A 44,383-nucleotide genomic window follows, 5' to 3' on the forward strand; every position below is an offset into this window, starting at 1 on the left:
GATGGCCGACACCTGGTATCCGGCGCTGACCGGCGTGTTGGACGACCTGGGACCGGCGACGGTTCGCTGACACCGGCGTGCGGCCGGCGGGCCGGCCGCGCACCGGCGGGCGTCAGGGGAATGACGGCCACCGCCGCTCGTCGAAGGGCTCGCCCTCGGCGTCGTAGGCCACGACCCGGTAGCCGTCGGACAGGTCGGGCAGCCGCTCGGGGTCGAGGAACCACACGCCCCAGTCGGCTCCCTCCAGCGCCACCACGGTCGCCTCGTAGGTCGTCGTGGTCTCCTCGGAGACCACCTCGACCCGCGAGGGCCTGCCCTCCCCGAGCCGCCACGACCCGCTGACGGCCAGCGGGACGCCCTGTTCGGTGGTGATGTCGAGGCTGAGGCTCTCCGGGTTGATGCTGTCGCCGACGACGCCCCTGGCCTCGTCGGCGGCCTCCTCGAAGGTGTCCGGCTCGGTGAAGAAGTAGTTCTGCCGCCCCTCCGCGAGCAGGCCGAGCACCAGGTCGTCGTTGACCACCACCGGTTCCTCGGGCCCGACCTCCCGCACCTCTCCCGGCGAGGTGGCGACGGGCGGGTCGGTGACGCTCTCCTCCCCGTCCTGGCCGCCGTTCTCTCCGCCCCACCAGGCGGGGGCGGTCGCGAGCACGACGGCGAGCACGCCCGCCGCCCCGGCGCCCCCCAGCGCCAGCGCACGCCGGCGCGCCCTGAGCTTCCGCCCCCGGCGGACGATGCTGTCGACGGGAGCCGGGCCGGCCTCCATCCGCTGCGCCGCCCGGCGCAGCTCCACGAGGAACGTGTCCTCCTCATCCGCCACGGCTGGTCACCTCCTGCTCCCTTCCGGACGCAGCACGCGAACGGCCGGGTCGGCACGCAGCTTCTCCAAGCCACGCGCCGCCCGGCTGCGTACGGTGCCGAGCCGGACCCCCAACAGCGTCGCCACCTCGGTCTCGGTGCGGTCCTCGACATAACGCAGGACGACGGCGGCACGTTGCCGTGCCGGGAGCCTTCGCAGTGCGTGCGCCAACACGTCGCGGGCCAGCACCTGTTCGGTCCGGTCGCGATCGCTCCGCTCCGGAAACCGGGTGGTCAGCCATTCGAACACCCGAAGCCCGCGGACACGGTCCCGATGGGCGTTGATCATGATGCGCCACGCGTAGGCGTCCGGATCGTTCGCCTGCGCGACACGGTGCCACTGGGCGTAGGACTTGGCCAGCGCCACCTGCACCAGGTCTTCCGCGTCGTGGTGGTGGCCGGTCAGGAGGTACGCCGTGCGCAGCATCCGGGGCCACCGGCTGACCGCGAAGCTCCTGAACTCGGCCTCGTGGGCCTCGGATGTTCGAGTCATGTGGGGGTGTGGGTCGTGAGCGGACTCAGAAGCCGGTCGCGATCTCGATCTCGTCGATCACGTCGCCGTCGGCGTCGCTGGCGGTGATGGTGAAGGCGTCGCCCTCGACGCCGGCGGCGACCGGGTCGAAGTAGTAGGTGCCCCAGCCGTCCACGTCCTCCAGCGCCACCGGCTGCGCGTAGTAGCCGAAGTCGGCGCCCTCGGCGACGATCTCGATGTGCGGCACGCCCTCGTCGAGGCGCCAGGCCCCGGTGATCAGCTCGACCTGGCCGTCCACGGAGGAGACGCCGGCGCTGATGCTGTTCGGGCGGATGTCGTCGCCGACCAGTTCCCTGGCCGACTCGACCGCCTCGTCGAAGGCGGCCGGGTCGGAGACGACGTAGTTCTGCTTGCCCTCGGGGAGCAGGCCCATCACGTTCTCGGCGTTGATCTCCACCGCCTCGTAGGGCGCGACCTCGATCAGGTCCATCCCACCGAGCGTCTCCACCTCGCCCGCGTGCGCGGTCGGGGAGAACAGGAGCGCGGCCCCGGCGACGGCGACGCCGCTCGCCAGCAGGGTGCGCCTCAGGGTGGTGGTGACGGTCATGAACCCCTCCAGAGGGTCTCGTCGTTGGTCTGTCGTACCTCAGACGTGACCTCTGGCCCGAACCTATCCCCTGCCCGACGGACTCTTCTCCGACGGTGTCCCCCCACCGGTGCCGGCCCCCGGCCGCGGGCCGGGCCTGGGCCCCGGCTGACCGGGACCCGGCTGGTCCGGGCCCGGCGGTCGCGGCGGTACGGGGTCGGGCGGCGGCGCGGGCTTCGGGGGAACGGGGTCCGGCTCGGGCCCCGGCCTCGGCGTGCTCATCGGGCACCCTCCCTCGACGACGGGCGGACGCCCCGGGTACCCCGCCTCCGGCCCCCCAAACGGCGCCGCCCTCCGGCCGGCGACACGCGACACGCGACCGGAGCACGCTGTGCGCGGTTGCGCGGGCTCGGCCCGGGATGATCGAAACCGTGCCATTCCGTCAGGAAGCCCCCGGATCGGTGGCGTGGCGGTTTCACCGAGGACGCCTCGGGCACGCGCCGGGAAGTCGCGAAACCATAACGAAGGAGGGCGGAAGGTGCTCGCACTCTTCGCCCTGCACGCGGTGGTCGCCGCGTTTCTCCCCTGGCTCGCCGCCCGCGCGCCCCGCGCCGCCTGGTATGTCGCGGCGCTGCCGCCGCTGGCCGCCGTCGGGTGGGCCGGGTGGCACACCTCGGCGGTGCTGGACGGGCGGACGCTGAACGAGACGCTGTCCTGGGCGCCGGCGCTCAACCTCACGATCGAGCTGCGGCTCGACCCGCTCTCGCTGCTGATGGTCTATGTGGTCAGCGGTGTCGGCGCCCTGGTGCTGCTGTACTGCGCGCGCTATCTGCCGGGGGCCGGCCGGGAGGCGGCGCTGCTGCTGCTCTTCGCCGGCGTGATGTTCGGGCTGGTCACGGCCGACCAGTTGATCGCCCTCTATGTCTTCTGGGAGTTGACCAGTGTCATCTCCTTCCTGCTGATCTCCGGCCGGAGCGAGGGTTCCGACCACCGCAGGGCGGCCGAGCAGGCGCTGCTGACCACGGCGGCCGGCGGGCTGGCGATGCTCTTCGGCTTCATCCTGCTGGGCGCCGAGGCCGGCACCTACCGGGTCTCCGAGCTGGTGGCCGACCCGCCGAGCGGCGGGCTGACGTGGCTGGCGGCGACGTTGATCCTGCTGGGGGCGTTCGCCAAGTCGGCGCAGATCCCGTTCTCCGCCTGGCTGCCGGCCGCGATGGTGGCGCCGACGCCGGTCTCGGCGTATCTGCACGCGGCGGCGATGGTGAAGGCCGGCGTCTACCTGGTGGCGCGGCTGACGCCGGCGCTGGAGGGCGTCGGGCCCTGGCGGCCCGCGGTGCTGGCGGTCGGGCTGACGACGATGGTGGTCGCGGCCTGGCGCGCGCTGCGGCAGAACGACCTGAAGCTGCTGATCGCGTACGGCACGGTCAGCGAACTCGGCATGTTGATCGCCCTGTTGGGCGCCGGGACCCGCACCTCGGCACTGGCCGGGGAGGAAATGCTGCTGGCGCACGCCGCGTTCAAGTCCTCGCTGTTCCTGACCGTGGGCGTGGTGGAGAAGACCACCGGCACCCGGGATCTGACCCGGCTCTCCGGCGTGGGGCGGCGGCTGCCGCTGCTCGCGGTGGCGGCGACGGTCTCGGCCGCCTCGATGGCGGGGCTGCCGCCGCTGGTCGGCTATCTCGGCAAGGAGGCGGCGTTCGACGGGCTGTGGCACGCGCCGTTCGCCGGCGGCGTGTGGGCGGTCGCCGGGATGGCGCTCGGCTCGCTGCTGACGGTGGCGTACTCGGCGCGGTTCGTGTGGGGCGCGTTCGCCCGCAAGCCGGGCATCCCCGAGACGGAGCCGGGGCCGGCGGCGCTCGGGCTGCTGTGGCCGATCTGCCTGCTGGCCGCCGCGGCGCCCGTGCTCGGCGTCTGGTACGCGGGCACCGCGCGGCTGGTCGAGCCGTACGCGGACACCCCGGGGCTGATGGTCGGCGAGGGGCACGCCTACGCGGTGAAGCTGTGGCACGGCGTCACCGCCCCCCTGGTGCTCTCCGTGACGATGATCGTGCTGGGGCTGGTGCTGCACCAGGCCCGGCTGCCGGTGGAGCGCGTCCGCCGCCGGATGCCGAGGCTGCCGGACAGCCAGCGCGGCTACGACCTGACGGTGCACGGCGTCGACCACGCGGCGACCTGGCTGACCCGGCACACCCAGGTCGGTTCGCTGCCCTTCTACCTGACGGTGCTGCTGGTCACCGTCGTCGCGGTGCCCGGAGGCACGCTGCTCTCCCACCCACCGGACTGGCCGGAGGTCGTCGGCTGGCACTCGCTGATGGAACTCCCCCTCGGCGTCGTGGTGTTGAGCGCGCTGGGCGGTCTGGTGGTGGCCCGGCACCGGCTGACGGCGGTGCTGCTGGTCGGCGCGGTCGGCTACGGGGTGGCCGGGCTCTTCCTGGTGCAGGGCGCTCCGGACCTGGCGCTGACGCAGTTCCTGGTGGAGACGCTGACCCTGGTGATCTTCGTGCTGGTGCTGCGGAGGCTGCCGTCCAACTTCACGCCGGAGCGCCCCTCCTCGCGCGGTCGGCTGCTGCGGGCCGGGGTGGCGCTGGCCGCGGGCGGCTGCGTGGCGTACTTCGCGGTCTCGGCGACAGCGGCGGGGAACTCCCTGGAGCTGTCGGAGACCATCGTCGAGCGGGCCCCGGAGACCGGCGCCTACAACGCGGTCAACGCGCTGCTGGTGGACTTCCGCGCGCTGGACACCCTGGGCGAGATCAGCGTGCTGCTGGTGACGGCGATCGGCGCCGGCTCGCTGCTCGGCTACCGCTCCTCGCGCCGACAGTGGCCGACGGGCCCGCGGGACGGCAGCCGGGCGGCGCGCGCGTTCCGCGGCATCCACTGGGACGTGCCGCGCGAGCCGTGGCTGCCGGAGGCGGACGAGCTGCCGAGGCGGGACCGTTCGCTGCTGCTTGAGGTGGTGGTGCGCGCGCTGTTCCCCGCCGTGCTGGTGCTCTCCGTCTATCTGCTCTTCGCCGGCCACTACCGGCCCGGCGGCGGCTTCGCCGGCGGGCTGGTCGCCGGGCAGGCGTTCACCCTGCGGTACCTGGTGGGCCGCCGCGCGGAGGCCGCGTTCCCGCTGCCGATCACCCCGCGGGCGGTGGCCGGCGGCGGGCTGGCGCTGGCGGCGCTCGTCGCGCTCGCTCCGCTGGCCTTCGGCCGGCCGCCCCTCTACAGCGCCTCGTTCGAGCTGGCGATCCCGCTGCTCGGTGACCTCAAGGTGGTGACCAACGTCTTCTTCGATCTCGGCGTCTACCTGCTGGTGCTGGGCGTCTGCCTGAAGCTGCTCTTCGCCCTCGCCCAGGCCAGGGACGCCGGCGACACCCTGGTGCCCTACCACGAGCGGCCGCGGGGGGTGCGCGGATGACCACCCTCGACCTGGTGATGGCGCTGGTCGTCGGCGGTCTCTTCGCCGCCGGCTTCTATCTGCTGCTGGACCGTTCGCTGATGCGGGTGCTGCTCGGCGTGATCGTGCTGGGCCACGCCGCCAACCTGTTGCTGCTCCTGACCGGCGGCCCGCCGGGGATGCCGCCCGTGGTGGCGGAGGGGGACGACACGGAGCGCTACGCCGACCCGCTGCCGCAGGCCATGGCGTTGACCGCGATCGTGATCACGTTCGGCATCACGACGCTGCTGCTGGCGCTGGTGCACCGGGCCTGGCAGTTGGACGGGCACGACGAGGTGCGGGACGACGTCGAGGACCGCCGGATCGGCACCGTCGAGGACCGGGAGGAGAGCGGCCCGCCGCTGCCCACCGACCGGGACCACGAGCCGGGAGGGGGAAGCGGCCGATGACCGCCTGGCTCCTGGTCGCGCCCATGCTGCTGCCGGTGCTCGCCGCCGGGGTCTCGTTCACCCTCTCCGGCAGCCGGCCGGCCCAACAGCTGCTGGGCGTCGTGGTGTTGACGCTGGTGCTGGCCGACTCCGTGGCACTGCTGGTGATGGCGGAACGGGACGGCCCGACGGCCGCGACGCTCGGCGGCTGGCCGGCGCCGCTGGGCATCACGCTGCTGGCCGACCGGCTCTCCGCGCTGCTGCTGATGGTCTCGGTGGCGGTGGCGCTCGCGGTGCTGGTCTTCTCCATCGGGCAGGGCTTCGCGGACTCGGGGCGCTCCTCGCCGTTCGCGTTCCACCCGGCGTATCTGCTGCTGACCGGCGGCATCTGCCTGGCGTATCTCGCGGGCGACCTGTTCAACCTGTTCGTCGCCTTCGAGATGATGCTGACCTCCTCCTACGTGCTGATCACGCTGGGCGCCGGCTCGGGCCGCATCCGCGCGGGGATGACGTACACCATCACCAGCCTCGCCTCCTCGCTGCTCTTCCTCACCACGATCGCCCTGTGCTACGCGGCGACCGGCACGGTCAACCTCGCCGACCTCAGCCGGAAGATGGAGGACGTGCCGGGCGGCCTGGTCTCCGCGTTGAGCGTGCTGCTGCTGGTGGTCTTCGGCATCAAGGCGGCCGCCGTCCCCCTGCACTTCTGGCTCCCCGACAGCTATCCGACGGCGCCCGCGCCCATCACCGCGGTCTTCGCCGCGCTGCTGACGAAGGTCGGCGTCTACGCGATGGTCCGCACCCAGACGCTGCTCTTCCCCCGCGAGGAGACATGGACGCTGCTGGCCGTCGCCGCGATCCTCACGCTGCTGCTCGGCGTCCTGGGCGCGGTCGCGCAGGACGACATCAACCGCCTGCTCTCCTTCGTGCTGGTCAGCCACATCGGCTTCATGCTCTTCGGCCTGGCGCTCTTCGACGTGCCGGGGCTGACCGGGACCGTGCTGTACACCGTGCACCACATCGCCGTGCAGGCCGGGCTGTTCCTGGTGGCGGGCATCGTGGTGCGGCTCGCGGGCACGGCCTCGCTGAAACGGCTGGCCCGCTCCGCGCCCCCGCCGCCGGTGGTCGCCGGGCTCTTCCTGATCCCGGCGCTCAGTCTGGCCGGCATCCCGCCGACCTCGGGGTTCGTCGCCAAGTTCGTGCTGCTCCAGGCCGGCGGCGAGCACGGCGGCGCGGTGCCGGCGCTGATCGCCGCCGCGCTGGTGACCAGCCTGCTCACCCTCTACGCGATGGCCAGGCTGTGGCGCGCCGTCTTCTCCGCGGGCCCCGAGCGCCCGCCGCCGAGCCGCTACCCGGGCAACGTGCTGATCCTCGGCGCCGCCGCCGGCATCGTGCTGACCGGTGTGGGGATCGCGGTCGGCGCCGGGGAGCTGGGCCGGATAAGCGAACGCGCGGCGCACGACCTGCTGGAACGCGACGGCTACCGCGAGGCGGTGCTGGGAGAGGAGGCGGGGTGACCGGCCGACGCGCGCGCCTGCGCCAGCGGGCGAACACGGTGCTGTGGCTGTGGGTGCTGTGGCTGCTGCTGTGGGGCGGGGTGCGACCGGTGCCGCTGGTCGGCGGGCTGCTGGTGGCCGTCGGCGTGGTCGCCCTCTTCGGCCTGCCCCCGGTCCGCCGGCCCCGGCTGCGCCGGCCGCTGCGGCTGCTGGGGCTGATCGGGACGCTGCTGACGGAGCTGGTGACCTCGTCGGTGCTGGTGGCGTGGGAGGCGGTGCGCAAGGGCCCGAAGGTGCCGACCGGCATCGTCGAGGTGCCGTTGCGCACCGACAGCGAGCTGCTGATGGTCTCCACCTCGCTGCTGAGCCTGATGGTGCCCGGCTCCCTGGTGCTGGAGATGGACAGGGAACGGCGGCTGCTCTACATCCACGCGCTGCCGGTGCGCGGCCGCGCCGACGCGGAGCGCCGCAGGCGCGAGGTGGCGGCCGTGGAACGGCGGCTGACGCGCGCCTTCACCGAGCAGCCGCACGACACGGCGGCCGGGTCCGCCGGAACGGGAGGTGGCACATGACCACGGTGGCCAACATCGCGCTCGTCCTGGTCAGCCTGGCCGGGCTGCTGGCCGTGGGGCGGCTGGCGGCGGGGCCGGGGGCGCTGGACCGGGTGGTGGCGCTGGACGCGCTGGTCACCCTGACGGTGGTGGGCGCGGTCCTCGGCACCCTCGCGCGTTCGGACACCACCACCGGCTATGTGCTGGTGGTCCTGTCGCTGCTGGGCTTCGTCGGGTCGATCGCCTCGGCCCGGCTGATCGAGCGCCGCGAGGACATGCGGTGAGGGGGCAGACGCGATGAGCGACGTGGTCGTCGACGTGGTCTCCGCCGTGCTGATGCTGGTCGGCGCCGGGTTCTGCCTGCTCAGCGGCATCGGTCTGGTGCGGTTCCCGGACACGGTCTCGCGGCTGCACGCCGCGTCCAAGGCGCAGACCCTCGGGGTGCTGCTGGTGGTGCTCGGGGCGGTCCTCCAGACCCCGGCCGGCAAGGCGCCCTCACTGCTGCTGATCGCGCTGTTCTCCCTGCTCACGGCGCCGGTCACGGGCCATATCGTGGCCCGGATCGCCTATCGCACGGACGCGGTGGAGCGCCGCCGGGTCGTCCTCGACGAGCTGGCGACCAGGCTGGTGGACGAACGCCCCGCGGAGGGCCGCCGTCCGGACGACCGGGAGCCGCCGGCCCCCCGCTGAACGGGGCGGCCGGCGGCTCCCGGTGCGTTGCCGCGCGCTCAGAGCCGCGCGGTGACGAACTGCTCGAACCCCTGCACGCAGTCCCCGCAGTGCCCCTCGTGCACGACGCCCTCACACAGCTCCGGCCGGGGCCCGCCGTCGGGGCGCGTCATGTCCTTCCCACACAGCGCGACAAAACTGGCCTTCGGCGTGACATGCCAGTTCCGGTGACCCTGCGCGTTCACTTCGGCTCGCATCTCATGCATCGCGGGAGCATCCTCTCGGCGGTTCACGGTTCTCATGGAAGGCGTGCCTCTATGTGTGGGCCGGTCGGCGGTGTGACCACCGTTTCGCCTCGCCCAGGTGGCAACGTCCCTTAAACCGTGACATAGGTGACCAAAGATCGCCTGTTGGGATGTATTGCCCCGCGGAGCTCGGGTGAGGTAGGGCGTTCAGACGCGTACGAGCCGCACCCGGTCGCCGCAGAGCCGACGCATGTCGCCCACGTCCGAGGTGAGCATCGCGACCGGCCCCGGCTGGCGGCAGGCGACCTCCGCGACGGTCGCGTCGACCGCGTGCCGGTGGCCGCCCAGCCCCGCCTCCCGCAGCAACTGCGCGGCGGCCCTGGCGGTCCGCGCCGTCACGGGCTCCACCCGCGCCTGCGACAGGACCCAGGACAGACGGGACAGGTTGATCCTGCCGTGCCCCACCTCCACGATGGTGTTGGCGCCGACGACGACCTCGGCGCCCATTCCGTGGAACGCCCGCAGGACGGCGAGGACTTCACGGTCCTGGGCGATCCAGGCCGACAGCCCCTGGCTGTCCAGAACCAGGGTCTCGAACCGCGAGTTCACGCCGCGTCCGCCCCCGAACCGACACCGGCGTCGCCGAAGATCCTCTCGCGCGCCGCGTCCATCTCCGCTTCGGAGAACGCCCCGTGCTCCTCCTCATACCGCCGCAGGTCCTCACCGAGCAACTGGTGTCGAAGCTGGCGCGCCACGGCCTCCGCGATGTACCCGGAAACGTTGTCGGTGAGCCTCTTCAGCTCCTCCACCTGCTCCGTGGGAAGCGTGACCGTGATCCTCCTGGTACCAGACATACCGACCAGCTTACCGCAGTATGCGCCCCTCGCCGGCCGCGCGGGGCGCGATAGTCGGCCGCGGCCCGCCACCCCCGCACCGCGCCGTTCCCCGCGCCCCCAAGCCCGCACCGGACCGCACACGCCCACCCCAGCAGGGGCGCGGGGAACCGCGCGAACAACCACACACCCGCCGCACGCCGACAGCCCACCTAGGTCGCCTCGTTTGGATCTTCGCGGGGGCGCGACGCCAGCTACGGCACCTCGCTGCGTTACCGAATCGCGCGAATACGACCAAGTATGAGCTGCGATCCGGCGCCTTGCGATGCACCGCATCTGACGCCGCGCCCTGATCCACGAAGATCCAAACGAGACGACCTAGCCGGTACCGCACCGCGGTCGGCCGCGACCCGACCGGCAAGGTCAATGCGTGCTGGTGCGCAGGGCCACGCGGCGGCCGTGGGTCGTGCCGTCGGTGACGCGGCGGTGTTCCTCGACGATCGCGGACAGCGGGCGGACCGTCGCGCGGCGGGAGGCGAGGCGCCCGGCGGACAGCAGGCGGTTGACCCCCTCGGCCGCCTCCGCCAGCTCGTCGACGGTCGCCCGGGAGATCACGAACCCCCGCACCGTCAGGTCCCGCTGGTAGAACGCCGCCACCGGCAGCACCGGCCGGTCCCCTCCCCCGGCGCCCCCCGCCAGCACCACCAGCCGGCCGCGCGGGGCCAGCACCTCGACCGCCCAGGCCAGGTCGTTGCGGCCGGCCGCGTCCACCACCAGCGCGGCGCCCCCGGGCGCCGCCCGCGCCACCGCGCCCGCCAGCGAGGGGTCGCGGTAGTCCAGCACCTCGGCCGCGCCCAGCCCCCGGCAGTACTCCGCGTCCGCCGGCCGGGCCAGCGCCAGCACCCGCGCGCCCGCCTCGGCGGCGAACGCCACGACGGCGCCGCCCACGTTCCCCGCCGCGCCGACCACCACCACCGTCTCGCCGGGACGCAGCCGCCCGTGGCGGAAGAGCGCCAGCCAGGCCGTGGCACCCGGGTGCAGCACCGTCACCGCCGCCGTCGGGTCCACGCCGGGCGGCAGCCGGTAGAGGCGGTCGGCGGAGACCGCCGCGTACTGCGCCGCCGCGCCCTGCCGTCCGCCGTGGCCCAGGCTGTTGGTCCACACCGGCTCGCCCACCGTGAACCCGGTCGTCTCACCGGCCTCGGCGACCGTTCCCACCGCGTCCCTGCCCAGCACCAGCGGCAGCGGCACCGGAGTGACGAAGGCGCCCGAACGCACCAGCGCGTCCGCCGGGTTGACGGTCGTCAGCTCGACACGCACCACCACGTCCGTCGGCCCCGGCGCCGGCCTGGGCAGCAGGCCGAGCCTGATCTCGCCCGGCGGACCGAGCCGTTCCACAAACGCCGCTTCCATGGTTCCGATGCTGCCAGCAGTGGCCCCGGCCGACTCGCGCCGAGCGGGCAACAGGGTGAGGATCGCACCATTCACGACTTTCCGGCCGCGAGGGAAGGAACGACGCATGGGCGTGCGGACCTGGATTCAGGACTGGCCGGTCTACCGGCAGCTGGCCGGGCAGGACCCGCGCGGCGCCGCCGCACGTTCCCCCGGAACGGACGCGCTGCGCGCCCGCACCGAGTCCGCCGACCGCGTCGTCGACTCGATCTGCCCGTACTGCGCCGTCGGCTGCGGCCAGCGGGTCTACGTCCAGGACGAGCGGATCACCCAGATCGAGGGCGACCCCGCCTCCCCGGTCAGCAGGGGTCGCCTGTGCCCCAAGGGCGCGGCAACCCGGCAGATGGTCTCCTCCGAGACCCGCGAGTACCGCGTCCGCTACCGGCCGCCGCACGCCACCGAGTGGCAGTCGCTCGACCTGGACACCGCGATGGACATGATCGCCGACCGGGTGATCGCCACCCGCCGCGACACCTGGCGCTGGGAGCAGGACGGGCGCCGCGTGGCGCACACCCTCGGCATCGCGAGCCTCGGCGGAGCCGTGCTCGACAACGAGGAGAACTACCTGCTGAAGAAGCTCTTCACCGGCCTCGGCGTGGTCTCCGTCGAGAACCAGGCGCGGGTCTGCCACTCCTCCACCGTCGCCGGCCTCGGCACCTCCTTCGGCCGGGGCGGCGCCACCACGTTCATGCAGGACCTCCAGAACTCCGACTGCGTCGTCATCCAGGGCTCCAACTTCGCCGAGGCGCACCCGGTCGGCTTCCAGTGGGTGATGGAGGCCAAGGCGCGCGGCGCCACGATCATCCACGTCGACCCGCGCTTCACCCGCACCAGCGCCCTCGCCGACCTGCACGTGCCGATCCGCGCCGGCAGCGACATCGCGTTCCTCGGCGGGCTGATCCGCCATGTGCTGGAGGAGGAGAAGGACTTCCGGGAGTACGTGCGTTCCTACACCAACGCGGCGACGCTGGTCGGCGAGGACTTCCGGGACACCGACGACCTCGACGGCCTCTTCTCCGGGCTCGACCCGGGCAGCGGCGCCTACTCCTCGGCCAGCTGGGCCTACGCCGGCACCTCGGTCCGCGCCCCCGCCGGCAGCCAGCGCGCCCAGCCCAGCGAGGCGATCGCCATGGAGCACCGCGCCGGCGGCTCCGAGTCCCACGGCTCCGGCGGGCACGACGTGCCGACCGCCCCCGAGACGGACGAGACCCTCACCCACCCGCGCTGCGTCTACCAGGTGCTGCGCCGCCACTACGCCCGCTACACCCCCGAGATGGTCGAACGGGTCTGCGGCGTGCCGCCGGAGACGTTCCGCCAGGTCGCGGACGCCCTGACCCGCAACTCGGGCCCCGAGCGCACCGCCGCCTTCGTCTACGCCGTCGGCTGGACCCAGCACACCGTCGGCGCCCAGTACATCCGCGCCGCCAGCGTCCTCCAACTGCTGCTCGGCAACATCGGCCGCCCCGGCGGCGGCATCCAGGCGCTGCGCGGCCACGCCAGCATCCAGGGCTCAAGCGACATCCCCACGCTCTTCAACCTGCTGCCCGGCTATCTGCCGATGCCGCAGGTCACCCACGACCCGGACCTGGACTCGTTCGTCGACGCGGTCCGCACCCACAAGGGCTACTGGGCGGAGACCCGCGCCTATCTGGTCAGCCTGCTCAAGGCGTACTACGGGGACGCCGCCACCCGGGAGAACGACTTCTGCTTCGACCACCTGCCGCGCCTCACCGGCTCGCACAGCACCTACGACACGGTCCTCGCCCAGCTCGACGGCGACTGCAAGGGCTACTTCCTGCTCGGCGAGAACCCGGCGGTCGGCTCCGCCAACACCCGGCTGCAACGCCTCGGCATGGCCAACCTGGACTGGCTGGTGGTCCGCGACTTCCAGCTGATCGAGTCCGCGACCTGGTGGCGCGACGGGCCGGAGGTGGAGAACGGCGAGCTCTCCCCCGAGACCAACGGCACCGAGGTCTTCTTCCTGCCGGCCGCCGCGCACACCGAGAAGTCCGGCTCGTTCACCAACACCAACCGCTGGCTCCAGTGGCACCACGCCGCGATCGAGCCGCCGGGCGACGCGCGCAGCGAACTGTGGTTCGCCTACCACCTCGGGCGGATCATCCGCGAGAAGCTGGCCGACTCCACCGACCCGGCCGACCGGCTCTTCCTCGACCTGGCCTGGGACTACCCGCTGGTCGGCACGCACCGGGAACCCGACGCCGAGGCGGTGCTCGCCGAGATCAACGGGCACGGCCCCGACGGCGAACCCCTCAGCGCCTACACGGAGTTGCGCGACGACGGCAGCACCTCCTGCGGCTGCTGGATCTACTGCGGGGTCCGCGCCGACGGGGTCAACCAGGCGGCCCGCCGCCGCCCGGCCGCCGAGCAGGACTGGGTGGCCGCCGAGTGGGCCTGGGCCTGGCCGGCCAACCGCCGCATCCTCTACAACCGGGCCTCCGCCGCGCCCGACGGCCGGCCGTGGAGCGAACGCAAGGCGTACGTCTGGTGGGACGAGGAGTCCGGCGACTGGACCGGCCACGACAACCCGGACTTCGTTCCCGGGCTGCGCCCCGACCACGTCCCGGACGAGCACGCCGCGGGCGTGGCCGCGCTGCGCGGCGACGACCCGTTCGTGATGCAGGGCGACGGCAAGGGCTGGCTCTACGCGCCGGCCGGTCTCACCGACGGGCCGCTGCCCAGCCACTACGAGCCGCAGGACTCCCCGTTCACCAACCCGCTGCACCCGGCGCACTCCCGCTCCCCGGTCCGCACCACCCATCCCAGGCCGGGGAACCTCTACCACCCGTCGGGCGACGAGCCGGGCGCGGCGGTCTTCCCCTACGTGGTGACGACCTACCGGCTGACCGAGCACTTCACGGCCGGCGGCATGACCCGCTGGTCGCCGTATCTCGCGGAGCTGCAACCGGAGTTCTTCTGCGAGGTCTCCCCCGAGCTGGCCGCGGAACGCGGACTGGACCACCGGGGCTGGGCCACCGTCGTCACCGCGCGGGGCGCGGTCGAGGCGCGGGTGCTGGTCACGGCGCGGATGGCGCCGCTGCGCGCCGACGGGCGGACGGTGCACCAGATCGGGCTGCCCTACCACTGGGGCCCCAACGGCCACACCACCGGCGACGCCGCCAACGAGCTGGCCTCGATCGCGCTCGACCCCAACGTCCACATCCAGGAGGTCAAGGCGCTGTCCGCCGACATCCGCCCCGGCCGTCGCCCGCGCGGACCCGCGCTGCTCGAACTGCTCGCCGACTACCGCCGCAGGGCGGGCGTCACCACCGCCACCGGCACGGAGGTCTGACCGTTGACGACCGAAGAGACGACCGGACAACAGCCCCCTCGCGTCGGCTTCTTCACCGACACCTCCGTCTGCATCGGCTGCAAGGCGTGCGAGGTGGCCTGCAAGGAGTGGAACCTGGTCCCCGAGGACGGGCTGACGCTCACCGGCATGAGCTACGACAACACCGCCGCGCTCGGTGCCTCCACCTGGCGGCATGTCGCCTTCGTCGAGCAGACCAAGCCGCTCGGCGGGCAGCAGGCCCATCAACCCCACGCCGACCTCGACGTGTTGGCCCTCGCCGCGCGGGGCTCCGCCACCCCCGTCGACGAGGCGGCGATCACCCCCACCACGCCGGGGCCGCCGACCGCCGACGGGCGCACCGAGCTGCGCTGGCTGATGGCGTCCGACGTCTGCAAGCACTGCACCGAGGCGGCCTGCCTCGACGTCTGCCCCACCGGCGCGCTCTTCCGCACCGAGTTCGGCAGCGTCGTCGTCCAGCAGGACGTCTGCAACGGCTGCGGCTACTGCGTGCCGGCCTGCCCGTTCGGCGTGATCGAGCAACGCGAGGGCGACGGAAGGGCGTTCAAGTGCACGCTCTGCTACGACCGGCTCGGCGCCGGGCAGGAGCCGGCCTGCGCCAAGTCCTGCCCCACGGAGTCCATCCAGTTCGGGCCGCTGGACGAGCTGCGCGAACGGGCCGAGCGGCGGGTCGCCCAACTCCGCGAGGGCGGCGTCCCCGACGCCCGCCTCTACGGCGCCGACCCGGACGACGGGGTCGGCGGCGGCGGCGCGTTCTTCCTGCTGCTGGACGAGCCCGAGGTGTACGGGCTGCCGCCGGACCCCAGGGTCACCACGCGTGACCTGCCCACCATGTGGCGGCACGCCGCGCTGGCCGCCCTCACCCTGCTCGGCGGGATCGCCGCCGCGCACCGCGTCTTCGGGAGGAAGCGATGAGCGAGGCACGAGTCACCCGCGACGGGCTCGCGGGGGTTCACCCGGGGCGCGAGGCGCGCTTCGGCAACGGGCTCGACGACGGGCGGCGGCCGCGGGAGCGACGGATGGTGCCCGGGGCGGAGTTCACCTCCTACTACGGGCGGCCGGTGCTCAAGGTGCCGTCGTGGGCGGCGCGGGACATCGCCGGCTACATGTTCCTCGGCGGGTTGGCCGGCGCCGGCTCCGCGCTGGCCGCCGCCGCCCAGCTCACGGGGCGCCCGGCCACGGCGCGGGCGTTGAAGCTCAGCTCGCTGGGCGCGATCTCGCTGTCCACCGCCGCCCTCGTCAACGACCTGGGACGGCCGGCCCGTTTCCTCAACATGCTGCGCGTCGCCAAGCCGACGTCGCCGATGAGCGTCGGCTCCTGGCTGCTCGCCGGCTACGGCCCGGCGGCCGGGCTGGCGGCGGCCAGCGCCGCGACGGGGCTGCTGCCGCGCGTCGGCACGGCGGCGACGCTGGCCGCGGCCGGGCTCGGCCCGGCCGTCGCCACCTACACGGGGGTGCTGCTCGCCGACACCGCCGTGCCCTCCTGGCACGAGGCACACCGCGAACTCCCGCACCCGTTCGCCGCCTCCGCCGCCACGGCCGCCGCCGGCATGGCCCTGCTCGCCGGCCCCCGCCGGGAGAACGGGCCGGCCCGGGGCGTCGCGGCGCTGGCGGCCGGCGCGGAGGCGCTGGCGCTGCGCTCCCTGCTGACCAGCGCGGGGCACGCCGCCGAGCCCTACCGCACGGGCCGCCCGGGGCGGCTGCTGACCACCGCCAAACGCCTCGCGTTCCTCGGCACGGCGGGCGCCACGCTCCTCGCCGGCCGCAACCGCGCGGCCGCTGCCGTCAGCGGCGCCACCCTGCTGGCCGCCTCCGCCGCCACCCGCTTCGCCGTCTTCCACGCGGGCATCGCCTCCGCCCGCGACCCCAAGTACACGGTCCTCCCGCAGCGGCTGCGCCTCCGGGCGGAGGGCGGGGCACCGCCGGCGACGGCATAGCCGGCGTGGCTGGCCGCGCGCCTCACGCCCCCGCGAAGATCCAAACGAGACGGCCTACGCCGGTGCCGGCGCCCGGGACGCCGGCGGCGCCCCCGTCGCGCGGGCCGTCGCGACGAGGACGTAGCCGAGGGCGAGGGTGGTGGCGGCGAGGGTGGCGAGAGCCGGGAGGAACGTCGGGTCGGACGGGTCCAGGAAGGGGTAGATCGCGACGTCCGAGAAGAGATAGACCACGAGGTAGGCCAGCAGCGCCCCGGCCCAGGTCAGCGGGTACCACCAGCGGGCGTTGCGCTGGCGGCGGCCCACGCAGAGCCAGTCGACGAGCGCGGCGAGCGGGGTGAGCAGGTGCTCGAAGAAGGACCAGGTCTCGTCGATGCCGCCGCCCATCGCCGTGAACCAGGTGGTCATCACCACCAGCAGGCTGACGGACAGCAGCCCGCGCAGCCAGGCCGTGGGCGGCTCCGGGCGGCGCAGCGCCGCCGCCGTGAGGGTGGCGACGACGACCGCCGAGTAGCCGACCGCCGCGGCCACGCTCGCCAACTGGCTGAGCGCGAGCAGCGTGCCGCCCTCGGTCGCCCGGTAGCCGAGGACCGCGCAGACGACGATCAGCACCCGCCACAGCGTCTCGCCGAGGAGCGTGCCGGACGGGCGGTCGGAGGGCGGGGCCGGCGGGGCGGGCGCGGGGCGCGGGCGCTGGTACGTCGGGGCGTGGTGCATCGGGGGGTGGATCCTTCGGAAGGCGGTCCCTCAAGGCGCGCGGGCGGCCTTTCGCGGAGGTGACCTTTCGCGGGCGCGGCCTTACGAGCGTAGGACCCGGAGGGCCCCGGCGGGCGCCACGCGGCGCCGCTGCCATGGCCTTGTCGCGAAGGGGTTTCGAAGTTGTGACAGGGACGGCCCCGGGGCCGCGCGAACCGGCCGGCTCAGTCCGTTCCGTCCCGCAACAGGCCGCGCACATAGGCCGCCTGGCCCACGTGCTGGAGGTCCTCCGCGACGAGGCTGACCAGCCGGACGCCGAGCGTCACGGGCGGGTTCCAGCGGTCGTCGACGATCTCGGCCAGGTCGCCGATCTTCACCCTGTTGAGGTAGGAGACGGTCCGCTCGTGGACGCCGACGTGGTACCCGATCAGCAGGTCGGCCTCGGGGGCGCCGAGCGCCGCCACGTCCTCGGAGGTGTGGCCGAAGCCGGTGGCCTCGGTGGGGAACGGCAACGCGAACCGTTCGGCCCAGCGGTCCCGCGTCCACACCTGCGCCCGGCCGGTGACCTCGGCGATGTGGTCGTCCTGCACCCGGGTGAGGTGCCAGACCAGCCAGCCGATCGGGTTGGCCCGGGGGCCGACGCGGGCGGCGATCTCCTCGGGGGTCAGCCCGGTGACGGTGGCCTCCACCTCCTCCCTGATCCGGTCGAAGGCGTCCACCAGCAGCTCGGTGCTCGCGTTCACGACGGGCTCCTCTCGGCGTCGGGTCGGGCCGGCGGCGGGCTCCGGGGCGGCCCGCGACGAGGTCCGGCACAGCGACTATGGCACCGGGCGCCCCCGGGCGCCCGCTCATACGACGGCGCGCCCCCTGACACGACGACGCGCCCCCGCGTTTCCACGGGGGCGCTCGCTCCGGTCAGGGAAGGGAGACCGTCACTCCTGGGCGGCCTGCCGCAACTGGGCCGCGAGCGCCGCTTGCGACGAAGGCGCGCGGTCCCCCCGGTCGGCACCGTCCAGCCGGGGCAGCAGCTGCGCCGTCAGCAGGGTGGCCAGCGCGGAGGAGTCGCCCCCCGAGCCGGCGTCGGTGCGGACGACCACCGGCTGCGGGGCCTTCCCCGCCAGCTCGGCGCCGACCTCCAGCCGGCGCCTGGCCAACTCGTACTGGAGCACCGCCCGGTTGTCCCGGTACGCCTGCGCCAGCCGGCGCTGCGCCCTGGCCTCGTTCTCCGCCGCGATCAGCCCGCTGCGGCCCCTGGTCTCGATCTCGAACCTGACGCGCTGGGCGTTGGTCTCCTGCTTCTCCAGCAGCTGGGCGACCTGCTCGCGGGCGTTGTTCAGCGCCGCGTTGACCTCGACGATCCGGGCGTCGCGCACCTTCTTGGCCCGTTCGATGTCCATGCCCAGCGCGTCGATCCGCCGCTTGCGGGTCAGGCCCCACTCCTGGTCGTAGGCGACGCGCTCCTTGGCGACCCGCTCGCGGGTGGCCAAGTGCTGCTGGTACTGGGCGGGCAGTTGGACGTCGGGGATGTTGCTGCCGGTGATCCGCACGCCGTAGCGGGAGAGCTGCCGGTTCAGCAGCTCCTGCATGTCGGCGACGTCGGAGCCGCGCAGGTCGTAGGCGCGTTCGGTGCTGATCTGCCGGGCGCGCTGCCGGATGGCGTCCTGCACGGCGCTGGAGAGCACCAGGTCGAAGTTGCCGGCCCCGATGATCCGGACGAAGAGCACCGCGTCGGTGATCCGGAACTTCAGGAAGAACTCGATCGACCGCAGCGGCACGTTCTCCCGCGTGGGGCAGGCCATGACCGGCGCGGAGTAGGGGATCTCGGTCGACGTGTCGACCACGAACTCCACCCGCGACCACGGGTGCCACAGGTAGTGGCGGCCCGGGTCCAGCGTCCTGACCACCGCGCCGTAGCGGGTGAGGATGCCGTTGGTGCCCTGCTCGATCTCGACGATCGACGAACGCCACCACCACAGCCCGCCGGCGAGCAGCAGCGCCAGGCCGAGGCCGTAGGCGGGCACGGCCAGCGCGTCGTAGGCGAACTCGCCGACGCCGGACGCGTCCTGCACGGCCAGCATCACGCCGGTCAGCATGGCGAAGACGCCCAGCCACAGCGGCGCCATCCACCACAGGCGGCGGCGGTGGCGCGGGATGATGACGGGGGTCAGCGTTCCCGCGTCGCCGCCGCGCAGCAACTGGGCGACCTCGCCCCAGGGGGCCACCGCCTCCGCGATGACCGAACGGTTTCCGCGCGGCGTGCTCATGCGTCACCCTCCTCGTCCTCGCCGAAGGCGCGGTCGCCGAACGCGCCGGAGAAGCCCCCGGCGTCGCCGAACTCCCCGGGCGCGCCCGGCACTTCGAACCCGCGCGGGTCGGCCGGCCCCCCGGCGGCCGAACCCGCGTCGTCGCCCGGCCCCGTGGCGGAGCCGGCGTCCTCGCCGGGTGACGGGACGACGGTCGGCCTGGCGGCCTCCCGCAGCGCGTCGATCTCGGCCTGCCGGCCGGCGATCCGCTCGGCCACCTCCGGCAGCCTGGCCCGCACCGCCGCCATGTCGGCCTCGGTGAACAGCTCGGCGCCGCGCTCACCCACCAACTGCCGGGCCAGCGCCAGGAAGTCGACACCGGTCGCGCCGTCGCCGTCCCGTTCCGCGCCGATCCGCACCAGCCGGGGCAGATGGTCGGCGACCTGCTCCAACGTGTCCAGCACCTGCTGCTGGTACCGGTACTCCAGGATCTCCGGCGCCTCGGCGGCGGTCACCGCGCGGATGTCGAGCGCCTGGGCCTCCAGCAGCGCCGCGTTGGCCCGCGCCTCGGACTCGGCCATCACGTAGCGCTCGCGGGCGAGCGCCTCGGCGCGGTTGGTCTCCCGCTCCACGGCGGTGTCCATCTGCGCCTGGTACTGGGCGATGTCGGCCTGGATCGCGGAGAGTTCCTCCTGCTGGGTGGCCAACTCCTTGGTCAGATCGCCCTCGTCCTGCTCCTTGCGGAGCTGGAGCGCGTACTCATGGGTGTACGCCTCCTTGGCGACCCGCACCATCTCGGGCGCGGCGAGGTCCATCCGGTAGCCCCGGTCGCTGGGCTCGGCGTGGGTGATGTTGGCGTTGGTCAGCGCGACGGCCGGCAGGAACTGCTGGTTGAGCTGTTCGAGCAGCCGCCCGGTGTCCTCGCCCACCATGTTGTAGATGCCGGCGGCCTCCTGTTCGTAGATGAGGCTGCGAATGGTCTCGCTGACCGCGTTGTTCAGCTTCTCCTGGAAGCCGCGCACCGCGCCCAGGGTGTAGACGAATTCCACCGGGTCACTGATACGGAACTGAATGAAGAGGTCGATCGACGCCTTCACCCCGCTGCGCGTCGGGGCCTCGCGGACCGGCGCGTTGAACGGGTATTCGCGGGTGGTGTTGATGATGTAGGAAACGCGCTTCCAGGGGTTCAGCAGAATGACCCGGCCCGGACCGACGACCTGTTCCAGTTTGCCGAACCTGGTGATCAGCGCGTGGCAGCCGTCGGGCACCATCACCATGCCCTGGCGCCACCAGACGAAGCCGAACGCCAGCACCACGATCACCCAGGAATGGACGCCGAAGAGCGGGTTGGTCAGCACGTCGTCCGTGGCGGCGCCGACGACCAGCGTGCCGACCGCCACCACGACGAGCAGCAGGAGCACCGGCAACATGCTCAGCAGCGAACGGCCGCGCGGGATCACCATCGGGCAGATGACGTGCAGGCCGCCTCCGCCCGCGCGGCGCTGCTCGCTGTGGTTCAGCGCCTCGCCCGCGTCGTCCAGCGCGACGGTCTTCTGCTCCATGACGGTGTCGGTCGCGGCACCGCCCTGGTCCTTGGCGGCGGGAAAGTCGTTCGGGTCCATTCCGTCGTCCCGGCCGGCCGCTCCCCCCTGCGTTCCGCCGTTCTCCATCTCGCCGAGGCGGCTGTGGACCTCGCTCCGCACCGCGGCCCTGGGGTCCGTTCCCTCGGTCACCGCACGCGCGATTCTTCTCACGCTCTGATTTCGCGCCACGTGTCCCCCCATCTTTTCTTCCGTCGTACGTGTGCGTCGTGCATACGCGTCCGCACGTTACCCGCCGTACGCGCGCCGGTCATTCGACACCATGACCGGCGCGGGGGAAAGGCGGAACGGGGGATCGTTACAGGGTTAACGCCTGGGCGCGGGGGTCGCGCGGTCCGGTGGCTCAGCGCAGCGGGACGGACACCCCGGTCACCGCGTGCGGGGTGTAGGGCTCGGCGAGATACGCGATCTCCTCCTCGGTGAGGGTGAGTTCGGTCGCGGCGAGGGCGTCCTCGACATGGCCGGCGCGGGTGGCGCCGACGATGGGGGCGGTGACGGTGGGCTGGGCGAGCAGCCAGGCGAGGGCGACCCGGGCCGGCGGGACCTCGCGTCGGCGCGCGGTCTCCCGCACCCGGTCGACGATCTCCCGGTCGCCCGGCTGGTAGAGCGTGCCGGTCATGACGTCGGTCTCCGAGCGGGCGGTGGCCTCCTCCCAGGGGCGGGTGAGCCGTCCGCGCGCGAGCGGGCTCCACGGGATGACGCCCACGCCCTGGTCGGCGCAGAGCGGCAGCATCTCGCGCTCCTCCTCGCGGTAGAGCAGGTTGTAGTGGTTCTGCATGGAGACGAAGCGGGTCCAGCCGTTGCGCTCGGCGGTGTGCTGGGCCTTGGCGAACTGCCAGGCCCACATCGAGGAGGCCCCGATGTAGCGGGCCTTGCCGGCCTTCACCACGTCGTGCAGGGCCTCCATGGTCTCCTCGACCGGGGTGTCCGGGTCGAAGCGGTGGATCTGGTAGAGGTCGACGTAGTCGGTGCCGAGGCGGCGCAGGCTGTGGTCGATCTCGCCGAGGATCGCCTTGCGCGACAGCCCGGCGCCGTTGGGCCCCGGGCGCGTCCTGCCGAAGACCTTGGTGGCGATGACGACCTCGTCGCGGCGGGCGAACTCGGCGAGGGCGCGTCCCGTGATCTCCTCGCTGGTGCCGTCGGAGTAGACGTTGGCCGTGTCGAAGAACGTGACGCCGGCCTCGACGGCCCGGCGGATCAACGGCCGGCTGTTCTCCTCGTCCAGCGTCCAGGGGTGGGCGCCGCGCTCGGGCACCCCGAAGCTCATGCAGCCGAGGCAGACCACCGAGACCTCCAGGCCCGTCGCCCCCAGTCGTGTGTACCGCACCCGGCCTCCCGTGGCTCGTCTTCGGCCGTGTCCTCCCCGGCCGTGGAGGTGCCGAGCGTAGAGGGCTGGAGTCCACACGAGGCAAGTCCTCCCCGGTCAAGTCGCCGCCGTGCGCGGACCGTTGACAAACCCCGGACATGCTTGAAAACTCTGACTTCTGAACGCAAGAGTTAGATGAAAACAACTCAAATATTTGCGTTCACTTCGCAAGTTCGAGGCAGGCGCCCTTCCTTGGCGCCCTGGCACCGGTAGTCCAGCTCTCTGTCGTCCCCCACGGGCCCCCACGGGGACCCCCACAGAACTGAGGTCACCATGGAACGGAAACAACGCGGTCCCCGCCGTCGACAAGGCCGGCGGCTGATCGGCGGTCTCTCGCTCGCCGCGCTGGTGGCGGCGGGGCTGGCCCCGGTCGCCGCCTCGGCGGCACCCCCGGCCGACCCGGCCGCGTCGGCCGAGCCGCGCGGCGCCGCGCTCCCCTACGTCGAGTACGAGGCGGAGGACGGCGACTACCGGGGGACGCTGCTGGAGGCCGACCCCGAGCGCACCTTCGGCCACACCAACTTCGGCACCGAGTCCTCCGGGCGCGCCTCCGTGCGGCTCGACGCCACCGGCGACCACGTCGAGTTCACCTCGACCGAGGCCGCCAACTCGATCGTGGTGCGCAACTCCGTCCCCGACGCACCGGGCGGCGGCGGCACCGAGGAGACCCTGAGCCTCTACGTCGACGACACCCTCGTGGAGAAGCTGACCCTCTCCTCGAAGCACAGCTGGCTCTACGGCACCACCGACGACCCCGAGGGGCTGACCAACACCCCGGGCCCGGACGCCCGCCGGCTCTTCGACGAGTCGCACCTGCTGCTGGAGGAGACCTATCCGGCCGGCTCCACGTTCCGGCTGCAACGGGACGCGGACGACACCGCCGAGTTCTACGTCGTCGACCTGATCGACCTGGAGGAGGTCGCGCCGCCGGCCGAGCAGCCCGCCGAGTGCGTCTCGATCACCGAGTTCGGCGCCGTGCCCGACGACGGCGAGGACGACACCGAGGCGTTGCAGGCCGCCGTCACCGCCGACCAGAACGGCGAGATCGACTGCGTCTGGATACCCGAGGGCCAGTGGCGGCAGGAGCAGAAGATCCTCACCGACGACCCCGAGGACCGCGGCCAGTACAACCAGGTGGGCATCCGGGACGTCGACATCAGGGGCGCCGGCATGTGGCACTCCCAGCTGTACACGCTCACCCCGCCGCACGAGGCGAACGGCATCAACCACCCGCACGAGGGCAACTTCGGCTTCGACATCGACGCCAACACCCAGATCTCCGACCTCGCCATCTTCGGCTCCGGCACCATCAGGGGCGGCGACGGCGGCCAGGAGGGCGGCGTCGGCCTCAACGGCCGCTTCGGCGAGGGCACCAAGATCTCACGGGTGTGGATCGAGCACGCCAACGTCGGCGTGTGGGTCGGCCGCGACGTCGACAACATCCCGGAGCTGTGGGGCCCAGCCGACGGCCTGGAGTTCACCGACGTCCGGGTCCGCAACACCTACGCCGACGGCATCAACCTCACCAACGGCGCGCGCAACTCCTCCGTCACCAACTCCTCGTTCCGCAATACCGGCGACGACGCGCTCGCCATCTGGGCCAACCCGCGCGTCCAGGACCCGAGCGTGGACGTCACCCACTCCAACACCTTCGCCGACAACACCATCCAACTGCCGTGGCGCGCCAACGGCGTCGCGATCTACGGCGGCCACGACAACACCGTCCGGGGCAACGCGATCTCCGACACCATGAACTACCCGGGCATCATGCTCGCCACCGACCACGACCCGCTGCCGTTCTCCGGCGAGACGCTGATCACGGGCAACAGCCTGCACCGCACCGGCGGCGCGTTCTGGGGCGAGGCGCAGGAGTTCGGCGCGATCACGCTCTTCGCCGCGACCAGGGACATCACCGGGGTCACCATCGAGGACACCGAGATCCTGGACTCCACCTACGACGGCATCCAGTTCAAGTCCGGCGGCGGGGCGGTGCCGGACGTCGCGATCTCGGACGTCACCATCGAAGGCTCCCTCAACGGCGCCGGCATCCTCGCCCATGGCGGCGCGCGCGGCAGCGCCGACCTCAGCGGGGTCACCATCGCCGACATGGCCGACGGCGACGTGGTGATCGAACCCGGCTCCCAGTTCGTCATCAACGGCGCCCCGACGGCGGGGCCCTGACCCCGTCGAGCCGCTGAGCCGCTGAGCCGCTGGGCCCGGCGGGCGCAGGTCACCGCGCCCGCCGGCCTCAGCCCGGCGTCGGGGCCGACTCGCGCCAGGTGGGGAGGAGTTCGTCGAGCAGGGCCTCCGTCTGCGCCGGCAGCGGGGTGGCGGGGCCGAAGAGCTGACCGTGGTGGGCGACCAGCCAGTCGACGGCGCCGGTCAGCCACTCGGCGCGACCCGTCGCGTGGGCGGAGCGCAGCAGTTCGTTCCAGAGCCGCTCGTCGGTGGGCGCGGCGGCCAGCGCCGAGCGGACGGCCGCGTAGGCGGACTCGCCCTCGCCCGCCGCCCGGTGCTCCCCGGCCAGGGTCAACGCGATCTCCGCGACCAGCAGCGGGTACTGCGCGTCCACGATCTCGTGCTCCAGCCAGCCGAACCCGGCGCCCTCCGCCCGCTGTTCGGCCAGCAGCGCGCCACGCGCCAGCGCCAGCGCGTCCGTCAGCTTGCGCATCCGGTCCGCCGGGCGACCGGCCTCCGTCGGGTTCTCGCTGACCAGCACCTGGTGGTGGAGGGTGCGCAGCACATCCCAGTCGGAGAGCACGTCGGCGCTCAGCGCCAGCCGCCCGTCCGCCTCGGCCAGCAGCCGGGGCCGGCCCGCCCCGTCCGCGCCGAGCCACCGCGCGAGGCGTTCGACCAGCGCGTCCCGCAGCTCGTCGGTGCCGCCGCGCGGCCACAACGCCGCGCCCAGCACGCGCGGATGGACGCCCTCCCGGTGCAGCGACAGCAGCGCGAGCGCCTCGCGCAGCCGCGCCGCGCGCTCCGCCTCCGGCGCCTCCAGGCCGCTGATCTCCAAGCCGCCCAGCATCCGCACATAGACGCCGGGGCGTCCCCGTCCCAGGTCGACGGTGGGGCCGCCGACCGGCGCCGGTGCCGCGTCGGGCGCGGTCAGAGCGGTGAACAGCTCGACGACGGCGGCCCGGCGCGCGGCGGGCAGCCGTTGGGCCGCCAACGTCAGCCCCATCTCCGGCTCGCTGAGCGTGCCGTCGGGCGCGATCCGGAACTCCCAGGCCACACCGGGCGCCTCGGCCCGTTCGGTGCCCAGCAGATAGCCGATGCCCAGCCGGTCCGAGGCGGCGGCCAGCGCCGCGAGGCGTTCCGACTCCTCGTCGGTGGGCGTGGCGCCCACCACGACCAGGTGCGGCGCCCACTGCTGCTGGCGCGCGGGGCCGGTCCTGCCGCTGAGCAGCGACTCGTGGCCGGAGTGGCGCAACGCGCCGCGCCGCAGCCCGGTCTCGGTCTCCATGACCTCCAACAGGCCCGCGATGTCGTCGAGATGGCGCACCCGGGTGGGCGCCAGCGCGGTCAGCTCGGGCGCGAAACCGACCAGGGTCACCGTCATCCGGTCCGACCATCCGCTGGTCGCCAGCTCGGCGGCGATCGAGGAGAGCACCGCCTCCCGGTCGGCCGGCGCGCCCCGCACGGCGACGATGCCGGGGACGGCCTCCAGGTTGAGCAGCAGCCGCAGCTCCTCGCGCATCCCGAGGCTGACCAGTCCCGGGTAGGGGGCCTCGGCGTCCGGGGCGGCGCCGGTGTCGTCGGGGAGCTGGGCGCGTTCCACCGTCCAGTACGTCTGGTCGGGTCCCTGCGTCCAGGGCGCCGGCGGGCGGCCGACCGGGCCCGCGAGCTGGAGGTGCAGCGCGGCGGGGCCGAGCCAGGCCGCGTAGACGGCCGGCAGCGTCCGGCCCTCGCCGGCCAGCGCGGCCGACAGCAGCCGCAACGCCCGGTCGAGGAACACCACCTGCTCGGGGGCGGCGCCGACCAGCAGCGCGTCCCTGGCGTCCCGGCCGCGCGGCGACCGGGGCGCCAGGTCGTCGGCGACGGAACGCGGCAGCGTTCCGGCCGCCGCCTGCCACAGCGCGGTGCGCCGGGAACGGCCGAGCGCCATCAGCAGCCCGGCCGCCAGCAGCGGCGCGGCGACCAGCGCGTCGGGCAGCCCGTCGGCGGCGTCGGCGTCCGCCTCCCCCGCCGAGGGGGGCTGGGCGGACGCCGCCGGGTCGGCCGCGCGGCCTCCCGCGCCGACGGGCTCGGCCCCCTCGGTGCCCTTGGCGCCGGGCGCCGGCCGCTCGTCGGCCCGGCCCGCCTCGGGCGGACCGGCCGACGCCTCCGAGGCGTCGGCGCCCGCCGCGTCACCCGTCGCGTCACCCGTCGCGGCGTAGCGGTCGAACGCGCGGGACTCGTCCGCCGCCGACTCCTCGCCCGGCAGCGTGACCAACTCGCCGCCCTGCGCGTCGGCCGGCATCTGGAGGATCCAGCCCGGCCGGACCAGGCTGGCCTCGGTCAGCCGCGAACCGTCGGGCTGGAGCCGGTCCTTGTTGAGCTGGTAGATCTCCTTGTACCGCGTCCCCTCGCCCAGGTGCCGCTCCGCGATGCCCCAGAGGGTGTCGTGGTGGCGGCCCTCGGGCGGCTGGACGCGGTAGTAGAGCGTGTCGGCCGCCTCGCCCTCCCCGCCCGCCAGGGTGTGGAGCCCCGCGTCGCCCGCGTCGGCCGGGTCGACCTTGCGGTCGTCGGCCGCGCTCGCTCCCGGTGCGGCGGCGGGCCCCGCGCCCGGCAGCAGCTGGGCCTCGGCCACCACCCGGCCCTGCCCCGGCGCCTCGTGGCCCGTGCCCCACTGGCTGAGCCCCGGCGTCAACGAGGCGGCGGCCGAGGTCAACAGCAGCACGGCACCGACCAGTTGCCGCGCCAGCAACTGGCTGGGCCCCGCGCCGGGCACCCGGCGCGGGATGCCGACGCCGGAGACGGCGGCCCACACCTCCACCAGCACACAGGCGGTGAACTGCGCCCAGGCCACCCACACCAGCACCGCGAGCACCCGCACGAAGGTGCCGGTGTCGATCTCCTCGGTGAGCATGTCCAGGCTGGGCGCGGTGCGCGGCAGCGGCCAGCCGACGAGGGTGGCCAGCGCCAGGGGCACCCCGACCACCAGGCAGAGCAGCGCGAGCGCGGCGACCAGCGCCAGCAGCACCTCGCGCGGTCCGCGCCTGCCCCGCACCGGGACGGGCGTCCGGTTCCCCGGAACGGGCGGTGGTGTGCGGGCCATGGTGGTTGCTCCCGGGGTCGGACGGAACGGCTTTGTGAACTCGGCTGCTGGGAAACGGCTTCTGGAAACGGCTTCTGGTGCGGACGGCGGTGCGGGCGCGGTGGTGCGGGCGGTGCTCAGCCGACCTGGGCCTCGGCCGTGGCCTCGCCCCAGACGGTGAGCGGTCGGTCGTAGACGATGCCGGTGAAGACCGGGCGGTAGGTGAGCCGGATGCGGACGGTGACCTGGTTCTCGGCGGCCTCGGAGCACTCGGCGGCGGCGATGTCGGCGGCGTCCATGCCGACGGACTCGGCGTACTCGGCGACGCGGACGGCGCAGTTGCCGAAGTTGATCGGGGCCGGCCCGACGCCCTCGCGCAGCGCGGCCTCGTCGAGGTCCTGGGCCGCGTAACGGGCGGCCTGCTCCGCGATGTCGGCGGCGCGTTCCCGCTGCGCGATGGAGAGCCCGCCGTCCACGACGAACGCGGCCAGCGCCAGCACCACCACGGCGAAGAAGATCACCACGACGGCGCCCGATCCCCGGTCCGCCTCGCCGCCGGCCGCGAGGCGCCGCGCCACCCACCCCGGCCGCGTCATCCGGACCTCCGGAACGGGTCGATCGGCGAACTCGACCGGCCGGAGAGCGTGGACTCCAGCCCGATGCCGAGCATGTCCAGGCCGCGCACCCGGCAGCTGACCTCGACGCCGAAGAGCGACCCCGGCTCGTGCCCGCCGGGCGTGGTGCGCGCGACGCGCACCGAGCCGCCGACGCAGACGTCGCCGAGCTGGCCCTCGGCCGCGTCGGCCGCCGCGCTCATCGCGGCGTCGGTGGAGCGTTCCAACGAACCGGCGCGCGCGGCGTCCCGGGCCGCGCCGTTGACCGCGTTCCGACCCGACACCTGCTGACCGAAGCCGACCAACAGCAGAATGAAGACGATCATCAGCGGTACGAGCAGGACCACTTCGAGCGAGGACATGCCTCGGTCGCCCGTCGCCCGACCCCCGCGGTCGGGGCTCGGGCGCCCTCGCGCGTCCCGCATCTCACCCTCCATCCGGCACGAAGCGCTCGATCGGCCCCTCGGACGCCGCCGTCACCGTCAGGTCCACCCCGGGCAGGATCGACGGCACCCGCCCCTCGACCTCGACGCGCACCGTGAACGCCCCCGGCTGGCTGGTCACCACGTCGGGCCTGGACAGGAAGAGCCCGGGGCCCAGCTGCGCCACGTAGTCGTGCGCCTTGTCCTCGGCCGCCCGGCGCCATCCCGCGGGGTCGGCCTCCGCCTGGGCCCGCGCCGTGCGCGCCCCGGCCTGCGCCGCGGCCTTCGCCACGTGCTCGGCGAACGAGTACATCGCGAACTGCACCGCGCCGAAGATCATGAAGAACATCACCGGCGTGAGAAAGACGAACTCGATCGCCGAACTCCCCCGGTCCCCCGCACGCACCACCGAGCCGCCCCGGTCGGCGCCCTGCGCCACCCGGCGGCGCAGATGGCCCACCAGCCGACGCACCGCTAGCAGTTGGCGTAGTTCTGGGCGCCCTCGATGCAGTCGCCGACGCTCTCCGCGCGGTCGTCCAGGGCGTTCATGATCACCGCGGCGACGCCGGCCACGATGCCGACCACCACGGCCGCGATGATCACCCACTCGATGGCCGAGGCACCCCGGTCCAACTCGCCCGACCTGGCCCTCGCCAGCCGGGTGCGCAGAAAACCGATCAGATAGTCAGTCGCCGGATGGCGCACCATGGCATTACCTCCACACTTCGTCGCTCGACCCCGTCACGCCTGGAAGACGCGCATCCCGGCCGGAAAGATCAGAAAGATAAGGAAACCCATACAGAGCAGAAGCTGCGCGATCAGCATCGACTGCGACTTCTCGCCCGCGCTCCCCTCGATGTCGGCGAGTTCCCTGTGCCGCATCGTCTCAGCCCGCGCCGACAACGAGGCCCGCACCTTGGCGCCGTCGTCCGCGACCAGCGCCAACGACGTGGAGAGGTCCTTCAGTTCGTCCACGCCGACCTCGTCGCCCAACCGCCCCAGCGCCTGCCACTGGGTGAGCCCGGTGATCCGCGCGTCCGCCAGCGCCGTCTGGATGCGCCGCAGCGCCCAGCCGTCGCTCACCTCCGCCGCCGCCTTCAGCGCCTCCGGCAGTCCGCGCCCGCCGGCCAGGCTCATCGCCACCAGGTCCAGATAGGCCGCCACCACCCTGCGGAAGTCCCGCCGCTTCGCCTTGGCGTCCCGCCGCACCTCCAGGTCCGGCAGGAAGAAGAAGCCCGCGGCGAACGCCAACGCCAGCCACACCGGCACCACCGGGCTGCTGCCGAAGCCCAGCAGCCACGCCATCGAGAAGACGAACGGGCCGAAGAACAGCCCCAGCGCCGCCAGCACCACCTTCTGGGCGAGAAACCCCTCCCAGGTGCGGTCCAGCAGCGCCAGATCGGCCCGCAACGAACGCTGCTCCCAGCCGCGTTGCAGATACAGCTCCGCCACCCGGTCGCCGATCCTGGACTGGAGCTGGTCCCAGCGCCCGGCGCCGCCCTCGCCGGCCCCCGGCGCCGAGGGCACCGAAGGGGCGAACCCGCCGAGCCCGCCGCGCGCCCGCATCTCGTCGATCCGCGCCACCGTGGAGACCGGCCCGCGCCGGCTCGGCAGCAACGCCCGCACCAGCGCGTACAGGCCGAGGCCGAAGACCGCGCCCACCACGACCGCCGTGGTCACCATCGAGTCCCTCACCGGCTCGCCCCCCTGCCGAAGCCACCGTCGAAGCCGCCCGGCTGCCGGGCGTCCGGCACCCCGCCCGCCCGGTCGCGTTCCCGCAGCGCCTCGACCGGCTCGCCGCGCGCCAGGAAGCGCTCGGGCGTCTCGATCGTCGACAGCCGCCGCATCCACCAGAAGCCGAGTCCGAACAGGCCGCAGACCACGGCGAGCACCGCCTGGCCCAGCGGGTCGCCGAACGGCTCCACGAAGCCCGGGTTGAAGATCGCGAGCCCCAGCGGGAACGCCACGCTCACCCCGACGACGATCTGCACGCTCCGCCGCGTCGAGGCCCGCTGCGCCATCACCCGCTGCCGCATGTCGACCTCCTCGCGCGCCGACTTCGCCAGCGCGCCCAGCACCTCGCGCAGCCCGGGACCGCGCAGCCGCGCGTTGAGGATCAGCGACGCGATGATCACGTCCGCCGACGAGTCGTCCAGCTCGTCCGCGAACTCCTGCAACGCGTCCGGCAGCGGCGTCCGCGCACGCAGCCGGTCCACCAGGTTGTTCAACGGGCCGCGCAACGCCGGCGAGGCCGCGCGCGCCGAGGAGGGGATCGCCTGCTCAAGACCGACCGCGCCGGCGATCGTGTCCCGCAGCGACTCCGTCCAGCCGGCCAGCGCCTCCACCCGGCGCATCGCCGCGCGCTCCTCGGCGGCGCCGCCGAAGAGCTGGTTCCACGAGAACGCCAGCAGCGCCGTGGCCAACGCCGCGATCGGCCACCGCGTCAGCAGCAGCACCGCGACCGCCGTCGCCGCCGCGACCGTGCCGCGCCGCCCGAAGAACGCCGCCAGCTCCGAGCGCCGCCGCTGCCGCGCCGCGCGCTCCTCCGCGCTCGTCGGCGGCAGCCCGCGCAACGCCACGACCAGCAGCGCGAGTCCGCCGCCCACCGCGACCCCGCAGAGCAGGCCGAGGAGCGTGGTCACCGAGAACAGGCCGCCCGAGACCGTCACCGGGTCACCCCCAACCGCCGCGGTAGCCGTACATCGCCAGCTCCTCGGCACAGGCCAGCGCCGCGTGCGGCCGGACCACCCCGTCGGCGCCCTCGGCGAACACCTCGCTGGAGAGCACCCGCCCGTCGACCCCGTTCACCTCGCGCACCGAGGAGACGAACCGCCGCAGCTTCCCGCCCTGCGCGTAGGTGTTGCGCCGCTCCACGAACAGCACGAAGTTGACCGCGCCCGCGATCAGCATCTGGCTCGCCTCGATCGGCAGCCGCTCGTTCGCCTGGAGCGCGTAGGTGGAGATGCGGTTGAACACCTCCTGCGAGCTATTGGCGTGGATCGTCGACAGCGAACCGTCGTTGCCCTGGCTCATCGCGTTCAGCATGGTGACGATCTCGTCGCCCAGCACCTCGCCGACGATCACCCGGGACGGGTTCATGCGCAGCGAACGCCGCACCAGCTCGGCCATCGTGATCGAGCCCTGGCCCTCGGAGTTCGGCAGCCGCTCCTCGAACGCGACCACGTTCGGGTGCAGTTCGGGAAACTGGTCCAGCCCCAGCTCCAGCGCGCGCTCCACCGTGATCAGCCGCTCCTCGGCGGGGATCTCGTTGGCCAGCGCGCGCAGCAGCGTCGTCTTCCCGGCGTTGGTCGCACCGGCGATCATGATGTTCTTCCGTGCCCGCACGGCCGCCGTCAGGAACTGGCCCAACTCGGGGGTGAGCGTCCCGTTGCCCACGAGGTCGGCCAGGAAGACCTTGCCGAGCCGCGCCCGCCTGATCGACAGCGCGGGCCGCCGGGTCACGTCCATCACGGCCGACAGCCGCGAACCGTCCGGCAGCCGCAGGTCCAGCTGCGGGTTGGCGGAGTCGAACGGACGGGAGGAGAGCCCCGAGTAGGCGCCGAGGATCTGGATCAGCTCGACCAGCTCCTCGTCGCTCTCCGCCACCGGCTCGCCGCGCACCTCGCGGCCGTCCGAGTAACCGAGGAAGACCTGGTCGCAGCCGTTGACGTCGATGTTCTCCACGTCCGGGTCGTCCAGCAGCGGCTGCAGCCGCCCGACGCCGAAGAGCGCGGCGTGCACGGCGGCGGCGTACGCCTCCTCGGAGGCGGCGTCCAACGGCGCCCGCCCCTCGGCGATCTCCGCCCGCGCGTACTCCTCCAGCACCTGGGCGATCACGGCCCGCGCGTACTGCCGCTCGTCCTCGGACGACATCGGCCGCACGCCGCTGGCCTGGTCGATCCGGCGCTGCTCGGCTATCCGGTCACCGGCGTCCTGCCGGAACCGCTTCACCAGCTGGTGGTTGACCTCGCCCGCGCGCCCGGCGTCCCCCGCGTTCATCCCGCACCTCCGGCCGCGCCGTCGCCCGGCCGCCAGGGCGGACCCTGGGGGGCGGCGTGCGGGGGGCCGTAGCCGGCGGGCGACGGGCCGTGACCTGGCGGCGGCGCGCCGTAGCCCGGTGGGGGCGCGTAACCCGGCGGCGGCGCGTAGCCGGCGGGCGAGGGCGCGCCCCGCGGCGCGGGCGGCGGCTGCGCGCCGGGGGGCGGCACCTGCTGGGCGCCGGTCGCTCCGCTGCCCGAGGGCGCCAACTCGCCCCGGTACACCTGGTGCAGGTCGGCCACCACCCGCCGCGCGGAGCGCACCAGCAGCGAACGGTCCAGCCGCCCCCGCCTGCGCCCCGCCAACTGCTCGGCGCCCACCGGGTCCTCGGCCAGCAGCCCCACCACCCGCGAACCGGTGCCCGAGGCGATCAGCATCTCGTTGACCTGCGTCGCGACCCGCTCCCCGCGCTGCGGGTCGGCCACCAGCACCACGCCGATCTGCGGCTGCGCCAACTGCGCGGTGCCACGCTGCCCGCCGTGCAGCTTGGTGTGCAACGCGGCGGCGCGGTCCCTGACATGGGCGATCTGCTCGGGCGAGGAACGCGTCACCAGCAGCAGCACCGCGGCGTGCGGCAGCAGCGCGTGCACCGGCGAACCGGCGTCCAGCCGCCCGCAGTCCGCCAGCACGTCGGCCGCCACCTCGTGGTGCGGCGACTGCGCCAGCTCGGCGAACGCCCGCCCCAGCGCGCCCCACTGGCCGGTCAGTCCGGCCGCCTGGTCGGAGTTGGCGAGGCCCACCAGCACGTCCAACCCGCCGGAGAGCCGCTGCGCGTGGTCCCACAACTGCTCGGCCACGACGCCCCGGCGGGCGGTGGCGGCCAGCGAGAGTATGCCGGTGGTCGGGTCGGGCGGGCGGCCGTTCTCCGTCACCGAGCGGTAGACCAGGTCCCCGCCGGCCGGGTCGACCTCGGCCAGCAGCGCCCGGCGCGGCCAGAGCGCGGCGAGGGCCACGGCCGCGGTGGTCACCCCCGGCGCACCCTTGTCAGCGGCCACTGCTATCAGCGCCATCCGCCCACCGTTCCCGCCCCGTGCACGCGCCCGGCGCCTCCTCGTCGCACGCTCATCCGCCGCCCGCTCACTCCGCGGGGGCGGCGACGACCACCAGCGAGACGTCGCCGGCCGCGGCCGCGCTCGTCAACTCGGAGACCACGGCCTCCTCGACACGCAGGGTCACCGGCAGCGTGCTGTTGCCGCCGCCACCGCCGTCGCCGTGGATCGCCGCAACCCGCGCCGAGTCGGTCAGCAGCGTCTCCGGCCCCGACCGCGCGCCGTCCTGCCCGGACTCCCCGGTCTCACCGGCGGGGCCGTCGTCCCCGACCCAGTAGGCGGCGACCGTGTCGCCGGCCTCAAGTCCCGTGGGGTACTGGCCCGGTTGGAGCGAGACCCCCACCATGACCTCGCCCTCCGGCAGCGTCGACTCGCCCGTCAGCATCTCCCCGACCAGCACCGTGCCGCCCACCAGGTCGGTGGTCGGCCGCAACTCCTCCATCACGGTGCCGCGCTGCTCCCACCGCACGTAGCTCACCGCGTCGTCCTCGGCCACCAGCACCGGCTCCATCGCGGACTCCGGTATCCGCTGGCCCATCGGCACCCGCTCGGTGATGCGGATCGCCTCGACCCGGTCCCCCGCACGCATCACGAGGATCGTCGCCCCCAGGGCGCCGACCAGCACCAACAGCGCGGCGAGCGCCGCGAGCGCGGGCTTCCGCTCACGCGGCGGAGCCGGCAGCCGGTCCCCGGCCACTGGGCCAACGGCGATCGACTTCTTCGCAGCCGTGGATACCCGGTCCTCAGTCCTCATCCGCCAACCCCGGTTCCACGTGGAGGAGGGCGTTCGTGTCCGATGCACGAACGCTCACGCAAAAGAACGGTCTCATTACCCTATCCGGTGATTCGCACGCTATCAGTCCGCTCACGGCGCCTTCAACGACGATCGCGCAACATATCGCGGTCCCCGCGGGGCGCGTGACCTGCGTGCACGTGCAGCGTGCCGGAAACACGCCGCGCCAACTCCCCCCGTCGCAACGGACGATCGGCCTCGGCGGACGACGGCGTCAGCGGAGGATGGACGTCAGCGGACGACGGCCTCAGCGGACGATGGTCTGCACCTCGTCGACGGTCACGTCGTATGCCGTCTCGAAGACCCCGTCCGGCAACGTTCCCCCACTGCCGTCCGACCCCTCCCACGCGATCTCCCACCGCACCGAGGCCGTCAGCTCGTACGACTCCCCCTCGGGCGTGGACCGCAGATAGGTCACCCCGCACGGCGGCTCCCGATCCTCCCACCCCTCCCGGTACGCGGGCGCGTCGATCGCGCACTCCCCCGACCCCGGATGCGTCCGCGCGTCCTCGGTACCCGGCGCGACACTCAACCCCACCGGCGTCGCCGTCGTCGTCGCCGACAACCCGTACCCGTCGAGCGAGGCCGTCACCGACACGGGCTCGAACCCCCCGTCCGTCGGCCAGATCCACGTCGCGAGATTCACGGTCTGCGCCCCACCGGGGTTCATCTCCACCTCGGTGTCCGGCACCCGGATCCGCTCATACGCCAACTCGGCGAGCAACGCGATGTCCACGGCCTGCGGAATGTCGGCGGGCGGCGAGTCGTCGAAGTCGACCCAGAAGGTGCGGGACTCACAGGCCCATTGGGCCGCTTCATCCGGGTGGTTCTCGTTGCGGACAACCTGCCAGAACATCCCCTCCCCTTCCTTGTCGACGTTGTAGTTCGGATACTCCCCGTCCTCGCCGTACTGCTCCTCCAGGGACTCACGCAACAGCCGCTTGTCCTCGTCCGGATGGCCGACTCGGTAGAACTGGGACGACAACTCGTCCCAGTAGGCCTGGAACTCCTCGGGACTGTAGGCGGGGGCGTAGTAACAGGCGGGCGGCAACCAGTCGGTATGCGAACTGCTCGCCGGCCCGCGACCTGATGCGGGGTCCGGCGCGTCGTAGGTGATACGCGCGAAACCGGCGCTGGCATCGATGTCGGGCCCCTGCGACCTTCCTTCCACCGTCGCTTCACCACCACTGCGTCCCCCGCCCGGGGCGGTGATGGCGACGGCCACCAGGGAAACGACAGCCACACTAGCGAAACCTCGTCGCAGCCTCATGCGCAGTCCGGTGAATGCTGTTCGAAGTCATAACCGACGACCTGCCAGACGTCCTCTTCGTTCAGCTCAACACGACCGACATACCGGTCCGGGACCGCGTTCGGGTCCGCCTCCTCGATGACTTCCCCCGTCTCGAAATCCGTGACATCGAGTTCACGGTAATCGCGGCAGAAGGTGAACGTCGCCGAGGTATCGTCCACGAGGCTCACGCTGTGAATGGTGTAACGAGTCGTTCCGGTCGAAGACTCGCCGTTCTCGTACACCACACTCAGCACTTCGAGAGTCCGCATGAGCGCTTCGTCGGCCGTGTAGTAGCGCAACGCGGGTCGATCGTTCTCACCGCTCACGATCGCCTCGTCCGTGGCGTCGTTAAACCCCTGGATCGACTCGACGATCGCGTCTTCTGGATCCCCACCGGAGACGTGGCTCTCGTAGACGTTCTCCAGATCCGGCCCCAGGTCGATCTCCGGGCGGTCGTCGGCCGGCTCTTCCGTCGGCTCGGGGTCCTCGCTGGCCTCGGGCTCCTCGCTCGGGCTCTGCACGCCCGCGATCTCGTCGTCCTCCCCCGAGTCGTCCCCACCGCACGCGGTCAGCACCAGCGCGCTGGCCGCCACGACGGCCCCGTACACGATCCTGTTCCGACGAGCCACACGAACCACAGCAACTCCGTATCAAAGAAGGACGATCACACATCCGCGCGAACCAAGACTAGTTACCGGCCGGGCACAACGAGCCACGACCCCCGCCAGTCTGCCCGGTTCGCACCGGCTGGCACAGGGTCAGCCGGTCCGGAAACCGAGATCGGCGACGACCCGGCCGGTGATCGCGAGCAACGCGTCCCGCGACAGCGGAGACGCGGCGGCAGGCGAGGCGAGGGCGCGAGTGAGAAGCGGCCCCGGCAGGGCCGGGGTGTAGTGGCGGACATAGGCGGCCAGGTCGAGTCGCCAGACGAACGTGCCGTCCGTGAGGACGGAGACGCCGCCGGGGACGTGGAAGGCGTCGCCGATCACGTCGCGGGTGCCTTCCGTCAGATCGAGCACCGGGTGGCCGGCCTCCAGGTACGCGGCGACGGGCTCGGGCGGGTAGTCGCCCGGCGGGGAGAGGGCCTCGCGCAGCGAGCCGTGGTGCGGGGCGGTGTCGTCGGGGACGAGTTCGGCGTAGAAGCCGACGTAGGTCAGCGCGGGCACGGGAGACTCCGGGCAAGGCGAGGGATGCCGAGACGCCCCGTGCCCGCCCCCTCCGCGTGGGCGGACGGGACGGGCACGGGCGTCGTCGGGGGCTGCGGTCAGGTCACGGCGCGGGGGTCGTGACGGAGAACGGCGTGCCGTCGCCGAGGTGCAGGATCGCCCGCCCCGGCGTCGGCTGCTCGGCTGCCGCGCTGCGCGGCAGCTTCGCGCCGATCAGCTCGCCCGAACGGTGGGTGGTCGGCGAGAGCAGCGCGCCCCGGCGGGCCTTCTTCGCGTCGACCTGCCAGCCGGAGAAGCCGCCGCAGATCTCGCCCTCGTCGCCGCCGAGCACCAGGTAGCGGCCGAGCTGCGAGCCCTGCGTGACCAGAGCCTTGAACTCGTCCGCCGCGTCGCAGCGGCGCAGGTCCTCGCCGTCGTCGACGAGGACGACGATCGGGTTCTCCAGCGACGAGGTGGACAGCGCCTCACGGAGGTCCTTCTCGTCGAGGTCGTCGCCGGTGAAGACCTGCACGACGCCCTCCTGCCCGGCCAGGTCGCGCAGCGGCGAGGGCCGGGGCGCGGCCACGACCACCCGCACGCCCTGCGCGAGATAGGACTTGGCGAGCATGGTGAGAACCGTGGAACGGCCGGACTTCGGCGGGCCGGCGATGATGAACGCGGGCGTGCCCTGGGCCAGGTCGGGACCGTAGCCCATCAGCTCGTCGCCGCCGACGCCGATGAGGCCCCACAGGCGGGAGTTGGACGTGTCCGGGTCCCGCATCTCCCAGGCGTCGGCGAAGGTGAGCCGGCTGGGCAGGACGTCGACGCGGAACGGCCGGCGGTTGCGCGGCACCGCCGCGTCCCGTTGGGTCGCCCAGTCGCCGATGGCGCCGAGCGCCGCCGCCTGCGCCTGGCCGGACAGCTCCTCGGCGAGCACCGCGACCTGGATCTCGGTGAGCGCCTGGTTGCGGAACATCCGTCCGTCGGCGATGTTCTCCGGGACCTTGCGGGCCGCCATGCCGATGTTGGAGTAGTCGGAGCGGTCCGACAGCCGCATCGCGTACCGCTCCTCGGTGAGCGTGGAGATCCGCCCGGAGAGCACGCTGCGGTCGCCGACGATGACGACGTGGATGCCGACCGAGGCGCCCTCGCGCATCATCACGAACACCTCGTCGGTGAGCGCGCCGTGGTCGATCTCGCCGAGCGTGGAGACCCAGCCCTCCCAGCGGTCGATGAGCACCACCAGGTGCGGCAGCCGCTTGTCGGGCTCGGCGCTGGAACGCTGCTCGTTGATGTCGGCCAGCGCGTCGGCCGCCAGCACGTCCTGCCTGCGGTCCATCTCCTGGCGGAGCCGGCGGATGAGCCGGCGGACGCGTTCGACCTGGTTCCTGGAGACCACGGCGCCGCAGTTGGGCAGCCGGGTGAGGGCGTTGAGCGCGCCGTTGCCGCAGTCGATGCCGTAGATGTGCACGTCGGCGGTGGAGTGAACCCAGGACAGGGAGCCGGCCATCGTCCGCAGCAGCTGGGAACGGCCGCTGCGCGGCGCGCCGCCGACCAGCATGTGCCCGAAGGTGCGGAAGTCGATGGCGACCGAACGCCGCGCCTGCTGCGTGGGCAGGTCCTCCACGCCGTAGGGGGCGGCGGGCAACATGCCGGCGGGCGCCGGGTGTTCGAGGTCGCGCAGCAGCACGGTGTCGCCGAGCGCGGGCAGCCAGGGGCTGTGCTGCTTGGGGAAACCGAGCTGGCGGTCGGCCTCGATCACCGCGTCGACCAGCACCTTGAGGTCGGTGATCTCCTCTTCCTGGGACTTGGCCCCCGGGGGCTTCTTCAGCGCGGCGCGGCCCAGGTTGCTCCACTCCAACTGGCCGGACCAGGGACGGGAGACCACCGGGTCGACGGCGCCGGGCCGGCGGCCACCGACGCGTCCCGACTGGAACGGGACGAGCGAGGCGTGGCCCAGCCGCACGTAGGCGCGGCCCGGCGTGGACTTGGCGATGAAGCCGGCGTCCGGCGCGTCGATCACGTCGGACGACTCACTGCCGTCGGTGACGCGCAGCGCGATCCGGAGGTTGGTGTTGGCGCGGATCTCCGGGGAGACGACGCCGCTGGGCCGCTGGGTCGCCAGCAGCAGGTGGATGCCGAGCGAGCGGCCTCGCTGGGCGATATTGACCAGGCCCTTCACGAAGTCCGGCAGCTCGCGGACCATCGAGGCGAACTCGTCGATCACGATGAGCAGTCGGGGCAGCGGCGCCAGCCGGCCCGGGTTGCGCCGGATCAGGTCCTGGTAGTCCTCGATGTCCTTGGCGCCGACGTCGGCGAGCATGTGCTCCCGCCGGGTCAGCTCGGCGCCCAGCGAGGAGAGCGCGCGTTCCACCAGGTAGTTGTCGAGGTCCGTGACCATGCCGACGGTGTGCGGGAGCTGCACGCAGTCCTTGAACGCGGAGCCGCCCTTGTAGTCGACGAGGACGAACGTCATGTTCTCCGGGGTGTTGGCCACCGCGAGGGACGCGACGATCGTCTGGAGCAGCTCGGACTTGCCGGAGCCGGTGGTGCCGGCGATCAGGCCGTGCGGGCCGTCCCTGCGCAGGTCGATGGCGAAGGAGCCGTCGTAGGACTCGCCGATCACCGCCTCCGTCGACTGGCCGCCCATCTGCCAACGGGCGGCGACGGCGCCGGCGGACGGCGGCTCCATCTCGATGACGTCCAGCAGCCGGGAGGCCGAGGGCAGCGCCGCGTCCTCCGACTCGCCGCTGATGTCGCGGATCGGGCTGAGCGAGCGGGCCATCAGCTCGCACCACTCGGGCAGCACCCAGTCGGGTCGCACGCCGCGGATGCGCCACGCGCCGGTCTGCTCGACGCGGAGCCGGTCGGCGGAGACCGTCGGCGCCGGGGCCGAGGGGCCGGCCTGGCCGGGGAACGCGCTGCCGGGCACGGCGAGGAAGGTGTGGAAGCCGGTCGCGAAGCCGGGCTGGCGCGTGCCGCTCTTGGCGGCGCGGTCCGGGTTGGGCTCGGCGATGACCACGGCCTGGCACTCGCCGGGCAGGAAGCGCTCCTCGTCGTCGATGCAGAGCGCGAAGATGGAGACCGAGGGCCCCTCGCGCAGCAGCCGGATCACGCCGGGCAGCGAGCGCATCTTCCGGGAGCCGTCGAAGACGACGACGATGTCCGGGTCCTTGAACGAGGAGGTGCCGTTGGACCGGGCCTGCTTGGCCGCCTTCTGGCGGGCGTCGAGGGCCGCGGTCAGCTCGGCGACGCGGGCGCCGATGGTCTCGGCGTCGTTGCCGATCAGGAGGTTGGTGTCCTGCTCGGGGGCCGGCCTGGAGTGCGGAAGCCAGCGCATCCACTCCCAGCTGTACTGGCCCGTGCCGTCGGTGAGCATGACGAACTGGACGTCGATCGGGCTGTGCAGCACGGCGATCTGGCCGACGGACCAACGGGCCAGCGCGCGGGCCGAGTCGCCGGAGCCGGCGTAGCCGATGACGCCTAGGGTGCGCAGCGGCAGGGTGACCGGGGCGTCGGCGATCTTCCAGGCGACCTGGCGCTTGTGCTCGTCCTGCTCGGGGTCGGTGAGCACGACCTCCGAGTCCAGCTGGACGGTGCCGACGCGCAGCAGCAGATGGTCGTCGTCGGTGCGGCGGCGCTCGAAGAGCCGGGTGCGCGGGCCGGTGGCCTGGGTGAGCACGGTGGCCGGGTCGGGCGCGGCGTGCCGGCGGGCGAACCGCTCGGCGATCAGCGCGTCGCGCGCGTCCTTCTCGATCCTGGCCTTGCGCTCCCGGTACTCCTCCAGCTTCTTGGCGTGCGATATCCGGCCGCGCTTCTTGTCCATGAAGTAGTTGGACAGCAGCATGACCGGGCTCATGAAGGCCATCATCAGGAAGAGCCAGCGGCCGGTGATGGAGGCCATGGCGACGGCGCCGACCACCGGGAGGATGGCCATCAGCCAGGGCAGCGGGCGCTTCTCCCGCTCGCCGGGCGGCTTGGGCAGCTGGAACTGCGTCTGCCGCTCGGGCGGCAGCAGCCTCGGCGGGCGGTTGTAGTCGAGGCCCGCGCCGTCCTCGGAGACCTTGAGCGCGGCGTCGGGCGGGAAGTAGGGGGTCAGCTCGAAGAGGGAGTCGCCGACGGAGAGTTGCTTGCCGAGCTTCCAGACGGCGCGGTCGCCCTCGTCGTGGTAGAAGGGCTCGCCGTCGATCAGCGGCTGCTCGTCGCTGTAGACCGTGACGCGGCAGGTGCCCTCGGCGGCGACCCGCAGGGTCATCGCGCGGTCGGGCAGCGTCGGGTCGGGCACATGGATGTGGACCTGCTGTCCCGCGCCGATCTCCACCTTGCCGACGCCCACCCGGTGCACGGCGCCGGCGGCGGGGCCGCCGACGACGCGCAGCTCCACCAGCCCGTTGGGCTCCGGCGGCCAGCAGCCGCTGGGGTTGTGGAGGCTGACGACGCTGCCCTCGCGCAGCGGGGACTGGGCCAGCGTGAGACCGGGGTCGACGTACTCGCCGTTGACGAACAGGTGGGCGCCGCCCGGTGCCTCCGCGTACCCCTGCTGTCCGCCGGCTCCCGCCGGCGCGAAGCGACTGCCGACCGCCTGCGTGAACTCGGGTGTCAGGTCCGCGATCTGCGTCTCCGGGTCGGCGTCGACCACGGTGTCGGCCCGATGCCCCCCGACCGGGTCTACTACTGTCAGGGTCAGGCGCACACTCATCCTCCCGTTGCTGACACGGTCTCTTTCTGGCGGAGACCGGCTCAATCATCGCATCCCGCACCGACAGATCGCCGGGGCGGTGGACGGCCGTCGAAACGGTCGCGGGTCGCGGCCGGGCCATCGCCACGGTGGGAGATGGCACGGTAAACGCCGCTGGTTCCCGTTGGTTGGTCGCCTCTCCCACGATGCCGCAGTTTCCCGCGCTCCGGAAGCGGATTGGGCGCGGCGGGCGGCGCGAACCAGACGCCAGCGTACGGGGCGTGCGCCGCGCGGGGCGCGAGCCGGCGCGTGAGGTGTTCTGGGGTGGTGGGGATTCACCGGCGGCGGTGTGCCTTCCGGGGCGAGGATGGGGCGGGGATGGGGTGGGAGTGGGGTGGACGCGGGCCGGGTGCGGGGCTTCCGTGGGCCCGGTGTGGGGGCACGCGCACGGGTGTGGGGGTGTCGGTGCCGGTGGGAGGGGTTCTCGTCGATGTTGGCGCGCGTCGGGTGCAACCGTGGGGGGACAGGCGGCGTCCTTCGTGTCGTTGAGGGCGCGAACGACTCGCGAGGAAGGCACCGAGACCGGGCTTTCGTCCGAAGTGCCGCCCACGTAGGGTGAGTACCTCAACGTAACGCGGGAGGAAGCCGCCTTCCGCCAGGGCCAGAGGAGGGGACCGCCATGAGCGATATGGATGTGACTTATGACGATATGCAGGAGGCGGGGGACCGACTCATCGACGAGCGGGAGCAGATCGACCAGAAGCTGTCGTCGCTCCAGAGCTACATCGACAACCTGGTCCAGACCGGCTTCGTGACGAGCCGGGCGTCGCGCGCCTTCGACGACTCGTACCGCGAGTTCACCCAGGGTGCTCGCAAGGTGATCGAGGGTCTTGAGGGCATGGGTACCTACCTCAAGACCGCGGCCGACACCTACCGCGAGACCGACGAGGGCCTCGAAGGCGCCATCCGCGGCTGACCCCGCCCACGCGTCGAGGGCGGCGCCGGGTGTCCTCGCGACATCCGGCGCCGCCCTTTGGCCTGCCGGACCGCCGCGCCCCGACCGGTCGGCGCGCGAGGCCGGGGCGAGGGCGCGCGGCACGACGGGGAGCAACGGGGACGACGGGGAGACCACGGGGAGACCACGGGGAGACCACGGGGAGAGTAGTGACGCGATGTCCTTCTTGAGATTCTTCGAGGACGAAGTCAGGGAGTTGGCGGGCCGGCTGGAGGCGAGCGGCGACGACATGCGGGAGGCGTCGCGCAGCCTCGCCGGCGCCAGCGGTTCGCGCATCGGACCGCCGGACCTGGGCAGCAGGTGCGACGACTTCGCCGACTCCTGGGACTACGGGTTCGGCCAGCTCTCCGAGCTGACCTCCGGTATCGGTGAGGTCGCGATCAACGCGGCCGAGACCTACACCGCGACCGACGAGGAGCTGGAACGGGCCCTCAACGAGGGTGGGAACGGGGGCTGACCGACGATGAGTGACGCGTATCCGAACCTGGGCTTCGACCCCTGTCCCGGCGACCTGTCCGCCGCCGAGTCCGTGGCCCGGACGATGCACGACGTGGCGAGCCTCAGCTCGTCCACGCACACCACCCTGACCGCGATCAACACGTCGAGCGGCATCTGGGTGGGCCGCGCCGCCGACGCGTTCAGTGAGACGTTCGACGAGGTGCCGCCGTATCTCCAGCGCGCGGTCAACGCGTTGGACGCCGCGGCGCGCGCCCTCCAGCACTGGGTGTACGACCTGGACCGGTTCCAGCAGACGGCCCGCCGCCTGGAGGAGGAGGCCGCCGCCGCCCAGCAGCAGGTCGACAGCGCGCAGTCGGCCGTCGACGCGCTGCCGTCCGACACCTCGGAGATGGACGACGACGAGCTCTCCGAGCACGAGGACGACGAGCGGGCCAGGGGCAGCGCGCTCGACAACGCCAACGCCGCGCTCAACGAGGTGATCCGGCGCGCCGAGCAGCTGCGCCGGGAGTACGAGGAGGCCGCCGAGGACACCTCGCGCGCGCTCTCCGCCGCCGCGGACGACGCGCCGCCGGAGCCGGGCCTCTTCGAGTCGATCGGCAACGCGGTCGCCGACATCGTCGACTTCCTGACCGACCCCAACACCTGGAAACTGATCGGCGACATCTTCGCCGACATCGCCGCCGTGGTCGGCGTGATCTGCCTCGCGGTCGCCGTGATCGGGCTGTTCGTCGCCAGCGGTGGCACCGCCGCCCTGATCCTGGGCGCGATCGGCACCATCGGCGGCTACATCGGGCTGGGCGCCGGCGCGGCCGGGCTGCTCTTCCACGGCATGGCGATGGCCGGCGGCGCCGAGGGCGTCACCTGGGAGACCATCGGCTTCGACCTGATCACGGTCGCCACCGGCGGGCTCGGCGTGATGGGCGCCGGCATCGCGGGCGCGGCCCGGGGCGCTACGGGCCTGGCCGGCCTGGGCACCGGGATGTTCAGCGCCTTCCGCGGCGGCGGCGCCGGCTGGGCGCTGGTCGGCGAGGGCATGGGCTGGGCGGGGAACATCCTGGGCAACGCCGGCTCGGCGGAGAGCCAGCGGCGGCGCATGAACGACGACGGCACCACGTTCAGCGACATCCCGATCATCGGCCCGATCTCCGACCTGGGCGACCTGGCGGGCGAGCACATGGCTCCCGACGCCACGTTCGTGCCGCCGGTGGGCGACTCGGGCCCGGTGCCGATGCCCGAGGTCGACCCGCCGGGGAACCCGGTCCCCATGCCCGAGGTCACCCCGCCCGGCGACCCGGTCCCCATGCCGGAGGTCGTGCCGGCGGCGCTGACCCCGGACGCGGTGCTGACCGGCACGGACAGCGCGTTCCTCGGCGGTCTGGAGGTCGCGGCGTGAGTTTCCTGAGTCAACCCCTATGCCGCCAGGGGCTCCTCGGCGGCAGTGTTGATCTTGTTGTTGGCTTGGTGGGTGGCGGGGTCGTAGCAGGTACCGTCACGCCAGCAGGCCCACAT

Annotated in this window: 40 protein-coding genes (1 of these 40 running past the window's edge); 14 read left to right on the forward strand and 26 right to left on the reverse strand. The window is 73.2% G+C overall.

Annotation, left to right across the window (positions count from 1 at the left end):
- Nucleotides 1-70, forward strand: partial view of an SGNH/GDSL hydrolase family protein gene (locus CRP51_RS24630; protein ID WP_097233532.1) — the final stretch only. 701 nt of this gene lie to the left of the window's left edge; the window shows 70 of its 771 coding nt (coding positions 702-771); its start codon lies off the left edge, out of view; it ends in the stop codon at nt 68-70.
- Nucleotides 71-112: 42 nt separating this feature from the next.
- Here CRP51_RS24630 and CRP51_RS24635 read toward each other — a convergent pair whose 3' ends face one another.
- The 3 genes from CRP51_RS24635 to CRP51_RS24645 form a co-directional block, all read right to left on the reverse strand.
- Entirely contained in the window at nt 113-817 is a 705-nt protein-coding gene (locus CRP51_RS24635; protein WP_097233533.1) for a hypothetical protein, read from the reverse strand.
- A 6-nt stretch (nt 818-823) separates the two neighbouring features.
- Complete coding sequence (locus CRP51_RS24640) at nt 824-1,282, reverse strand: SigE family RNA polymerase sigma factor (RefSeq protein ID WP_439333213.1); 459 nt, start codon at nt 1,280-1,282, stop codon at nt 824-826.
- Nucleotides 1,283-1,373: 91 nt separating this feature from the next.
- Nucleotides 1,374-1,934, reverse strand: coding sequence for a hypothetical protein (locus tag CRP51_RS24645; RefSeq protein WP_097233535.1), 561 nt, complete (start codon nt 1,932-1,934; stop codon nt 1,374-1,376).
- A gap of 517 nt (nt 1,935-2,451) precedes the next feature.
- Here CRP51_RS24645 and CRP51_RS24650 point away from each other — a divergent pair.
- Genes CRP51_RS24650 through mnhG form a run of 6 tightly spaced genes read left to right on the forward strand, consistent with a single transcriptional unit; the run spans nt 2,452 to nt 8,457 of the window.
- A complete protein-coding gene (locus CRP51_RS24650) occupies nt 2,452-5,313 on the forward strand; it encodes a Na+/H+ antiporter subunit A (protein WP_170970664.1) in 2,862 nt (953 codons plus the stop codon).
- Nucleotides 5,310-5,741, forward strand: coding sequence for a Na(+)/H(+) antiporter subunit C (locus CRP51_RS24655; RefSeq protein WP_097233537.1), 432 nt, complete (start codon nt 5,310-5,312; stop codon nt 5,739-5,741). The genes CRP51_RS24650 and CRP51_RS24655 overlap by 4 nt, the downstream gene beginning before the upstream one ends.
- Nucleotides 5,738-7,237 (forward strand): Na+/H+ antiporter subunit D, encoded by a 1,500-nt coding sequence (locus tag CRP51_RS24660; protein WP_097233538.1) that lies wholly within the window; start codon nt 5,738-5,740, stop codon nt 7,235-7,237. The genes CRP51_RS24655 and CRP51_RS24660 overlap by 4 nt, the downstream gene beginning before the upstream one ends.
- Complete coding sequence (locus tag CRP51_RS24665; RefSeq protein ID WP_097233539.1) at nt 7,234-7,788, forward strand: Na+/H+ antiporter subunit E; 555 nt, start codon at nt 7,234-7,236, stop codon at nt 7,786-7,788. Before CRP51_RS24660 ends, CRP51_RS24665 begins: the two co-directional genes overlap by 4 nt.
- Nucleotides 7,785-8,051 carry an MrpF/PhaF family protein gene (locus tag CRP51_RS30050; protein ID WP_097233540.1) on the forward strand — a complete coding sequence of 89 codons (267 nt, stop codon included), beginning with the start codon at nt 7,785-7,787 and terminating at the stop codon, nt 8,049-8,051. Before CRP51_RS24665 ends, CRP51_RS30050 begins: the two co-directional genes overlap by 4 nt.
- 13 nt (nt 8,052-8,064) lie before the next feature.
- Complete coding sequence (gene mnhG / locus CRP51_RS24675; RefSeq protein WP_097233541.1) at nt 8,065-8,457, forward strand: monovalent cation/H(+) antiporter subunit G; 393 nt, start codon at nt 8,065-8,067, stop codon at nt 8,455-8,457.
- Nucleotides 8,458-8,495: 38 nt separating this feature from the next.
- Here mnhG and CRP51_RS24680 read toward each other — a convergent pair whose 3' ends face one another.
- From CRP51_RS24680 to CRP51_RS24695, 4 genes are all read right to left on the reverse strand, one after another.
- Nucleotides 8,496-8,702: a hypothetical protein gene (locus CRP51_RS24680; RefSeq protein ID WP_097233542.1), complete on the reverse strand. Its 207-nt coding sequence runs from the start codon at nt 8,700-8,702 to the stop codon at nt 8,496-8,498.
- Between the two features lie 186 nt (nt 8,703-8,888).
- Complete coding sequence (locus tag CRP51_RS24685; RefSeq protein ID WP_097233543.1) at nt 8,889-9,290, reverse strand: DNA-binding protein; 402 nt, start codon at nt 9,288-9,290, stop codon at nt 8,889-8,891.
- Nucleotides 9,287-9,535 (reverse strand): type II toxin-antitoxin system CcdA family antitoxin, encoded by a 249-nt coding sequence (locus CRP51_RS24690; protein WP_097233544.1) that lies wholly within the window; start codon nt 9,533-9,535, stop codon nt 9,287-9,289. Before CRP51_RS24690 ends, CRP51_RS24685 begins: the two co-directional genes overlap by 4 nt.
- A gap of 402 nt (nt 9,536-9,937) precedes the next feature.
- Nucleotides 9,938-10,927 (reverse strand): zinc-binding dehydrogenase, encoded by a 990-nt coding sequence (locus CRP51_RS24695; protein WP_097233545.1) that lies wholly within the window; start codon nt 10,925-10,927, stop codon nt 9,938-9,940.
- A 106-nt stretch (nt 10,928-11,033) separates the two neighbouring features.
- Between CRP51_RS24695 and fdh the strand changes: the two genes are divergently transcribed.
- The 3 genes from fdh to nrfD are packed head-to-tail and all read left to right on the forward strand — an operon-like array spanning nt 11,034 to nt 16,231.
- Nucleotides 11,034-14,276 carry a formate dehydrogenase gene (fdh, locus tag CRP51_RS24700; protein WP_097233546.1) on the forward strand — a complete coding sequence of 1,081 codons (3,243 nt, stop codon included), beginning with the start codon at nt 11,034-11,036 and terminating at the stop codon, nt 14,274-14,276.
- A gap of 3 nt (nt 14,277-14,279) precedes the next feature.
- The gene (locus tag CRP51_RS24705; RefSeq protein WP_097233547.1) at nt 14,280-15,209 is read left to right on the forward strand and encodes a 4Fe-4S dicluster domain-containing protein; all 930 of its coding nucleotides are present in this window, start codon (nt 14,280-14,282) and stop codon (nt 15,207-15,209) included.
- Nucleotides 15,206-16,231, forward strand: coding sequence for an NrfD/PsrC family molybdoenzyme membrane anchor subunit (gene nrfD / locus CRP51_RS24710; RefSeq protein ID WP_097233548.1), 1,026 nt, complete (start codon nt 15,206-15,208; stop codon nt 16,229-16,231). Before CRP51_RS24705 ends, nrfD begins: the two co-directional genes overlap by 4 nt.
- Nucleotides 16,232-16,285: 54 nt before the next feature.
- On the opposite strand, the gene CRP51_RS24715 is transcribed toward nrfD, so the two are convergent.
- The 5 genes from CRP51_RS24715 to CRP51_RS24735 all read right to left on the reverse strand — a co-directional run bounded on the left by CRP51_RS24715 (nt 16,286) and on the right by CRP51_RS24735 (nt 22,095).
- Nucleotides 16,286-16,945 (reverse strand): hypothetical protein, encoded by a 660-nt coding sequence (locus CRP51_RS24715; protein ID WP_097233549.1) that lies wholly within the window; start codon nt 16,943-16,945, stop codon nt 16,286-16,288.
- Nucleotides 16,946-17,148: 203 nt separating this feature from the next.
- Complete coding sequence (locus CRP51_RS24720) at nt 17,149-17,667, reverse strand: mycothiol transferase (protein WP_097233550.1); 519 nt, start codon at nt 17,665-17,667, stop codon at nt 17,149-17,151.
- A 189-nt stretch (nt 17,668-17,856) separates the two neighbouring features.
- Nucleotides 17,857-19,188 carry an SPFH domain-containing protein gene (locus CRP51_RS24725; RefSeq protein ID WP_097233551.1) on the reverse strand — a complete coding sequence of 444 codons (1,332 nt, stop codon included), beginning with the start codon at nt 19,186-19,188 and terminating at the stop codon, nt 17,857-17,859.
- Nucleotides 19,185-20,951 (reverse strand): SPFH domain-containing protein, encoded by a 1,767-nt coding sequence (locus tag CRP51_RS24730; protein WP_170970665.1) that lies wholly within the window; start codon nt 20,949-20,951, stop codon nt 19,185-19,187. The genes CRP51_RS24725 and CRP51_RS24730 overlap by 4 nt, the downstream gene beginning before the upstream one ends.
- A 160-nt stretch (nt 20,952-21,111) precedes the next feature.
- On the reverse strand, nt 21,112-22,095 hold the full coding sequence (locus tag CRP51_RS24735) for an aldo/keto reductase (RefSeq protein WP_097233552.1): 984 nt from the start codon (nt 22,093-22,095) through the stop codon (nt 21,112-21,114).
- Between the two features lie 312 nt (nt 22,096-22,407).
- Here CRP51_RS24735 and CRP51_RS24740 point away from each other — a divergent pair, with 312 nt between their 5' ends.
- Nucleotides 22,408-24,315: a right-handed parallel beta-helix repeat-containing protein gene (locus tag CRP51_RS24740; RefSeq protein ID WP_097233553.1), complete on the forward strand. Its 1,908-nt coding sequence runs from the start codon at nt 22,408-22,410 to the stop codon at nt 24,313-24,315.
- A 67-nt stretch (nt 24,316-24,382) separates the two neighbouring features.
- Here CRP51_RS24740 and CRP51_RS24745 read toward each other — a convergent pair whose 3' ends face one another.
- The 14 genes from CRP51_RS24745 to CRP51_RS24805 form a co-directional block, all read right to left on the reverse strand.
- On the reverse strand, nt 24,383-27,391 hold the full coding sequence (locus CRP51_RS24745) for a LysM peptidoglycan-binding domain-containing protein (protein WP_097233554.1): 3,009 nt from the start codon (nt 27,389-27,391) through the stop codon (nt 24,383-24,385).
- Between the two features lie 116 nt (nt 27,392-27,507).
- Entirely contained in the window at nt 27,508-27,966 is a 459-nt protein-coding gene (locus tag CRP51_RS24750; RefSeq protein ID WP_097233555.1) for a pilus assembly protein TadG-related protein, read from the reverse strand.
- Nucleotides 27,963-28,346: a TadE/TadG family type IV pilus assembly protein gene (locus CRP51_RS24755; RefSeq protein WP_245880785.1), complete on the reverse strand. Its 384-nt coding sequence runs from the start codon at nt 28,344-28,346 to the stop codon at nt 27,963-27,965. Before CRP51_RS24755 ends, CRP51_RS24750 begins: the two co-directional genes overlap by 4 nt.
- Nucleotides 28,347-28,410: 64 nt before the next feature.
- Entirely contained in the window at nt 28,411-28,878 is a 468-nt protein-coding gene (locus CRP51_RS24760) for a TadE family protein (protein WP_342749110.1), read from the reverse strand.
- A gap of 2 nt (nt 28,879-28,880) precedes the next feature.
- Nucleotides 28,881-29,114, reverse strand: a complete 234-nt coding sequence (locus tag CRP51_RS29795; RefSeq protein WP_122399581.1) for a hypothetical protein — start codon at nt 29,112-29,114, stop codon at nt 28,881-28,883.
- Between the two features lie 33 nt (nt 29,115-29,147).
- Complete coding sequence (locus CRP51_RS24765) at nt 29,148-30,089, reverse strand: type II secretion system F family protein (RefSeq protein WP_097233558.1); 942 nt, start codon at nt 30,087-30,089, stop codon at nt 29,148-29,150.
- 8 nt (nt 30,090-30,097) lie between these two features.
- Entirely contained in the window at nt 30,098-31,075 is a 978-nt protein-coding gene (locus CRP51_RS24770; protein WP_097233559.1) for a type II secretion system F family protein, read from the reverse strand.
- A gap of 4 nt (nt 31,076-31,079) precedes the next feature.
- Nucleotides 31,080-32,405 carry a TadA family conjugal transfer-associated ATPase gene (locus CRP51_RS24775; RefSeq protein ID WP_097233560.1) on the reverse strand — a complete coding sequence of 442 codons (1,326 nt, stop codon included), beginning with the start codon at nt 32,403-32,405 and terminating at the stop codon, nt 31,080-31,082.
- Nucleotides 32,402-33,454 carry a hypothetical protein gene (locus tag CRP51_RS24780; protein WP_245880786.1) on the reverse strand — a complete coding sequence of 351 codons (1,053 nt, stop codon included), beginning with the start codon at nt 33,452-33,454 and terminating at the stop codon, nt 32,402-32,404. The genes CRP51_RS24775 and CRP51_RS24780 overlap by 4 nt, the downstream gene beginning before the upstream one ends.
- Nucleotides 33,455-33,521: 67 nt before the next feature.
- Nucleotides 33,522-34,247, reverse strand: coding sequence for a hypothetical protein (locus tag CRP51_RS24785; protein WP_245880787.1), 726 nt, complete (start codon nt 34,245-34,247; stop codon nt 33,522-33,524).
- A 286-nt stretch (nt 34,248-34,533) separates the two neighbouring features.
- The gene (locus tag CRP51_RS24790) at nt 34,534-35,529 is read right to left on the reverse strand and encodes a hypothetical protein (protein ID WP_097233562.1); all 996 of its coding nucleotides are present in this window, start codon (nt 35,527-35,529) and stop codon (nt 34,534-34,536) included.
- A gap of 23 nt (nt 35,530-35,552) precedes the next feature.
- On the reverse strand, nt 35,553-36,185 hold the full coding sequence (locus CRP51_RS24795; protein WP_097233563.1) for a hypothetical protein: 633 nt from the start codon (nt 36,183-36,185) through the stop codon (nt 35,553-35,555).
- Nucleotides 36,186-36,335: 150 nt separating this feature from the next.
- Nucleotides 36,336-36,743, reverse strand: coding sequence for a hypothetical protein (locus CRP51_RS24800; protein ID WP_097233564.1), 408 nt, complete (start codon nt 36,741-36,743; stop codon nt 36,336-36,338).
- A gap of 103 nt (nt 36,744-36,846) precedes the next feature.
- On the reverse strand, nt 36,847-41,415 hold the full coding sequence (locus tag CRP51_RS24805) for an FtsK/SpoIIIE domain-containing protein (RefSeq protein ID WP_097233565.1): 4,569 nt from the start codon (nt 41,413-41,415) through the stop codon (nt 36,847-36,849).
- 664 nt (nt 41,416-42,079) lie between these two features.
- On the opposite strand from CRP51_RS24805, the gene CRP51_RS24810 reads away from it, so the two are divergent.
- The 3 genes from CRP51_RS24810 to CRP51_RS24820 all read left to right on the forward strand — a co-directional run bounded on the left by CRP51_RS24810 (nt 42,080) and on the right by CRP51_RS24820 (nt 44,267).
- Nucleotides 42,080-42,376: a WXG100 family type VII secretion target gene (locus tag CRP51_RS24810; protein ID WP_097233566.1), complete on the forward strand. Its 297-nt coding sequence runs from the start codon at nt 42,080-42,082 to the stop codon at nt 42,374-42,376.
- Nucleotides 42,377-42,572: 196 nt separating this feature from the next.
- Entirely contained in the window at nt 42,573-42,872 is a 300-nt protein-coding gene (locus CRP51_RS24815) for a hypothetical protein (protein ID WP_097233567.1), read from the forward strand.
- Between the two features lie 6 nt (nt 42,873-42,878).
- Entirely contained in the window at nt 42,879-44,267 is a 1,389-nt protein-coding gene (locus CRP51_RS24820; protein WP_097233568.1) for a WXG100 family type VII secretion target, read from the forward strand.
- The last annotated feature ends 116 nt before the right edge of the window (nt 44,268-44,383 follow it).

This window comes from Streptomyces zhaozhouensis, from assembly GCF_900230195.1.
Taxonomy (GTDB): domain Bacteria; phylum Actinomycetota; class Actinomycetes; order Streptomycetales; family Streptomycetaceae; genus Streptomyces; species Streptomyces zhaozhouensis.

Coding starts and splice junctions, on each gene's coding strand:
- CRP51_RS24640 (WP_439333213.1), bottom strand. CDS start 1,282: ATGCTGCGCACGGCGTACCTCCTGACCGGCCACCACCACGACGCGGAA.
- CRP51_RS24645 (WP_097233535.1), bottom strand. CDS start 1,934: ATGACCGTCACCACCACCCTGAGGCGCACCCTGCTGGCGAGCGGCGTC.
- CRP51_RS24655 (WP_097233537.1), top strand. CDS start 5,310: ATGACCACCCTCGACCTGGTGATGGCGCTGGTCGTCGGCGGTCTCTTC.
- CRP51_RS24660 (WP_097233538.1), top strand. CDS start 5,738: ATGACCGCCTGGCTCCTGGTCGCGCCCATGCTGCTGCCGGTGCTCGCC.
- CRP51_RS30050 (WP_097233540.1), top strand. CDS start 7,785: ATGACCACGGTGGCCAACATCGCGCTCGTCCTGGTCAGCCTGGCCGGG.
- mnhG (WP_097233541.1), top strand. CDS start 8,065: ATGAGCGACGTGGTCGTCGACGTGGTCTCCGCCGTGCTGATGCTGGTC.
- CRP51_RS24680 (WP_097233542.1), bottom strand. CDS start 8,702: ATGCATGAGATGCGAGCCGAAGTGAACGCGCAGGGTCACCGGAACTGG.
- CRP51_RS24690 (WP_097233544.1), bottom strand. CDS start 9,535: ATGTCTGGTACCAGGAGGATCACGGTCACGCTTCCCACGGAGCAGGTG.
- CRP51_RS24695 (WP_097233545.1), bottom strand. CDS start 10,927: ATGGAAGCGGCGTTTGTGGAACGGCTCGGTCCGCCGGGCGAGATCAGG.
- fdh (WP_097233546.1), top strand. CDS start 11,034: ATGGGCGTGCGGACCTGGATTCAGGACTGGCCGGTCTACCGGCAGCTG.
- nrfD (WP_097233548.1), top strand. CDS start 15,206: ATGAGCGAGGCACGAGTCACCCGCGACGGGCTCGCGGGGGTTCACCCG.
- CRP51_RS24715 (WP_097233549.1), bottom strand. CDS start 16,945: ATGCACCACGCCCCGACGTACCAGCGCCCGCGCCCCGCGCCCGCCCCG.
- CRP51_RS24725 (WP_097233551.1), bottom strand. CDS start 19,188: ATGAGCACGCCGCGCGGAAACCGTTCGGTCATCGCGGAGGCGGTGGCC.
- CRP51_RS24730 (WP_170970665.1), bottom strand. CDS start 20,951: ATGGGGGGACACGTGGCGCGAAATCAGAGCGTGAGAAGAATCGCGCGT.
- CRP51_RS24740 (WP_097233553.1), top strand. CDS start 22,408: ATGGAACGGAAACAACGCGGTCCCCGCCGTCGACAAGGCCGGCGGCTG.
- CRP51_RS24745 (WP_097233554.1), bottom strand. CDS start 27,391: ATGGCCCGCACACCACCGCCCGTTCCGGGGAACCGGACGCCCGTCCCG.
- CRP51_RS24750 (WP_097233555.1), bottom strand. CDS start 27,966: ATGACGCGGCCGGGGTGGGTGGCGCGGCGCCTCGCGGCCGGCGGCGAG.
- CRP51_RS24755 (WP_245880785.1), bottom strand. CDS start 28,346: ATGTCCTCGCTCGAAGTGGTCCTGCTCGTACCGCTGATGATCGTCTTC.
- CRP51_RS29795 (WP_122399581.1), bottom strand. CDS start 29,114: ATGGTGCGCCATCCGGCGACTGACTATCTGATCGGTTTTCTGCGCACC.
- CRP51_RS24765 (WP_097233558.1), bottom strand. CDS start 30,089: ATGGTGACCACGGCGGTCGTGGTGGGCGCGGTCTTCGGCCTCGGCCTG.
- CRP51_RS24775 (WP_097233560.1), bottom strand. CDS start 32,405: ATGAACGCGGGGGACGCCGGGCGCGCGGGCGAGGTCAACCACCAGCTG.
- CRP51_RS24780 (WP_245880786.1), bottom strand. CDS start 33,454: ATGGCGCTGATAGCAGTGGCCGCTGACAAGGGTGCGCCGGGGGTGACC.
- CRP51_RS24785 (WP_245880787.1), bottom strand. CDS start 34,247: ATGAGGACTGAGGACCGGGTATCCACGGCTGCGAAGAAGTCGATCGCC.
- CRP51_RS24810 (WP_097233566.1), top strand. CDS start 42,080: ATGAGCGATATGGATGTGACTTATGACGATATGCAGGAGGCGGGGGAC.
- CRP51_RS24815 (WP_097233567.1), top strand. CDS start 42,573: ATGTCCTTCTTGAGATTCTTCGAGGACGAAGTCAGGGAGTTGGCGGGC.
- CRP51_RS24820 (WP_097233568.1), top strand. CDS start 42,879: ATGAGTGACGCGTATCCGAACCTGGGCTTCGACCCCTGTCCCGGCGAC.